Genomic DNA, 57,671 nt, shown 5'->3' with positions numbered 1-57,671 from the left:
GGTGCGTCGGTGGCCGAAGCTAATTGTTTGAGTGTGGGGCTGTTGCCGAGGGCCAGGATCAGGACTTGCAGCGAGCTGTCCTTGAGGGAGGGCAGTTGCTCGATATCCGCGCCATCGGTTACCAGCAGCAAGGTGCCGGGTGTCTGATCGAGCAGGCGCTTGGCCTGGTCGACAACGCCAGCCACATCCTTGCCGGTCCTGCTGATCAAGTCGGTGCCCAGTGCCTGGATAAAAGTGTCGAGCAGGGCTGGGTCATCGGTCGGTGGCAACACCAGGTGGGTGCTGCCGGCGTACACCAGCAACGCCGTGCGCGCGCTTTGGCGACGCTGGATCAGGTCATGCAGTTTGTGTTTGGCGGCGGTCAGGCGCGTGGGCGGTACATCGGTGGTGTCCATCGACGTTGACAGGTCCACTGCGATGATCAAGGGCGCGCGATTTTCCAGGAAGTCCGGACGGTCCTGTTCCCAGGCCGGTCCCGCAGCGGCGACGCCGCCGACGATCAGCAGCGCGCTCACCAGATGCACGGGGCGCAAGCGGTGGGGGTCGGTGGGCGTGAGCAGCAAATGCGGCAACAGATGTGGGGCAATATTGCCTCGCAGGCGGCGCTGAAGGTCGCGGCTGTGCTGCCACACGAGTGGCAGCAGGGCGCCAAACAATGCCAATAACAGCCAGGCGGGACGCAGGAAGTGGAACTCACTGAAGTCCATCAGCGTGCTCCCGTTTCAACCGATGTGGCCACAGCGCTGCGATCAGGTGATACAGCGCCAACAGTGTCAGCGCAGCGCACAGCGGCCACCAGAACAGGTCGCGCTTGGGGTGGTGGCTGAGGGTTTTCACTTGATGTGGCGTTATTTTGTCGAGCGTGGCGTAGACCTGGTTCAGGCTGTCACGGTCTTCGGCACGGAAATAGTGGCCGCCAGTGGCGGCGGCAATGTCCTGCAAGGCCGTGAGGTTGACCTTGGCCTCGCCGCTGGCCTGCGGATCGCCGATACCGATGGTGTGGATGATCACACCCTTGGCGGCGGCCATGTCGGCGGCGTGGTCCGGGGTGATGGCGCTGCTGGTGTCGTTGCCGTCAGTGAGCAGAATCAGTACTTTTTCCGGCTCATGGGCCTGGTCCAGCAGCTTGAGGCCCAGGCCGATCGCGTCGCCGATGGCGGTGTTCGGCCCGGCCATGCCGATGCCGCTGTCATCCAACAACAGCGACAGGCTGGTGTGGTCGAGGGTCAACGGCGCCTGAGGGTAGGCGCCACTGCCGAACAGGATCAGGCCGATGCGGTCGTCCTGGCGTTGCTGGATAAAGCCGTGCACCACCTGTTTGACGGCGGCCAGGCGGTCGATCCTGTGACCCTCGGCGTCGGTGAAGTCCTGGGTCTGCATGGACTGGGAAATATCGATGGCCAGCATCAGGTCGCGCACCGGTTGCTGGCGTTCGATGGGTTTCTCCACCCACACCGGGCGGGCGATGGCCAGCACCAGCAAGGCCCAGACCAGCAGGTTGAGCAGCAACTGACCACGGTTGCCAGCGCTACCACGGGCCGACAATGCGCCACCGACGGCCTGGCGCATGCCCCTGAAAAAAGGCACCCGCACCGCACTGCGCGCTTCGTGGTATGCCGGCAGGTAACGGTAGGCCAACCACGGCAGCGGCAATATCAATAGCAACCAGGGGTAATCAAGCTGCCACATGGTGCTGCTCCACCCAGGCTTTGCAGTGAGCCAGCAGGTGCACATCCGGCGGCGCCGTGCCGTAGGCCCCTGCGGCCAGTCGCTGGCTGAGATCCTCGGGGATCGGCGCACCGGCGTGGCGCTGCAGGAAGGCTTGCCAGTCGGCGCCGCGCAGGGTGGGGATGCGTTGTTTTTCTTCAGACGAAAGCGGCATCGACAGTGCCACGCGCTTGAGCAGTTCGGGCAGTTCACGCAGGTCCGCCAAGGTGTCCAGGTGCGCCAGGGCTTCGCGCCGATACGCATCACGGCGCCATTGCAGCCACCTGCGGGCTGCCAGGACCAACAGCCCCAACACCAACACGCCGAGCAACACGCCCCAGCCCCAGGTCTGCGGCCAATAGCTGACGGGCGCGGGCAAGCTCAACTCCTGGAGTTGCTCGATGCTTGGCACATGCGTGTTCACCGCCGCTTCCCCAATTCACTGCGCAGTTGCTCGGCAGCGGGCAGGGCGGTGCTGATCATCAACAGCGGCACCTGGCTGCGGCGCAGCAGGCTGGCCACATCCTTCAAGCGCCCGCCGAGAAAGTCCCCCAGGGGCTGGCGCACCTGGCGCTGATTCACCGCCAGTTCCACCTGCAACTGGCCCTGAGTGACGCGTAGCTGGCCCCGGCTCGGCACATTGAGGGCCAGAGGGTCGTACACCTGCAGTGCGACCACATCGTTATGCGCCGACAGCTGTTGCAACAGCTGCAAGGTGTGCGGCCCTGCACCGGCAAAGTCACTGACCAGGCAGATCAAATGGTCATGGCCCGCCACGGCCACGCATTGGCGCAAGACCTTGTCCAATTGGTCGTCGCCTTCGTGGTCCGGATTGCGCGCCGCCAATTCGCCGTTTTGCTGGGCGATGCGGCTGCACAAGGCTTCCACGCGCTTGCGGCTGCGCAATGGCGCCACGCTGTCGATGCGTTGATCGTTGAAGACCAGGCCGCCGACGCGGTCACCCGCGTTGAACACCATCCACGCCGCCAGTGCGCCAAGTTCAGCGGCGACGGCCGATTTGAAGCTGCGCACCGAACCGAAAAACATCGACATGCGCTGGTCCACCACGATCAAGGCTGGACGGTCGCGCTCTTCGGTGAAGGTACGCACCACCGGTTTGCCGGTGCGCAATGAGGCGCGCCAATCCAGGTGGCGCAGGTCGTCGCCCGGCTGGTAGCGGCGCAGTTCATCGAAATTCAGGCCGCGCCCACGCAGTCGCGAAGCATGGTTGCCCGCCAGCAGGCTGCCTTGCGGCTGGCGCGCCACAAAGCTCAGGTCGCGGGCCTGGAACTGCAAGGCCATCAACTGCCCCAGGCTGACATAGACAAACCCGTCGGCGTTCATGCGGGGAGTGCCACTTTGCTCAGCAGGCGGTCGAGCACCTGATCCGCGGTCACGCCGTCTGCCACCGCGTCATAGCTCAGTTGCAGGCGATGACGCAGCACCGGGTGGACGACCGCCTGGACATTATCCGGCGTGACAAAGGCCTGGCCTTGCAACCACGCATCGGCCCGTGCGCAACGGTCCAGGCCGATGCCGCCACGCGGGCTGGCGCCGAGGCTGATCCAGCGCGCCAGGTCGGCGTCGTAGTCGGCGGGGTGGCGGGTGGCGTTGATCAGGTCGATCAGGTAGCGGTCGATGGCGGGGGCGACCTGGATCGCGCTGACTTCCTGGCGTGCGGCGAAGATAACGTCTTGCCCCAGGGTAAAACCCTGCACGGCTTGGGCGGCGGCGGCCTGTTCCTCTTCGCGCAACAGGCGCAGCACCTGGCTTTCGTTGTCGGCGCTGGGGTAGTCCAGCAGCAGCTTCATCACAAAGCGGTCCATCTGCGCTTCAGGCAGCGGGTAGGTGCCTTCCTGTTCGATGGGGTTTTGCGTGGCGACCACGATAAACAGTGGCGGCAGCGGGTGACTGGCGCCGGCCACGGTGATCTGCCGTTCTTCCATGGCTTCGAGCAAAGCCGCCTGGACCTTGGCCGGTGCGCGGTTGATTTCATCGGCGAGGATCAGGTTGCCGAACAGCGGGCCGGGCTGGAAGCGGATCTGGTTCTGCCCTTCGACCTGGTGCAGCACTTCGGCGCCGGTGATGTCCGAGGGCAGCAGGTCCGGGGTGAACTGGATGCGGCTCATCTTCGCATCGAGGTGTCGCGCCAGTGCCTTCACCGTGCGGGTCTTGGCCAACCCCGGCAGGCTTTCCAGCAACAGATGGCCGTTGGCTAACAGGCCAATCAGGATCTGGCGGATCACCTGGTCCTGCCCGAGCACGCTTTCGGCCATGCTGGCTTGCAAGGCGGTCACATCGTTGAGTGCTGTCATGGCACACCTCGTTCAAAGCATGAAGGTGGGAATCACCGGGATAAACGACAGACGGAAATTCCAGCGGCTGCTGATCAGGTCGTCGGCGTGGATCACCGAGTACTGCACTTCACCGGAAATGCGTACCGGCAATTTGCCGAAATTGACGATGCGCCCGGCACCGATGCCGATGGGAAAGTTGACCTTGTTGCCGCCTTCGGCCTTCCAGTTCACCGTGATGTTGGGCGTCATGCCCACCCGCCATTGGCCGGGGCCGGGAATCGCGCGCTGGATGAAATATTGGATATTGGTCAGGCTCACGTCCTTGCGCTGCGCATCGCCGCCCACCGACCACCAGTGCTGGGGAAAGAGGCCGAGGGTCCAGTCCTCGCCCAGGTACGCCGCGACAAACGCCGGGCCCAGCGAGTATTTGCCGGTGCCCAGGACGTCTTTTTCTGCGGTGGGAAACATCGCGGTCGGGCCAAAGCCCCAGACCAGTTTGCCGCCGTTGGCAAAGCGGATCGGCTGCTTGGGCGAAAACACGCCGACGTAGGCAAGGTCACCAAAGCCTGAGGTGCGATCAAACGGGTCGTTGACCACCGACGGGAAGTCATGGTCGGTCAGCACGCCGTAAGGGCTCAGGCCGGCCAGGTTGCCGGCCTTGGCATTGACCGGCGCACTCACATAGCTCACCGGCAGGCGGTTGATCAGGTTCCAATCCTCGCCGATGGAAACCGGGAAGGTCGGCATGAAACTGTATTTGCCCAGGTAGCGCGTGCCGTTGCTGTGCGGGCCTTTGAGGGCGCTGTAGTCGAACTGGTTGAACAACAGCACCAGGTTGCCCACCGGGTTATCCATCAGCTTGGCGATTTGTTCTGTCGATGGGTCGCAGCCGGCCTTGACCACTTGCTTGAGGTCAATGTCGAAATCCTGTTGCAGGCGATGGCAGGTCTCTGGGTCAGCCTTGGGGGCGGCGGCGCTGCTGCCCAGGTTCGGCAGCGTGGCGGCGGATACGCCGCAGCTGGCGAATGCACCGAGGAACAGCGGCATGGCGCAAAAACCATGCAATCGTGCACGTGAAATCATGGCGTCATCCATCCTTGTATCGGCCTGATAGCAGGGGTTTACGTGCCCGGTCTAACCCTGTTGCGACCGGGCACGTGGTGTTACTTGAGCGGTGTCAACGGTGGCAGCTTCCATTGACCGTTACCCACCTCAGGCTTGGGCAGGTAAATGCGCAGTACGGCGTAGAACGGACCCGGTGGCGCCGGCAACCAGTTGCTTTGCTCGGCCTTCGGCGGTTCGTGGTGCTGCAGGGCCAATGTCAGGCCGCCATCGGCGTCACGCTTGAGGTTGGGTAGCATCCGCGAATTGATCAGGTAGCGTTTCTTGTGGTTGGGCACCAACAGCTTGGTCTTGGCGTCGTACATGGTCAGCGACCAGAACGCATCAGCCGGCGGCAGTTGGTCCTTGGCAAAGTGCACGGTGTAGCTGTGGCGCGCGCCGTTGGCGGGCTTGCCTTCGCTGTCGACGAAGTAGCTCATGTAGGCGGCTTCATCGGTGGAATTGCCGAAAATGCCCATGTTGGCGCCGGCATAGCGGTACAGGTAATTGTTGTTCAGGTGGTCGCGGCTGCCGAACAGATCACCGCTGGTGATCTGGTGAGTGTCGACTTTGTCTTTCTTGAACGCGGCAAATTCGGCGTGGGCGTCGGCAATGCCTTCATCCAGGGCCTTGCGTTGTTCGGCGCTCAGCTCCTTGACCTTGAACGGCGCGCCCGGGGCGATACCGATCTTGGCAAACCGGGCCAGCAGGTCTTTTTCGCTGTCCTGCGGCGCGGCGAAGGCCAGCATGAAGTTCAGGTAGCGAAACAGTTGCGGGCCTTCGGTCATGGTCGCCGTGGTCTTTGGCCATTCGACCTTGGCCGCCTTGGCCGGCGCAGGTTGTTTTACGTAGCTGCTCAGCGGCTGCACTTTGTAGCCGGCCTGGATCTGCTTGACCTTGCCCAGGTCCTTTTCATCAAACAACTGCGTGCGGTACAGGGCGTAGGCAATATTGCTTTCGCTGTAGATCACGCGGTCGACATTCACCGGCTGCTGACCCTTCCAGTCGGGGCCGGCGATCATGTAGTGGCCGCCGTTGTTACCGGTGCTGCGGGTGCCCAGGTAAGCGAAGTTCTGCGTATAAAGGTCGATCAACTGCACCGAGTAGTAGCGGTCGTCTTCGATACTGGGCAGGGTCAGCACCAGCGGTTCGCGGCGCAGGTCCATCCAGACGAACGAGTAGGGCGTATCGGAGTTGGGCGTGACGAAGGCCGTGTCCTTGGGAGTGAACACCTGCGCGGTATTGCCGATCTGGTTGAACGGCGCCTTGAAGTTGGCACCGCCCTTGTCAACGGCCTGGGTATAGAGCGTCTTGTACATGTCCACCACCGGAAACCCATACAGGTAGGCTTCCTTGGCAATGGCCCGGGCTTCGGCCGGGGTTGCCGTGAAGTCGGCCCAGGCGCCGGTACTCATGAGTATCGAGAGGCTCGCCAACAGCAGGCGCGTCGGTTTTCCAATCATGTTGTTGCGTCCTTCCAGAGTTCTGTTTTAAGGGCGTGGGATGAAACCGCCGAGTTAACCGGTTTATTTGCCGAACGTCACGTTAATCCCTGCAAACAAGGTGAACTGGGGCAGGCCGTCACCCTTGCGCGCCACTGTCCATTGTGGCTCGACGAAGGCGTTGACGATGTTACTCCCGGATTTCCAGGCCTTGCCCGCCCCCAAACCGATGGGAATGTAGTGGGTGTCGTTCTTCAAATCGAAGGTCCAGGTGCCGGTGGAGCGCAGGTACCAGCCCTTCGGCAGGTTATGAATGATAAACGGCTGAAAAGTTGCACTTTCTACATGTGCGCGGTCGCGATCGCCGGCAAACGAACTTTGGTATTGCACAAGGGCACCGAGCAACCCCCTTGGCGAGGCGTCAATCGCAATGGCCGCCAGGCCAGCCTGCCACTTACCAGTACCCAGTTCGTCCTGCTCGGCGGTGGGCGCGGTGATTTGCGGGCCGATGCCCAGCTGCACGCCCTCGGTCTTGAGCAGGAAGATATCGAACAGATTCAGGTCGCCCATCCCCGTGCTGTAGCCGCTGTGCGGATCGGGGCGTGTGCTGAGGGGCAGGGTGGCACGCAGCAATTGCGGCACACCGATAAAGTCGGAGGGTGCAATGGGCAGGGTGCCGCGCAGCAACAGGTCGTTGGTGTGGGCGTTGCTGTCGTAAACGCGTGGGCTGTAGTAGTCCTGCAGGTTCGCACCCGGTGCCAGGTTGAGGGGGTTGTTGCTCTTGTTGGCCGTGTCGGCGTTATCCGCCAGGGCCGGTAGTGCAATAACAGCCAGCATCAATGCCGACGCGTACGGTGACCCGAACATGTGCGCTCCCCCATACCTGGGTGACTATCCCTTGTGATTAATACCGGTAGGGCATGTCGGTTGAAGCTAGCAGCTAAATCCAGACGCGCTAGCTATCCAAATGAATTAGTTTGACGGCATGGGGTGTTTCACTTGTGTGTAATACGCCGGAAATCGCCGCCCTGAATGGGCGGCGACGGGCAAAAGAGGGGTCAGGCGGCAGGTAGCATCGATTTGACTTTGTCGCGTAATTGATCGATCGAGAACGGCTTGGCGATCACTTGCATGCCGGCCGGCACGTCAATGTTTTCCGCATAACCGCTGGCGAACAGAATCGGCAGGTCAGCACGCAGTTCGCGCACTTTGGCAGCCAGTTGCTTGCCGTCCATGTCCGGCAAGCCGACGTCGGTCATCATCAGGTCGATCACCTGGTCAGTGTTTTGCACCAGTGCCAGCGCTTCTTCAGCATCGCCGGCCTCCAGCACGTTGAATTCCAACTCCTCCAGGACGTCGACGATGAGCATGCGCACGATGGCATCGTCTTCGACGACAAGGATGGTGGAGGCGGTGGCGGACATAAAAAAATTCCCAAGAGTTGAAAGGATTGGCCGTGAGCGGTGGAAAGGCCATCCTCTAATGAGTCGCGGCGATCTCGGCAAGTTCCCTCACCGAGGTCGGTATTGTGCCGGTGTTGGGAAGGAATGTCCCGTATGAGTCTGTGGTCGGGGTTCTACCGGGCTCGCAAGGGACTGCGGCATCTCCAGGAATCGGATGATGCCGGTACTCCCCGCCAAACGTCAGGCGACACTTGAGGCCAATCTGGGGGAGGGGATTGATAGCGGGATGGCCACCAGGTCATGCACGCCGTTGATGCTGCCGACGGTGTTCATCAGGTTCAACTCACTGAAGTCCGAGACAGAATAGGTCAAGGTCCCCGGATTCGGACGGAATAATGCGCTCGTTGAACCGGTGCTCATTGCACTTTCCACACCGGCGCGCATAGACGCCTCGGACTTGAATGTTGCCAACCCGAAGTTGGGGTCGAAGTAGAACCATTCTTTGTCGCCGCCTTTGACGACAACGCCTGCGGTAATCCCATGTGTTGTATTACCTATCATCAGGCTGGTCGACGTGTTGGCATTCGCCAGTTGCTCGATGATTTGCGCCGCCGTCCGCTGCTGTTTGTATTGGCCTACATGAAAGTCATGCCTGAGCTTGGCCTGGAAACTTTGCATAGTCTTTTGAAAGGTCTGGGTGGCGGGATGCTCGGGATGAGCCATTACTGTGAAAAGATTCTCCAACAGCGTGGTTTGCTTGCCCTCCTGAATGGCATAGGCCATCGAGTTAGCAAACACCGCACACTGCCCACCCGAGATAGGACTGACTTGGCTGAGGTACAAACCTTGTGGCATCGGAACGAACGTTCCGCCTGCGGCCTTGATGTTATCGCCGAATTTTTTGGCCAGGGACAAGTTGAGCGTGATCGCGCGCTTTTCAACCTGTCGGTACAAACAACCCATTTGTTGCGTCGTCAACCCGCGTTGCAAAGCCAGCTCCTGGAGTTCAGGGACTCTCAACCCTTCCTCGTACCCCTTTATCGAGTCGGGCGTTCCGTACTTGTAACCCTGCTTGAAACTGTCCGCATCCAGCGCCTTGAGGTTTTCCATTTTGGTGTAGAACGTATTCGGCAGTTCTTCCAGGTCTTCGATGCGGCGAATCAGGCTTCCCAACTGTTGCGCACTTGGACCGGCTTGCAGTGAAAGTATCTTGAGCTGTTCAACGCTCAGGGATGTTGAGTACCCCGTAATCGATGGCGGTGTCTGGCTGTTATAACCACGGTTGAATCCTTCGGCATCCGTTTTCAATGCGCTCAACCGCAAGTCTTCGAATTCCTTTGCGAAATTGGGGTTGGGTTGGGTGCCGGGACGGGGGGAACTCCACCAACCGGTGAACCACTCGATGCTCCCCGACTCAGTCAACCCTTTGATTTCCCCCGCGGAGGCCGCGACAGAGGGCGTGAAGTTCTCCAGCGGGGCTCCGTAGGGTTGAGCCTTGATCGGGTCGTAGCGGTACCATTGTCCATCGTTGAACACTGCAGCCGTCTGGATCTTTGTATCGCCGACCTTATAGCTGCCTATTGCGGCTATGTCGTACTGATGGCTGAGGTTTTTCAGCAGCCCGTAACTGTCTGATGCGCCCCGCAGCACTTGTATGCCTTTCTCCAGTGCCCGAGGGCTTTTGCCCAGTAGCCTTGCGCCGCCAAATACCAGGTCGTCTGCGCCCCCCAGCGGGTTGAATGCACTGAGGGTCGCCGCTCCAATCACGCGCGCGCCCTTGGCCAGCTTTGTGGCAGCAGAGCCGGCGATCGCCCCCACCTTGACCAGCTTGGCCGCAGTTGCTGCGCCAGCGGTCAGGAACCCCAGGACATCCATCGTCAGATCGAGAGCGCCCGCCACATAGTTGCCGCTTATGAAATTGACAATGGCCGATCTAAGCGGGACCAGGTCCAGAAAGAAGTTGGCCGCGCGATCCTGTGCTTCGAACTGTTTATCCAGCTGCGTAGAGCCTTTGGCGGCTTTCACAACATCGGCGTTGTCGATATCCAAGTGCTCAACGAACGCATCGGCAATGTATTGGCTGCGGTCGCTGCTGAAGCTTTTAGGCGTGACTGAGGTGTCGCCAGTGTTTTCCTTTTGGCTCTCTTGGCGATAGCGGGACGGCCGAAACTCGGTTCGTTGAATGTGCCGTGAGCCTGGGCCGTAGTTTCTTTCACCGTAATTATTGCCGCTGTTCAACTTGGTAATAGTGCCTTGCTGGATGTCCACTTCATAAACAGACGACACGTCGTCGCGCTCGGTTTTTATCGAAAAGGTGGAGTATTTGTGGAGCAGTGTTTTGTCCGTGAGATTGAGTCTGTACTCCGACTCATGAAAGAAGCGCAGCTTTCCATATTCGAGGTCTTTGCGTTGCTCCAAGGGGAGTTTGGATATGAGGTGCCTGACGGTCGCACTCAAACCTTGCTTTCGCGAGACAATGGCCTCGTCGAATTGTTGCTTGAATGCCGCATTCACGCCGAGAACAGGATTTTTATTGATCTCGGCAAGGGGAATACGAGGGTCATCGGTCTTCCAGGTGTAATGACGGTTTTCCATCATCGCGATGTCCAGCATCGAAAAATACCCTTCTGGCCGCAAGTTCGGATCATAGAGCGGCATCGCGGTGGATTGATGGCCGGAGGTCTGCAGTTTCAACAGGGGGCGCTCAAACGGAATACCTTCACCAAAGCGCTCTTTCAGTTTGGCGAGGGCGATGTCCTTACGGCTGGGTATTTCAGTGTTGGATAAGGCTTGCGCGTCGATCTGTTCCGTAAATTCCTGGTTGTATTGGGCTCTCAACTCATCCAGTTCTTGGTCCGTGTACTGTTTGTCATCCTTTCTCTCGGTCAGGCCGTTGACCACCCCCCAATCGACCAGTGCGGTTTTCTGAGCGAGCTCGGTTACCGCTGGATCCAACTGGGTGGCCTTTTCGGCCTTGATCATGATTTCGTCGAAGCCCATGGTCGCCGCCGACCCGGGTGACTCGGCTTCCTGGATCGCCACCGCGATCTCCAGTCGGGTCCAGGCCGGGCTGCCATAAGTGACGTTGTCGGGAATGCCTTTTACCTGGAATGCAGGCGCTGCCTGCGCGAGTAATACCATTGCGGCAACCTTGGCCGTCTCCGGGCCAGCCAGGTCACGTTTAATCAAGCGTTTGACCAGCGCATCGACCACTGCCGACGGATGCAAGCCCCAATGATCCGATTGCGCCAGATCGAACCCGGCTACCTGGTTTCGCTGGGAGTCGGGAATGGTTTGGGGATTCAGCACCAGGTTGATCGCCGCCAGGGCGTAGTCATGGGGGCTGGTGTCTGTGTCGATACCCTTCATATGCACTTGCATCGCCCGACCAAACGCCAGCCCTCGGGGACCGTTCAGGATCGACTCCAACGCTTTGATGGGGTCTGCCTTGGCTTCACTCGATAGGGGGTTGTTGCCGTTGAGGAACTCAAGGATACCCAGGCTACCGGCCGTCTCGGGTGTGTTCGAGTGATCCTTGATGTATTGGAGAGCCGCTGCCTGCAGCGTTCGCTGATCGTCAGTATTCAAAGGTACAGGCCAGGACAGCGCCCCCCCGAAGTTCCCAAACGGGTTCGCCACCGCTCTCTCACTGACGGCATCCGCTAACGCGGTCAAGGAAAAATGGTTGGTAGGTAGACCCAGGCCGATGCCGCGGATGAAGCTCTCCAGTGTGACAAGGGTGTCAGGCTGCGTTGGAAAGGATGAATGCGGGTGGATGTCCATTGCTGTGGTCTTGAGTGCGTTCAAAACCGCCGGGGGAGACGCATTGTGTCCCAGTGTCCTGGCAATTTTGTGCAGCGCTTGCGACAGGGTATGCAGGTTGCGCGCATTGCCAATCAGGGTTTTGCTGGAGAGGTCGGCTGATGTGAGAGAAGTCGGTTGTGGCCCCGGGTTGGGCTGTTGTTCTGCGACGCTTTCGGACGAGGTGGGTTGGGACAGTCGATGGGGTTGACTGACCGCATGGGTGGGTGGGTTGAGGGCTGACGTGGACACCGCGTAGAGACTGGTCATGGCTGGATACCCTTTGAAGTTGGACGTTATCCGCGCATTTGCCTGCGCAAGGCTCCTTTTTCAAGGCGCCTCATTGGGTGCCATGTCCTGCGACCTGCGTTCCCGTGCCTCAGCCCTCTCTATGTAAGAAGCTATATCAATGTCCTGATTTGACGTGCAGCCATTCTTCAGATTGTTCCAAGGGTCACAAAGGCGGTAAAGGTCCGGTTGCAATAGGCGTGTTATAGAGCGCTTCGATGTCGGCACGGAAAACACTGTTTCTTTGCTGCCAGGCGTCATCGTGATCAAACACTCTGAACTCCAGACTGTTTGGATCGGTTCCGTGGGTTTTATAGGATGGCACCAGTTTCTTGTCGTTGAATACTTTTGTCAGGCCTGCCTCCATGGCGTTTGCGCTGGAGAAGGTCGCAAAGCCAAAGTTCGGGTCATAAAAATAGAAGACTTTTTCGCCACCGTTGACTTTAACCCCGGCAGCCATAGCGTGGCCCGGAGAGTCGATCATGATTGACTTGGAAACGGTGGCGTCGCCGAGTTCCTTGACCATGTTTTGATACGTCACTTGACGGTAGGTCTTGCCGGCATGGAAGGACGTTTGGCCGCCCACTTGTTTCTGCAGGGTTTTCAGTTTTTCCATGAACCTGATTGAAGCGGGGTCTTTGGGAAAGGCCGCTGCACGGTACATGTTACGCATCAACTCAAGTTCCTTTCCGTGCTCCACGGCGGTGGCCATGACGCGTGAAAGTGCTGCGCATTGTCCGTCAGACAGTTGCTTTGTCAGCGAGAAATAAACAACTTGTGGCAACGGCGTCACAGTCCCGAAACGCGGTTCCAGATTGTCGATAAAGCGGGCGCTGCCGACACGCCCCAGTTCGTATGCAAGGTCATCGTATCGCCTGACCAGACTACCGACCTGTTCTGCGGTCAAGCTTTTGTCCGAGCCCCGTATTATCAGATCCGCAATGGTTGAGGACTTGGAGATCCCCTTGATACCTCGCAGATTTCCAGCGTTGTATCCCGCTTCGAAGGCGGACGCTCCCGGGCCGGTTCTATGCCGTGCAACCGATGATGTCCATCTCTTGAAAGTGTCATCATCAATCGTTTTAGTCGAACCTGTCGCTGTCGCCCATTTGCCCATATTGTCTGCCTCCATGTGCGCGGAGGGTACAAAGTTCTCCAGCGGTGACCCGTAGGGGTTGTCGGGTCGTAGGGTTGTAGGCATACCATTGGTCCTTGATGAGGACCGCCTGGCCTTCAAGAATGTCGTCTTTACGTGTGAATGTGCCTACCGAGGCGGCGTCGAAGTGACGGCTTGCCGCGACCAGGTCGGAGCGCGCTTTTATGCCGCTCAAGCGTTTGAGTCCGGTGCTCACTGCGTTTGCACCTTTCCAGGCGCCCACTGCCAAGTCGCCCACGCCGTCCAGGGGGTTGAGCGCACTGATGGTTGCCATGCCGATGACTTTGGCTGAGCGTGCCACCTTGGTGGCAGCGGAAACGCCAGAGCCCGCGATCTTGACCACCTTGCCGCCGACTCCCGCGCCGGCCGTCACGATGCCGAACAGGTCGATGGCCAGGTCGAACAAGCCTGCCCCGATATCGCCTCTACGAAAATTATTGATCGCCGAGCGAAAGGGGATCAGGTCCAGGATAAACTCGGTGACGGCTTCACCGCGCCTGCGATTGCGGTCGGCAGTGGTAACGCCGCGAGCCTGTTGCTTGATTGCATCGTCATCCAGATCGACATGTTGCACGAATGCGTTGGCGATCAGGCCGGTGCGTTCTGAGCTGAAGCTGTTTGGCGGGCGTTGAGTCGGGTGCTTTTGCTCTGCACGGCGTGTGGCATCGTCCCCGTTGGGGGTAAAGGCTTTTGTGTCGTGCACAACATTCGCCTCGCGGTGGCTCTCAGGGCTTGCCCGCGATAAATGGACAGCGTCTATCGTGCCTCTGTTAAAGCTGATCGCGTACGCCTTGGTCATGCGGTTACGCTCGACCCGGACCAGCAGTTCTTCATTCTTCGGTTGCGGTGTTGACCCGGTAAACCCCGGCCCCAAGGTGCGTGAATGTTCCTGGAAGAAGCTTATCTTGCCGTACTCGAGGTCTTCGCGGACCTCCAGGGGCGCCTGGCTGATCAAGTGCTTGATGTAGGTGCTGATCGCAGCCTTTTTTTCTTGAATGGCATGGGTGAATTGTGATTCAAAAGCGTCGGCTACTCCAAAATGGGGGTTGGCCTGCAAGGCGGCCAATGGAACACGTGTGTCTTTCGAGGTAAGTACCAGATCGGCTCGCGGCAACTTCATCATGGCGATGTCCAGCATCGAGTGAGGCCCGACCTCGACCGTTCGATAACCAACGTCTCCACCCGCCGCGGTTTCCTTGCGGCTGATATGAATCAGTTTTTGCTCGAACAGGGCTTCTTGCCCGGGGAAGCGTTTTTTCAGTTCGATCAGGGCCATCTCTTTGCGCGATGGAATGTCTGCGTCCAGTGCTTGGCTCGCGGTACTGGTCAGCGCTTTGCGTGTGTTGAACTCAAGGAGCAGGGCATCAAGTTCGTCAGCGCTGTAGAGATGATCATCTTTCTTGGGCAGTACCCCATTGATCACCCCCCAATCCACCAGGGCTTCACGTTGCGCACGTTGGGTCAAGGCCGGATCCGCCGCGATGACGCTGGGAGCTGCCAGCATGACTTCGGCAAAGGTCATGTTCGCGACCTTGCCAGGGGTGAGTCCTTCAATGATGGCGGCGATTATCGACACCTCCACCCACGCTGGGCTGCCGTAGGTAACGGAGGCCGGAATATCCTTGATCCCAAAGGCGGGTACGCGGCCAGGCAGCAGTACACTCGAAGCGACACCCGCCATGGCCGCGCTGGTCCTTTTTCCGGTGACCAGATACTGTTCGAACGACTTGAGGACTGTGGACACCGGCTTGCCCCAGTGCTTGTCACTCATCATATCGAAGCCTGCGATCATGTTGCGGCGTGTTTCCGTGATGGACTCAGGGTCCAGTTGCAAGGCCACGGCGGCGAGCAGGTAGTCCATCGTGCTGCTGTCGGTGGCGACACCCCGCATGGTTTTCTGCAGCGTTTCGCCGAGCAATTGTCCTTCGGGTGAACTGAGCAGCGCGTCCCGTGCCGTGGCCGGGTCCTTCAGCGCCCCGGCGGGAAGCGCTGTGCGGCTGCGCAAGAACTCCAGTAACAGGCCATTGGTCTGCATCACGAGTGGATACTGTCCCTGGGGATCGCCATGGCTCATGGTGATGAGGCGAATGCGTCGTTTGTCATCTGCGCTCGGCGGGACGAGCCAGGACAGCGCGCCGGTCATATTGCCCAAAGGATGCACCTGGCCGCGGTCGGTGACGGCGGCCGCGAGGCCGGTGAGTGCAAAGTGACTGTCGGGCGGTGGCAAGCCGAGGTTATTGATGAATGTTTCAAGGGCGACGCGGCCGCCGGCGTCCTGGGCGTAGCGCGTATCGGGATGAATCACCATCGATGTTGTCTTCAGCGCTGCCAGTACCGCAGGAGCCGATGTGTCCGCGCCAAGTTGTTTGGCCAGTTTATTCAGTGCAACACCCAGGGTGATCAGGTTGTGTTTGTCGGCCAGGGCGCTCTTGAGATCAGGCTTTTCATGGTTTGCATTGGCGTCAGTGATGGGCGTGGGTGGCTTATCAGCCACTAGGACGGGAGGCCTCGGGGTTACGCGTGGTTGGGGCTGAGCGGAAATTGTCATCTGTGGGCACCTGTATTGAAAGGAAGGAGCGCCTTCGTGGTAGAGCCTCCCTGTTCTCAAGACGCCTCACTACGTGGAACAGATGCTCTTCGACGTTCCGGTGCCTGACGCGAGGATGTGTGAAAATGTACGACGCCCGCCTGATGCAAGGGATTGGCTGAGCGGCTCTTTTCCATGGTGGCGGTCATCCTTTTCATCGTTATGCGGTAGAAAAATGGCGTTCCTGTACGACTTTGGGGCAAACTTCCGGTTTTTTACACACTTGGCCAAGGCATGCCCATGACTCCCGCTTCGTCCGTCGATGAAAAGAGCTTTCGTAATCTGCTGAGCCGAAACGTTGCATTGCCCCTGGGTGTGGGCGTGCTCAGCGCGGTGTTTTTCGTGTGCCTGATCACTTATCTGTTGTCGGTGATCCAATGGGTTGAACACACCGACCGGGTTATCAATAACCTCAATGAATCGTCCAAGCTGACCGTGGACCTGGAAACCGGCATGCGCGGTTTCCTGATTACCGGCGACGAGCATTTCCTCGACCCGTACGAAGTGGCCAAGCCGCGCATCATCGCCGACCTGCGTAACCTGCAGGAGCTGGTGGCGGACAACCCGCAGCAGGTGGATCGCCTCAAGCGCCTGGAAGCCCTGCAGGCCGAGTGGAACAACTACGCCCAATCGATGATTGATATGCAGCGCACCAGTGGTGACTACCGCAGCGCAGTCAAGGCTGGCCGCGGCAAGCGCCTGACCGATGAAATCCGCAAGGAATACGACGACGCGGTGGCGATGGAGCAGCAGTTTCGCATTACCCGCAATGAAGACGTCACCCGCACCACGGTGATCAGCGTCACCCTGTACTTGGCCTTTGTACTGGGCTTGAGTGGCTTCCTGGCCTACATCGGTCGTAAAAATCTTGTTTCATTATCAGATAGTTACAGTGCAAACCTCGCGTCCCAGCAGAAGATTGCGCGACGCCTTGAGCAACAAGCCTGGTTGCGAAACGGCCAGACCGAACTGGCCGAACAGGTACTCGGCCAACTGACCCTGAATATGCTCGGGCGCAATATCCTGCAGTTCTTTGCCCAGTACATGGGCTCGGCTGTTGCCGCGCTGTATGTGCGTGAAGAACACGGCGGCCTCAAGCGCGTGGCCACTTATGGTTTCTCCCGCGAACAGGAACAGCGGGAACAAGCGATCTACAGTGACGAAGGTATCGTCGGCCAGGCGGCCCAGCTGGATCGCCTGATTCGCCTGGATGATGTGCCGGTGGATTACTTCAAGGTCAGCTCCGGCCTGGGTGAAGGGCCGACGCGCAGCGTACTGGTCATGCCCACCAGTGATGATGATCGGGTCAATGGCGTGGTCGAACTGGGCTTCCTGCGCCCGCTGGAAGAGCGTGACGAAGAGCTGCTGGAGTTGATCGCCGGCAATATCGGCACCTCCATCGAAGCCGCACGTTACCGTCAGCGCCTGCAGGAAGTGCTGGCCGAGACCCAGCAGCTCAACGAAGAGCTGCAAGTGCAGCAGGAAGAACTCAAGACCGCCAACGAAGAGCTGGAAGAGCAGTCGCGCATCCTCAAGGAGTCCCAGGCCCACCTGGAAACCCAGCAGGCCGAACTGGAGCAGACCAACGAGCAACTGGCCGAGCAGACCGAGACCCTGGCCGAACAACGCGACGCCATGGACCGCAAGAACATCGAGCTCAACCAGGCCCAGCTCGAACTGGAGGACCGCGCCGAAGAATTGCAGCGCTCCAGCAAGTACAAGTCCGAATTCCTCGCCAACATGTCCCACGAGCTGCGCACGCCGCTGAATAGCTCGTTGATCCTGGCCAAGTTGCTGGCCGAGAACCCCCAGGAAAACCTCAGCGCCGAACAGGTCAAGTTTGCCGAATCGATCTATTCCGCCGGCAATGACCTGCTCAACCTGATCAACGACATCCTGGATATTTCCAAGGTGGAGGCCGGCAAGCTGGAGATGCGCCCGGAAAACTCCAGCGTGGCACGGCTTGTCGACGGCCTGCGCGGCATGTTCGAGCCGCTGGCGGCTGATCGCAAGCTCGGCTTCCAGGTAGAGGTGCAGGAAGGCACGCCGACTATGCTGTATACCGACCGCCAGCGCCTGGAGCAGATCCTCAAGAACCTGCTGTCCAACGCGGTCAAGTTCACCGAACAGGGCGAGGTCAGCCTGTCGGTGTCGCGTGCATCGGAGGAGGGGATTGCCTTTACCGTGCGCGACTCCGGCATCGGCATTGCGCCGGACCAGCAGGAAAGCATCTTCGAAGCGTTCCGCCAGGCCGACGGCACCACCAATCGCCGCTACGGCGGCACCGGCTTGGGCCTGTCGATTTCCCGTGACCTGGCGGCCCTGCTGGGTGGCTATATCAGCGTGACCAGTGCCCCAGGCAAAGGCAGCACCTTTACGCTGGTACTGCCGGAACATTATGCAGAGCCGGGGGAAGACGTGGCACCGATCGAGCAGCCGCGCCAAGTGGTGGTGGCGCCGGCACCGGCTCCGGCCAAGGTGTCGCCGCTGCCGGTGGCCGATGCCAGCCTGATCCCGCGCTTCGCCGATGACCGTGACAAGGCTCCGTTCACCACGCGCTGCATCCTGGTGGTGGAAGACGAACCGAACTTCGCCCGCATCCTGTTCGACCTGGCCCATGAGCTGGGCTACCACTGCCTGGTGGCCCATGGCGCGGACGAGGGCTACAGCCTGGCCGAGGAATATGTACCCGACGCCATCCTGCTGGATATGCGCCTGCCGGACCATTCCGGGTTGACTGTGCTGCAACGCCTCAAGGAACACGCCAATACCCGGCACATCCCGGTGCATGTGATTTCCGTGGAAGACCGCGTCGAAGCCGCCATGCACATGGGCGCCATCGGCTATGCGGTCAAACCCACCACCCGTGAAGAGTTAAAAGACGTGTTCGCGCGCCTGGAAGCCAAGCTGACCCAGAAGGTCAAGCGTGTGTTGCTGGTGGAGGACGATGACCTGCAACGCGATAGCATTGCCCGCCTGATCGGCGACGATGACATTGAGATAACCGACGTTGGCTATGCCCAGGCCGCCCTGGACCTGCTGCGCACCAACGTCTACGACTGCATGATCATCGACCTCAAGCTGCCGGACATGCTCGGCAACGAGCTGCTCAAGCGCATGGCCACCGAGGACATCTGCTCGTTCCCGCCGGTGATCGTCTACACCGGGCGCAACCTGACCCGCGATGAAGAAGCCGAACTGCGCAAGTATTCGCGCTCGATCATCATCAAGGGCGCCCGCTCGCCGGAGCGCCTGCTGGATGAGGTCACACTCTTTCTGCACAAAGTCGAATCCCAGCTGTCCCATGATCGCCAGAAGATGCTCAAGACCGCTCGCAGCCGCGACAAGGTCTTCGAGGGGCGCAAGATCCTGCTGGTGGACGACGATGTGCGCAACATCTTCGCCCTGACCAGCGCCCTGGAGCACAAAGGCGCTGTGGTGGTGATCGGACGTAACGGCCGTGAAGCCATCGACAAACTCAATGAGGTCGAGGATGTCGACCTGGTGCTGATGGACGTGATGATGCCGGAAATGGACGGTTACGAGGCCACTGCCTTGATCCGCCAGGACCCGCGCTGGAAAAAGCTGCCGATCATCGCGGTGACGGCCAAGGCCATGAAAGACGATCAGGAGCGCTGCCTCGCGGCCGGCTCCAACGATTACCTGGCCAAGCCGATCGACCTGGATCGCCTGTTCTCACTGATTCGTGTGTGGCTACCGAAGATGGAACGCATTTAAGTGGAGCGAAGTTTCTTGGAAAAAAGCAGCGATATTGAGCTGCGCCTGTTGATCGAGGCGATTTACCTCAAGTACAGCTACGACTTCCGGGATTACTCCGGGGCGTCGGTCAAGCGCCGTGTGGCTCATGCCTTGCGTCAGTTTGATTGCGCGACCATTTCCGCCTTGCAGGAACGCGTGCTCCATGACCCGGCGGCATTCATGCAGTTGCTGCAGTTCCTGACGATCCCGGTGAGCGAGATGTTTCGCGACCCGTCGCACTTCCTCGCGATCCGCCAGGAAGTGGTGCCGCTGCTCAAGACCTACCCGTCGATCAAGATCTGGATCGCCGGCTGCAGCACCGGCGAGGAGGTGTACTCCATGGCCATCCTGCTGCGCGAAGAAGGGTTGCTGGAGCGTACGATCATCTACGCCACCGACATCAACCCGACGTCGTTGGACAAGGCCAAGCAGGGCATCTTTTCCCTGGAGAACGTGCGCGCCTATACCGCCAACTATCAGCAGGCCGGTGGCCAACGTTCATTTGCCGACTACTACACCGCAGCTTACGATTACGCAATCTTCGATAAAACGCTGCGTGAGAATGTGACCTTCGCCGATCACAGCCTGGCAACCGATAGTGTATTCTCAGAAACTCAATTAATTTCGTGCCGTAACGTACTGATTTATTTCAATAAAAAGTTGCAAGATCGAGCATTTGGATTGTTCCATGAGTCGCTGTGTCATCGCGGTTTCCTGGTGCTGGGCAGCAAGGAGACCCTGGACTTCTCCGCGTATGGCAAGCAATTCGAACCGCTGGTCAAACAGGAACGGATCTACCGAAAGCTATGAATCAAGAGGCTGCCAGCCCGGCACAGGTCCGGGGCATAGAGGCTATTGTCATCGGCGCCTCCGCCGGTGGCGTAGAGGCGTTGCTGACGGTATTTGCCCAATTGCCTGCAGACTTCGGCCTGCCGATCATCACCGTGCTGCACCTGCCCGACGAGCGCCGCAGCCAGTTGGCCGAGGTGTTTGATCGCCGCGTTGCCATGCCGGTGGTGGAGGCGCGCGATAAGGAAGTGCTCAAGCCCGGCACGCTGTACTTCGCCGGGCCTGGTTATCACCTGTCGGTGGAGCATGATCGCAGCCTGTCCCTGAGTCAGGAGGACCGCGTGCACCATTCGCGCCCGGCAATCGACTTCCTGTTTCAATCCGCCGCCGATGCCTACGGCACGGGCCTGCTCGCCATCCTCTTGACCGGCGCCAACCAGGACGGCGCCCGTGGCCTGGCCCACGTCAAGCAGCAGGGCGGAACCACTGTGGTGCAAGAACCCACTGAAGCACGTGTCGCCGTCATGCCCCGTGCGGCCCTGGCACTGCACACACCCGATCACATTCTGACGTTGAGCCGTATTGGCTCACTGCTGGCTTCGCTGGAATATTCCCCATGTTAAGTACTGTCCAGGCCAAACTGCTGATCGTCGACGATCTGCCGGAAAACCTGCTGGCCCTTGAAGCGCTGATCAAGCGCGAGGACCGCCAGGTGTTCAAGGCATTGAGCGCCGATGAGGCCTTGTCCCTGTTGCTGGAGCACGAATTCGCCATGGCGATCCTCGACGTGCAGATGCCCGGCATGAACGGGTTCGAGCTGGCCGAATTGATGCGCGGTACCGAGAAAACCAGGAACATCCCGATTGTGTTTGTCAGCGCCGCCGGCCGCGAACTCAATTATGCTTTCAAAGGCTACGAAAGCGGCGCCGTGGACTTCCTGCACAAACCGCTGGATATCCATGCGGTGAAGAGCAAGGTCAATGTGTTCGTCGACCTGTACCGCCAGAGCAAGGCCATGAAGCTGCAGGTCGAAGCCCTGGAGCGCAGCCGTCGCGAGCAGGAACTGCTGCTGACGCGTCTGCAGGCCACCCAGGCCGAGCTGGAGCAGGCGGTGCGCATGCGTGACGATTTCATGTCGATCGTCGCCCACGAAGTGCGTACGCCGCTCAATGGGCTGATCCTCGAAACCCAGTTGCGCAAGATGCACCTGGCCCGGGACAACGCCGCCGCGTTCACCCTGGACAAGATGCACGCCATGGTCGACCGTGACGAGCGCCAGATCCAGAGCCTGATCCGCCTGATCGAAGACATGCTCGACGTGTCGCGCATCCGCACCGGCAAACTGTCGATCCGCCCGGCGCGGTTTGACCTGACGCAGCTTGTCAGCAGCCTGGTGCAGAACTTCGCGCCCCAGGTAGCGGCGGCGGATTCATCCATGACGCTGGTTGCCGACGGCCCGGTAGAGGGGCACTGGGATGAGTTCCGTATCGAGCAAGTGGTCACTAACCTATTGACCAATGCCCTGCGCTACGGGGCCAAGAGCCCGGTGGAAGTGCGCGTGTACAGCGAGCATGACGAAGCCCGCGTAGAGGTGCGCGATCACGGAATCGGGATCAGCGAAGACAACCAGAAGCGTATTTTCCAGCAATTCGAGCGGGTGTCCGCCAGCCAGGTCGCAGCGGGCCTGGGCCTGGGGCTGTTTATTTCCGAACAGATCGTGGCGGCCCATGGCGGCACCATCGAAGTCGAGAGCCGGATAGGCGAGGGCGCCTTGTTCAGGGTGTGCCTGCCCCTGCAGGCGACGGCATGAATTCAATCGTCACCTCGACGCAACCTCTGCGTGACCCCATGGTCGTAATTGCAGCTATTGACCGGACAAAGGCTTCCCATGAGTGAAGATGCACAAGATGTCGTTCTGATCGTCGAGGACGACGAATCCATTATGTTTGTGCTGGGTGAATACCTGGCCGGCCTGGGCTATCGGGTGTTAAAGGCGATTGATGGGGAGCAGGCCTTCGAAATCCTGGCCACCAAGCCTCACCTGGACCTGATGGTCACCGATTACCGCTTGCCGGGAGGGATCTCTGGTGTGCAGATCGCCGAGCCAGCGCTGCTGTTGCGGCCGGAGCTGAAGGTGATCTTTATCAGCGGATACCCGCAGGAAATCCTCGACTGCAACAGCCCGATTACGCGCAACGCGCCGATCCTGGCCAAGCCGTTTGATCTGGATACGCTGCAAGAGCATATCCAGCGGTTGCTGGCGTGAAACGCTGAAGGGCTGCTTCCTTGCAGCCCTAATCCCTGATCATTTCCCGTACTTTTGCCGTCAACAGATCGAAAGTGAACGGCTTGGTAATCAGTTGCATACCCGGGTCCAGGAACCCGCCCCGCACCGCCGCATGTTCGGCATACCCCGTGATAAAAAGCACCTTCAGTTCGGGGCGGATCTGTCTGCCGATTTCCGCCAATTGACGACCATTCATACCGGGCAGGCCAACGTCGCTGATCATCAGGTCGATGCGCTGTTCCGACTCGATAATAGGCACGGCGGTATTGGCGTCGACAGCTTCCACAAACCCATAGCCCAACTCCTTGAGCACCGCGCTGACCAGCACCCGCACGGCGGGGTCGTCTTCGACGATCAGCACGGTTTCACCGGCATTGGCGAACGGCAGCAACGCCGGATCCACCACGGCATCGGCGACAACCTCACCGACAAACCGTGGCAGGAACAGGCTCACCGTGGTGCCTTTTCCCACTTCACTGTGGATGGTCACATGCCCATGGGACTGGCGGGCAAAGCCATAGATCATCGAAAGCCCAAGGCCCGTACCCTGGCCGATGGGCTTGGTGGTGAAAAACGGGTCGAACACGCGGCCCATCACGTTTTCCGGGATGCCACAGCCGGTGTCGCTGACGCTCAACTCAACATAGTCACCCGGTTTCAAGGTGCCGTAGGCGGCGGTGAACACGCTGTCGAGGTGACGGTTGGTGGTCTCCACGGACAGGCTGCCACCACCGGGCATGGCGTCGCGGGCATTGATGACCAGATTGAGCAGGGCGCTTTCCAACTGGTTGGGATCGGCCTCGGCCGTCCATAGGGCGTCCGCCAGGCGCATGTCCAGGTGGATGCTTTCGTTGATGCTGCGTTGCAACAGTTCGCCCATCGAGGTCACCAGTCGGTTGATCTCCACGGGTTTGGAATCGAGGGATTGGCGGCGGGAAAAAGCCAGCAGGCGGTGGGTGAGGCCGGCGGCCCGGTTGGCCGAAGTCACGCCCAGGTCAATCAGGCTGTCGAGATCGTCCAACTTGCCTCGGGACACACGCCTGCGCAGCAGCTCCAGGCTGCCGATGATGCCGGTGAGCATATTGTTGAAGTCATGGGCGATACCGCCGGTCAACTGGCCGACCGCTTCCATTTTCTGTGATTGGCGCAGTGCCTCTTCGTTGCTGCGCAGTTGGGCGGTACGTTCCTCGACTTGCTGTTCAAGAGTTTCCAGCGTGCGTTGCAGGCGCAGTTCACTTTCGCTGAGATCGATCAGGCGGTCGCGGGCTTCGTATTGCCGGCGGCGGCCGCGCAGGGCGGCGCTGACCAGGCTGATCAGGGTCACCGGATGGAACGGCCGCTCCAGGAAGGTCACGTTGCCGAGCATGCCGCTCAGGTGGGATGAGCCATTCTGCTCGCTGCCGCCATGGTGGGTCATCAGTACGATGGGTAGATCCGACCATGCCGGCTGTTGATGCAGGTACTCCAGCAATGGTTCCAGGTCCACCCCGCGCAGAGCCTCCGCGGCAATGATCAGCAGCCCGGCACCGTCTTCCAGCGCCTCGCACAAGGCCCCCAGGTTGCTGGCGACGATGCCGCTGTAGCCTGCTTCGTTAAGCATCATCAGCGCCAACGAGCCGTCACGGCCCATCGGCGCCAATACAATTGCCCGCTCGGACACTGGAGAGAGGCCCGTCACGCGTCCTCATCCTTGAGTAGGGGCGAGCCGGCGCCCATGTAGGTCGGGATGCCGCGCAGTACGCCCTGGAAGTTATCCAGCGGTTCGCCGACGGTCATGCCCTGGCTGCCGATCCGGTATTCGCGAATAGTGGCCTCATGGGAGCCGGTGCGTTTCTTGATGATTGAAATCGCCCGGCGCACCTTGCCCAATGCCTCGAAGTAACGCAGCAGAATGACAGTATCCGCCAGGTAAGTGATGTCGACGGGGGTCTGCATATCGCCGACCAGTCCGTGTTGCGCGACGGTCATGAACGTCGCCGCGCCCCGGCGGTTGAGGTACAGCAGTAACTCGTGCATGTGCAGGATCAACGCGTTTTCTTCGGGCATGGCCGCCTGGTAGCCGTTGATACTGTCGATGACCACGGTCTTGATCCCGCGCTCATCCACGCAGCGTCGCACCCGATGTGAAAACTCGCCCGGCGACAGCTCGGCAGCATCAACCTGTTCGATCAGCAAGTTACCGGTTTCCTGCAGGGCCGCCAGGTCGATACCCATGTTCTTCATGCGTTCGAACAACAGACCCAGCTCTTCATCGAAGATAAACAGCGCGGCTTTCTCACCCCGTGCCACGGCGGCGGCGGCGAAAATCATCGAGATCAACGATTTGCCGGTACCGGCCGGGCCGAGGATCAGACTGCTGGAGCCGGTCTCGACGCCGCCGCCCATGAGGGCGTCCAATTCCTTGATGCCACTGCTCAAAGTATCGCGTTGATAGCCGCCGCGATGCTCAGCCGCCACCAGGCGCGGGAACACATGGACGCCGTCCTGCATGATGGTGAAGTCGTGGAAGCCGCCACGGTATTTCTGGCCGCGGTACTTCACCACCCGTACACGCCGGCGTTCGGCGCCGTAGTTGGGGGTCAGCTCTTCGAGGCGGATAACACCATGGGCCACACTGTGCACGGTCTTGTCGAGGGACTCGGTGGTCAAGTCGTCCAGCAGCAGGACAGTAGCGTCGTAGCGCACAAAATAGTGTTTGATCGCCAGGATCTGCCGGCGATAACGCAGGGAGCTTTGCGCAAGCAGGCGGATTTCCGAGAGGCTGTCGATCACTACCCGGGTGGGCTTGACCCGTTCCACCACTTCGAAGATTTGTCGTGTGGCTTCGCCCAGTTCGAGGTCGGAGGAGTACAGCAGGCTCTGCTGGTGGTCAGCGTTGAGCAGACTCTCCGGTGGCGTCAGTTCGAAGATATGAATGTTCTCATCCAGGTCCCAGCCGTGGGACTTGGCGCCTTGCCGTAATTCGCGTTCGGTTTCCGACAGGGTGATGTACAGCGATCGCTCGCCGTTGCGGGCGCCAGCCTGCAGGAAATGCAGGGCGACCGTGGTTTTACCGGTGCCGGGCTCACCTTCCAGCAGGAACAGGTGGCTGCGCGAGAGCCCTCCGGCAAGAATGTCATCAAGACCTTCAATGCCGATGACCGCTTTTTCGGATAATTGCGCTTTGGATGTAGACAAGAAGTTCCCTCAGGTCACATACGAGTAGAGGATGCGCGCCCATGTGGACGCGCCATATTCTCTTGACCGTAGCGCTTTGCGGCGGTTCAACAATTCTAAGTCGGCCTACAGGCCCTGCTGCAATGCAGGGTCGTCCGGATTCTGTTGTTCGAGTTGCGCGAGCAGGACCTGAACGTTCTGCAACTGGCCGCTTTCTTTCCAATAATTGACCAGCAATACCCTGGCTTTGCGATTGGCCGGGTGGCGTTGGATGATTTCTTCCAACTGGCGTTGCGCAGCCTCCAGTTCCTCTTGCGCATGCAGCGTGGTAGCGAGGTCGTAGCGGTAATCCTGATTATCCGGCTCCAGTTCTACCGCCTTGGACAGGCCGAGCAGGGCGTACGGACGTTCGCCATGATGCAGCAGCCACATGCCCAGCGCATGTTGCAGGTAGGCTGACTCCGGATGCGCGGCCAATTGGCGCGCCAACAGTTGGCGCGACTCCTCGGTCTTGCCTTGTTTGTCCAGCAACTCGATCTGCGCGACCACCGCTTGCAGGTTATCCGGTTGCAGGCGCATGGCCTGTTCGAGGGCGTTTTGCGCCTCCGGTAACAGGGCGCTGTGGATATACAGGCGCGCCAGTTGAATCCAGCCTTCGGCCGTTTCGGGCTGGGCCTTGAGCTTTTTCACGAACTCATCCAGCACCTGCTGCAACGGCCCGAAGTACAGGCCCAGGGTGTCGGGCGACAGGCCAAGCAAGGCGTTGGCGGCGGCAAACCGCACGTCCTGCTCGGGGTCATCCAGCACTGGGCCGAGCAGCAGCGTGCGTTGGCCGGTTGGCACCAGGCCGACAATGCTGTGGATGGCGGCCTCGCGTACCCGCGGTGATTCGCTGGCCAGATCCTTGTCTGCCAGCTTCAGGGCCTGGGGGCTGGGGTAGTTGGGCAGTTCGGCATGCAACGCAGCGCGACGCTCGGGTGATAAATCCGGTCGACCCAGTTGCTGGTACAGCACGCGTGCCGCTCCGGGCTCACCGTTGCGCGCCTGTTTCAAGGCTTTTGAATACCCGTGGGCGATGGCCGCCGGTACGGCTACCGGGGTGGCGCGGGAGAAATACCAGGTGATCAGTACAATCAACAGCAGGGCGCACAGGCCGACGATGGAATAACGGCGTGACTTTGACATGCAGGCGTCCGAAAGCGAGGGCAGCAAAGCCGTCAGCTTCGGTCAGACCACGGCGGGTGTCAAACCCGCGTCAGGTGAGCACGTAGTCCAGCGGTTCCAGAGGCGGCGGCAACTCGGTTTCGCCGAGCGCCGCCAATACTTCGCGTTCCAGGGTGCGCAGGAGGGCATTGCAGGGCAGGTCGTTCTCGTCAAAACCGAACGGGTCCTCCAGGTCATCGCCGATTTCATCAAGGCCGAAGAACGTGTAGCTGACAATGGCGGTGAACACTGGCGTCAACCAGCCCAGCGGCTCGGCCATGGCAAACGGCAGCAAAATGCAGAACAGGTAAATGGTGCGATGCAGCAGCAGGGTGTAGGGGAAGGGCAGCGGCGTGCTCTTGATGCGCTCGCAGGACGCCTGCACCTGGCTGAGGCTCACCAGTCGGGTTTCCCATTGGGTGTAGCGCCACTCGCTGATCACACCTTGCTCGGCCAGCACCGAAAACCGCGCGCCCAGCTGTTGCAGCAGGCTGTCCGGGAGATTCGGGTGATGGGCCTGGAACGTGCTCCACGGCTTGATGGCCCGAGCTTCATCCTCATGGCGCAAGCGTGCGACCAGGCCGTGGGCAAATCCGCACAGGCTGCGCAGCAGGCCCGTACGCTCGGCCAGATCACTGAGTACCTGGGTTTCGCGGATCAGCGAGCGCACTTCGATGACCATCTGGCCCAATTGCTTGCGGCCTTCCCACCAGCGGTCATAGCAGGCGTTGTTGCGAAAACTCATGAAGATCGACAACGACAGCCCGAGCAAGGTGAACGGCGTGGCGTTGACCTTGGAGAAGTACGCCGGGTGCAGGGTTTCCACCAGCACGATCACCGAGGCGAGCAGCGTGACCAGCAGGCTGCGCAGGGCGATACGCTTGGCAATCGAACCCTTGAGTGAAAACAGGATGCCGAAGAGGTTGGGTTTGGGGCGGACTATCATGCAGGGGGACTTCTTTGGTGGCGCAGACCATCAGGTTAGAAGCAAGCGTCGCCAGCGTCCAATCGCTTGGGCCGACCGGCTGATCGGTGGGGTCGATGACTGGCCAAAACAGTCAGGCAGGTTGAAGGCTTTGACCATTGCCGCGTGGCGGCTGCGGGGCGACTATTCCGACAATTCGCACCGTTCAAGGAAACAACAATGCAGATTGAAAACAAGAGCTTCCTGGTCAGCGGCGGCGCATCAGGCCTCGGCGCGGCGACTGCCGAGATGCTGATTGGCGCCGGTGCCAAGGTCATGCTGGTGGACCTGAATGCCGATGCGGTGGCGGCCAAGGCCCAACAGCTTGGCGACAACGCCCGCAGCTGCGTCGCGGATATCAGCCAGGAAGCGGCTGCCGAAGCGGCGGTGCAGGCGACGCTTGCGGCATTTGGCGGCTTGCATGGGCTGGTGAACTGCGCCGGTGTAGTGCGTGGCGAGAAAATCCTCGGCAAGAACGGCCCCCATGGGTTGGCGAGCTTTGCCCAGGTGATCAACGTCAACCTGATCGGCAGCTTCAACCTGCTGCGCCTGGCCGCCGCCGCCATCGCCGAGACCGAGGCGAACGCCGACGGCGAGCGCGGCGTGATCATCAATACCGCGTCGGTGGCCGCATTTGACGGGCAGATCGGCCAGGCGGCGTACGCCGCGTCCAAGGGCGCCATTGCCAGCCTGACGCTGCCTGCGGCACGCGAGCTGGCGCGCTTTGGCATTCGTGTAATGACCATCGCCCCCGGCATCTTCGAAACCCCGATGATGGCCGGCATGACCCCTGAAGTTCGCGACTCCCTGGCCGCCGGTGTGCCGTTCCCGCCACGGCTGGGCAAACCCGCCGAATACGCCGCGCTGGTGCGGCATATCATTGAAAACAGCATGCTCAATGGCGAGGTGATCCGTCTTGACGGTGCCTTGCGCATGGCGGCCAAGTAAGGAGGATTTGCCATGACCGATCCTATCGTTATCGTCAGCGCCGTACGTACGCCCATGGGCGGGTTCCAGGGCGACCTCAAGGGCCTGACCGCGCCACAACTGGGCGCCGCGGCGATTCGCGCAGCCGTCGAGCGTGCCGGTATTGCCCCCGATGCCGTGGATGAAGTTTTGTTCGGCTGCGTACTGCCTGCAGGCCTCGGCCAGGCGCCGGCACGTCAGGCCGCGCTGGGTGCCGGGCTCGACAAGGGCACGCGCTGCACCACCCTCAACAAGATGTGCGGCTCGGGCATGGAGGCGGCGATCCTGGCCCATGATTCACTGCTGGCCGGCAGCGTCGACGTGGTGATTGCCGGTGGCATGGAAAGCATGTCCAACGCGCCGTATTTGCTCGACCGTGCGCGCAGCGGCTACCGAATGGGCCACGGCAAGGTGCTTGATCACATGTTCCTCGACGGCCTGGAAGACGCCTACGACAAGGGCCGCCTGATGGGCACCTTTGCCGAAGACTGCGCCCTGCACAACGGGTTTACCCGTGAGGCCCAGGATGCGTTCGCCATCGCTTCGCTGACCCGGGCGCAAGAAGCCATTACCCATGGCAGCTTTGCCGCAGAAATCGTCCCGGTGCAGGTCTCCGTGGGCAAAGAGCAGAAAACCATCCTGCATGACGAACAGCCACCCAAGGCCAAGCTGGACAAGATCACCAGCCTGAAACCGGCCTTCCGCGAAGGCGGCACCGTAACAGCGGCCAACGCCAGTTCGATTTCCGACGGTGCGGCGGCCTTGTTGCTGATGCGCCAGTCCGAGGCGCAAAAGCGTGGCCTCAAGCCCTTGGCGGTGATCCACGGGCATGCGGCGTTCGCCGATGAGCCGGGGCTGTTCCCGGTAGCGCCGGTGGGGGCGATTCGCAAGCTGATGAGCAAGACCGGCTGGAATCTGGATGAGGTCGACCTGTTCGAGATCAACGAAGCCTTCGCCGTGGTCAGCCTGGTGACCATGAGCAAGCTGGAGATCCCCCACGCCAAGGTCAATGTGCATGGCGGTGCCTGCGCCCTGGGCCATCCGATCGGTGCCTCCGGTGCGCGGATCCTGGTGACCTTGCTCTCGGCCCTGCGCCAGAAGGGCCTCAAGCGTGGCGTTGCCGCCATCTGCATCGGCGGTGGTGAAGCCACGGCCATGGCCGTCGAATGCCTGTATTAAGGAACCACCATGCTGCCCAATGACGAACAACTGCAAATCAGCGACGCTGCCCGGCAATTTGCCCAGGAGCGCCTGAAACCCTTTGCTGCCGAGTGGGATCGCGAGCACCGCTTCCCCAAGGAAGCGATTGGTGAGATGGCCGAGCTGGGCTTTTTCGGCATGCTGGTGCCGGAACAGTGGGGTGGTTGCGACACCGGCTACCTGGCCTACGCCATGGCGCTGGAAGAAATCGCCGCCGGTGACGGCGCCTGCTCGACCATTATGAGCGTGCACAACTCGGTGGGCTGCGTGCCGATCCTCAAGTTTGGTAACGACCAGCAGAAAGAGCAATTCCTCAAGCCCCTGGCCAGTGGCACCATGCTCGGCGCGTTCGCATTGACCGAGCCGCAGGCCGGCTCTGATGCCAGTAGCCTGAAAACCCGCGCACGCCTTGAAGGCGACCATTACGTGCTGAATGGCTGCAAACAGTTCATCACCTCCGGGCAGAACGCCGGTGTGGTGATTGTGTTTGCCGTGACCGACCCGGCGGCGGGCAAGCGCGGGATCAGCGCGTTTATCGTGCCGACCGACTCGCCGGGCTACAGCGTGGCGCGCGTTGAAGACAAGCTCGGCCAGCATGCCTCCGATACCTGCCAGATCCTGTTTGAGGACGTGAAGGTTCCTGTCGCCAACCGCCTGGGCGAGGAGGGCGAAGGCTACAGGATTGCCCTGGCCAACCTCGAAGGTGGCCGCGTAGGCATTGCCTCGCAATCGGTGGGCATGGCCCGCGCCGCCTTTGAAGCAGCCCGCGACTACGCCCGCGAGCGCGAAAGCTTCGGCAAGCCACTCATCGAGCACCAGGCCGTCGCTTTCCGCCTGGCGGACATGGCCACGCAAATCGCGGTTGCCCGGCAGATGGTGCATTACGCCGCCGCCTTGCGCGACAGCGGCAAGCCGGCACTGGTGGAAGCCTCGATGGCCAAGCTGTTTGCTTCGGAAATGGCCGAGAAAGTCTGTTCGGCCGCCTTGCAAACCCTGGGCGGTTACGGTTACCTGAGCGACTTCCCACTGGAGCGGATCTACCGCGACGTGCGGGTCTGCCAGATTTACGAAGGCACCAGCGATATCCAGCGCATGGTCATCTCACGCAATCTCTAAGGAGCCGATACATGAGTTACGAAACCATTTTGCTCGAAGTCCAGGGCCGCGTCGGGCTGATTACCCTCAACCGTCCGCAAGCCCTGAACGCCCTGAATGCGCAACTGGTCAGCGAGCTGAACCAGGCACTGGACGGCCTGGAGGCCAACCCGGAAATCGGCTGCATCGTATTGACCGGCTCGAAAAAAGCCTTCGCCGCCGGTGCCGACATCAAGGAAATGGCCGAGCTGACCTACCCGCAGATCTACCTCGACGACCTGTTCAGCGATAGCGACCGCGTGGCCAACCGCCGCAAGCCGATCATCGCCGCCGTCAACGGCTTTGCCCTGGGCGGCGGCTGCGAGCTGGCGCTGATGTGCGACTTCATCCTCGCCGGTGACGGCGCCAAGTTCGGCCAGCCGGAAATCAACCTCGGCGTACTGCCGGGCATGGGCGGCACCCAACGCCTGACCCGTGCGGTGGGCAAAGCCAAGGCGATGGAAATGTGCCTGACCGGGCGCTTCATCGATGCAGTGGAAGCGGAGCGTTGCGGAATCGTCGCACGCATCGTGCCGGCCGATGAGTTGCTGGAAGAAGCGCTGAAAGTCGCCACCCTGATTGCGGGCAAGTCGGTGCCGATCAGCATGATGGTCAAGGAAAGCGTGAACCGTGCGTTTGAAGTGAGCCTGTCGGAAGGCGTGCGCTTTGAGCGCCGGGTGTTCCATGCGGCGTTTGCCACGCAGGATCAGAAGGAAGGCATGGCGGCGTTTGTGGCCAAGCGGGCGCCGGAGTTCAAAGACAAATAAACCGACACTCAGTACTAAATGTGGGAGGGGGCTTGCCCCCGATGACGGTGGATCAGTCAGCTTACCTGTTACTGACCCACTGCTATCGGGGGCAAGCCCCCTCCCACATTGCTAGATCTGATAGTTCTTCAGCTCCCTGGCAATCACCATCCGCTGAATCTCGCTGGTCCCTTCGTAAATCTGCGTGATCCGCGCATCCCGGTAGTAACGCTCCACCGGGTAATCCTCCAGGTATCCGTACCCTCCGTGAATCTGCATCGCCGATGAGCAAACCTTCTCGGCCATTTCCGAGGCAAACAGCTTGGCCTGGGACGCTTCCGACAAGCAGGGTTTGCCGGCACTGCGCAGGCGTGCGGCGTGCAGGATCAGCAAGCGTGCGGCGTTGAGTTGGGTTTGCATGTCGGCCAGCAAATTGGCCACGCTCTGGTGCTCAATGATTGCCTTGTTGAACTGCACCCGATCACGGGCATAGGCCAGCGCTGCTTCAAACGCCGCACGGGCGATGCCCAACGCCTGGGCGGCAATACCGATGCGGCCACCCTCCAGGTTGGACAGCGCAATGGCGAGGCCTTTGCCACGCTCGCCCAGCAGGTTGGCCTCAGGCACGCAGCACTGGTTGAGGGTCACGGCGCAGGTATCGGACGCACGGATGCCCATCTTGTGCTCGGTGCGATCCACCACGAATCCCGGGGTTGCGGTGGGCACCAGGAACGCCGAGAGGCCTTTCTTGCCCAGGTCGGGGTCAGTCACGGCAAATACGATTGCCAGTTTGGCGCGCTTGCCATTGCTGACGAACTGCTTGGCCCCGTTGATCACCCACTGGCCGTCGCGCAGTTCGGCACGGGTACGCAGGTTGTGCGCTTCGGAGCCGGCCTGGGGTTCGGTCAGGCAGAAGCAGCCAATCGCCTGGCCGCTGGCGAGGTCGGCCAGCCAGGTCTGTTTTTGCTCATCTGTGCCGTAGTTGAGAATCGGCCCGCAACCCACTGAATTATGGATACTCATCAGTGCGCCAGTGGCGCCGTCACCTGCGGAAATTTCCTCGACGGCGAGGGCATAGGCGACGTAATCGACGTATGTGCCGCCCCATTCTTCCGGCACCACCATGCCCAGCAGGCCCAGTTCGCCCATCTTGGCGACCAGGCCGTCGTCGATCCACCCGGCTTTCTCCCAGGCTTGGGCATGCGGGGCGATTTCACCCCGGGCGAAGTCACGCGCCATGTCGCGGATCATCACTTGTTCTTCTGTGTATTCAATATCTTGCATGGATTATTTCGCAACCTTCTCGAAGTGATGAAAGAAGCTCTCGACGTGGCTCAGGGCCAACCCGTGCAGGGTGGGCGGGTTCCAGCGTGGGCTTTTGTCTTTGTCGATGATCAGGGCACGCACGCCTTCGATCAGGTCGCCGCGCTCGAACCATTGGCGATCAAGGTGCAGCTCCAGGGCAAAACAGTCTTCCAGGGGCAGGCGGCGGCCGCGGCGCAACATCTCCAATGTGACCGCCATGGCCAGGGGCGAGCGGGTCAGCATCAGGTTGGCGGTGGTCAGCGCCCATTCATGGCTGTCGGCAACGGTGACTTGCTGCAGTTGCTCGACGATGCTCGGTACATCCGGCAGCGCAAAAAAGTGGTCGATGGCGGGGCGCAGAGCGGCCAGCGGCGCATCGGGCAGTTGCTGCACGGCCAGTTTGGCGAGCACGCCTTGCAGGTCCTTGAGCGGCGAGTCGTGCCATTGCAGGCGGTCGAGTTTCTGGTCCAGGTCGGCGAGCTTGTGGCTCTCAAGGTACCAATCGGCCAACCCGCAATACAGCGCGTCGGCCGCGCGGATCTGTACCCCGGTCACGCCCAGGTAGATTCCCAGTTCGCCGGGGATGCGCGGCAGGAAGTAGCTGCCGCCCACATCAGGGAAGTAACCGATGGCCACTTCCGGCATCGCCAGGCGACTGCGCTCGGTGACCACACGCAGGTCAGCGCCTTGCACCAGGCCCATGCCGCCGCCGAGGACAAACCCGTCCATCAGTGCCACGACTGGCTTGCGGTAGTGGTGGATGGCCAGATCGAGTGCGTATTCCTCGACGAAAAAGTCCTGATGCAGGGTGTCGCCGTTCTTGAAACTGTCGTACAGCGAGCGGATATCGCCACCGGCACAGAAGGCTTTTTCACCGGCGCCGCGCAGGACCACGGCATACACCTGCGGGTCATCGGCCCATGCCTGCAACTGGGACGTGAGGCTGCGCACCATGTTCAGGGTGATGGCATTCAAGCCAGCGGGGCGATTGAGGGTGAGGTGGCCGATGTGGTTGCGGACCTCGGCGAGGACTTCGTCCTGAAGTATTTCGGTATGGCTTGCTTCGGATGAAACCTGAGCAGTCATCGATAACTCCCTGCTTTTATTGTTCTTTATCAAGATGTTCACGGATGAACCTTCTCGCGATCGTACCAGTGCAAATTTGCCCAGTACAACCTTCAATCCTGCAGGTCGTTTTTGCATTTATGCAGTAAGCACGCGCCGGGCTCAAGGCACCCGGCTGGCCAGTGTTTCACCGATGCTGCGGCGCCTGGCGTGGGTTTCCGCCGCATGGATCAACTCTTCCAGTTCGCTGGGTTCCACATCGTAGAACTGCTCCATGTCCGCCAGTGCCAATTTCAAATCAGCGGCGGTAATGGCAGGGTCTCGGCCGGCTCTGGGGTTGAACGGGAGAGGTGCCGGAGCTGGCGCCGCGCCTTTGGGATAACGTGTGCGCGTGGCGTTGTTATACGCCAGTGCGCAGGCCAGCAGCGCACCTGCGCCGAGCAATACCGCGCCCAGCTCATACCAACCCAGCGCCGCTGACGCCGGGTCTGCCAGGACCAGCGTCATGGCCAGGCCGCCGGCGGGCGGGTGCAGGCAGCGCAACCAGCACATCAGCACCACGGTCATGCCAGCCGCCAGGCAGGCGCCGCCCAAGGACGGACCGAGGACACGCGTCACCAGCAAGGCAATCACGCCAGCGCACAGGTAGCTGCCGATAATCGACCAGGGTTGCGCCAAGGCACCCGATGACACGGCGAACAACAAGACGGCTGACGCACCCAGCGGGCCAAGCAGATGCAGCGCGACATCCATGCCAAACACCTGGGAGCACAACCAGACGCTGAACAGGGTGCCAAGCGCCATACCGATCGCGGCACGGCTCCATTCGGTGGGGCGGGTGTTGATAGCAGCGGGGAACCAGCGAGTGAGCATTGGAAGGCAGTCCATAAACAGCGGGCAAAAAAAAGGCTTGTCTGGTTGCCCGGAAAAGCCCTTTGAAAGTTCCAACATTTGGGGGAAGGAACCCACGCAGTGTGCCGCGCGTTGAACGGAGGCGCCAATGCATATTAATGAAGGTTGAATGCAAAAATAATGAATTGGAATACGGTCAGACGGCTATCGAGCAGCAGACTTTACCCAGCACTCGATTACTGAACTCTTCATCGAATAAACGCTTGCGCAGGTTTTCCTGCAAACCGGGTTCACTGGCCAGCGGGCCTTTCAACGCTACCAGTGCGTCGCGCAGACCCATCAGCCGGTCCAGCGGTGGCAGGGGAATATAGCCGACATGCGCTTCGGTGCTGGGCAAGGCTGGGTTATCAAGCGAAGCATCATCTGGCACGGCGTTGTCCTCTCGTCCTTGTGGTCACCCATGACCGGTGGCGGTACATGAATACCGCACCAGGCAAGCGAGTTTACCGTCGGGTTTTGGACGCGGGAAAGAGAAACGGCACCAGTCATTACGTAAAGCTGCGTGGGAATTTTCCGCGCCAGCAGTGCCGGCGCAGGTTCAAGGTTGCACAGGTTTGGCCAGGTGCAGCAGCACGTAAGGGTTACGGTCGAATTCGCCGCTCAGGGTCGGCGTGATGGAACGAAAGCGCGGGTCTTGCAAGCCTTCGTAGTCCGCTTGGCTCATCACCAGCCAGGCGGGTCCCTGGAGTGGCTTGAGGTCGGCGGCTTGCTGAGTGAACAACGGCACCTGGTCGCAGTCGAGGTTGACCATGTACTTGATAGCCTTGGCGTCTTTGCCCAAGCCGTGCAGCACCACCGGTGCGCGCTGTTGCATGACTTGCTCGTGAACCTGCAAGGTAAAGGTGCGGGTGTCATAGACACTGCGCTCCAGCGGCTCGACCACCAGGATATAGGTAGCCCATACCGCCAACACCGCTGCAAAGGCCGGGCCGACCGGGCGCAGGCGGGTCTTGAACAGGGTCGACAAGGCCACGACCTGCAGGCCTCCCAGCACGCCGAACACCCACCCGAGATGGCTCAATTGCTCGGGGTAGCGCGGGCGCGCAAACAGCAGGCCAGCGATCAACAGCGTCGGCAACAACGTCCAGATCCCCAGCAGCAGCCCACGCAGCCCGGCGAAGAGTCGACCATGCGCAACCTGGAACGGGTACGCCGCAATGATCGCCGCCATGGGCAGCATCGGCAGCACGTAACGTGCTTTTTTCGCCTGGGGAATCGACAGGCCGACCATCACCAGCAAGCCTGCGGCGGCGCAATACCACACCAACTGCAATGCCGGTCCCGGCGCACGGCGCCCGCTGAGCAGCATGGCCAGCAGCACCAGCAGCGCCATCGGATATGCCAAGGCGTAGTTGCCCAGTGAACTGGTGAAGTAGTACAACGTGCCGCTCGAACCTTCGCTGCCATCCATGCGACCGAGGAACTGCATGCGGATCACGTCCTGCATGAAGCTTTCGCCGCCGCTCAACTTGGCCATCAGCAACAGCAGGCCCACACATGCCACCAGCAGCGCCAGGGCGAGCAAGCCGAAACTGAACAGCTGGCGCCATTGTCGGTTGATCAGGTAGTAGCTGCAGAGCACGCCCGTAGGAATCACCAGGCCAATCGGCCCGCGCACGGCAAAGCCCAGGATCAGCAGCAGGTACAGCCAATGCAGGCGTTTAGCCGCCCCGAAATGATCATGGGCATAACCCAGGTAGAACACCGCCAGGGCGATGGCGGCCAGCATCTGGTCAAGGGACACCGCACGGGTTTCGCTGATAAAGGTGCTGCTCAGCAACAGGATCGCGATACTCAGCAGCCCCCAGCGCTGGGAGTAGGGGGCCGTGAGCCGATAAACCAGGATGACGATAAACGCCGAGGCAATTGCCGTGGGCAGCCAGGCCGTGAGGCTGGTGACCTGGCCCAACGGCAATGACAGCAGCCAGGTCATCAGCGTCGAGGTCGCCAGGTAATCCGCATAGGGCTGCCCGTACGTGGTGGGAAAGAAGCTGGGCCCATGGCGTAGCATCTCCTGGGCGAACACCACGAAGCGCGAGTCGAAGCCAATGATTGCCTGGTGCCAGTTGCCGGCGATAAACAGCAACAACGCCAGCAATCCCAAACCGAGGGATTGGCGGCGGATCGTTGCATTCAGCGGGGACGGTTGAACTCTGTTCACGTCTCAGGCTTCCACGACCTGGCCTGCACCCTGGGCTACCCATTGCTGCTGGGGAATCGGCAGTTGGCAGGAATCGCCACGGCCGATCGGGTAGTACTGGAAGCCTTTGCGCGCCAGGCGCTCGCCGTCGTAGAGGTTGCGGCCGTCGAAGATCACCGGGGTTTTCAGGCGCTGGTGGATCAGGTCGAAGTCCGGCGCCTTGAACTGCTGCCATTCGGTGCAGACGATCAGCGCATCCGCACCGCCCAGGGTCGATTCCGGGGTGCCCATGAGCATCAGCCGTGGGTCATCGCCGTAGATGCGTTGGGTTTCCTGCATGGCTTCCGGGTCGAATGCACGCACGTTGGCGCCGGCGGCCCAGAGGGCTTCCATCAGCACGCGGCTAGGGGCATCGCGCATGTCGTCGGTGTTGGGTTTGAACGCCAGGCCCCACAGGGCGAAGGTCTTGCCGCGCAGCTCGCCCTTGAAGAACGCATTGATCCGTTCGAACAGCTTGCTCTTCTGGCGCTGGTTGATGGCTTCCACCGCTTCCAGCAGGTCGCTGGAGCAGTTGGCTTGCTTGGCGCTGTGGATCAGGGCGCGCATGTCCTTGGGGAAACACGAGCCGCCGTAGCCGCAGCCGGGGTAGATGAAGTGATAGCCGATGCGCGAGTCGGCGCCAATGCCCAGGCGCACGGCTTCGATGTCGGCCCCCAGGTGCTCGGCCAGCTCGGCGATCTGGTTGATAAAGCTGATCTTGGTCGCCAGCATGCAGTTGGCGGCGTACTTGGTCAGCTCGGCGCTGCGCAGGTCCATGAAAATGATGCGGTCATGGTTGCGGTTGAACGGTGCGTACAGGTCGCGCATCACGTCGCGCACCTCTTCGCGTTCACAACCGATGATGATGCGGTCCGGGCGGCGGCAGTCGGCAACGGCCGAGCCTTCCTTGAGGAATTCCGGGTTGGAGACGATATCGAACTCCAGGTGCCGGCCGGCCAGGTGCAGGGCTTTTTCGATGTGGGCGCGCAGGGTGTCGCCGGTGCCGACCGGCACGGTGGATTTTTCCACCAGGATCACCGGCTCTTTGCGGTGGCGGGCGACGGCGTCGCCTACCGACAGCACGTATTTCAGGTCGGCCGAGCCGTCTTCGTCCGAAGGGGTGCCCACGGCAATGAACAGGACTTCGCCGTGTTCCACCGCCAACTTTTCATCATGGGTGAAGTGCAGCCGCCCACTCTCCAGGTTTTCCTTGACCATCGCAGCCAACCCCGGCTCGAAGATGGTCACATGGCCTTTTTGCAGTGACTCGACCTTTTTCTTGTCAACGTCCATGCAAATGACATCGTGGCCGACTTCAGCCAACACGGTGGCCTGCACCAGACCGACGTAACCGCTACCAAATACACTGATTTTCATGGGGCATTCCTGGGACTTGTGGCGCTAGCACGACGAGAGTTGATAACCAGAACACCGAGGATGACCAGCGCCACCCCCAGGGTTTTTGAAACGGAAAAATGTTCGTTGAACACCGGCAGGCTGGCGGCCAGCAGGTATACCAAGGCGTAGCTGATGCTCAGCAGCGAATAGGCACGACCCAGCGGCAAGTGCTTGAGCGCACCGAGCCAGCAGAGCATCGACAACGCGTAGGCCAGGATCGCCAGGCTCACGACGCCGAGGGCCCCCAGGTCGATGCTGTTCTGGCTGAAGGCGTCCAGCCATTCGCTGGGCAGCGGCAGGCGCGTCATGCTCCAGCGCATGCCCAGTTGGGCGGCACTGACCAGGCCGACGCTGCCCAGGGCCAGGGCAAACCCCTGAACCCGGCTCATACCTGGCGCCCCAGCAGCACGACGCCACCGATCACCAGCGCCACACCCAGCCAATGGCGAGTGTCGATGGGTTCCTTGAATACAAAACGCGCGACCAGCGTGACCAACACGAAGTTGAGGCTGAGCATCGGGTAGGCAATGCCGACTTCCAGGCGTTGCAACACCAGCAGCCACACCAGCAGGCCGAGGCCCAGGCACACCAGCGCCGACCACAACCAGGGTGAGCGCAGTTTCAGCGCCCAGCCATCCGGCAGGTCGCGCCAGCTTTCCACGGCGAACTTCTGGGAGACCTGGCCCATGCAGGTGAGCAGGCAGGCGGCCAGTAACAGCAGCAAGGTGATCATTGCGCAGCCTGCGGGAAGATCAGGATCACGATATTGCCTTGTTCGTAGCGCTTGCCGTCCTTGGGCAGCAAGTCGACTTCTGCGATTTCGTCGTCACCCTTGACCCGCATGACCACGCCGACCGGGCCTTTTTTGCGCGCATCGCTCATCCATTGCTGGACTTGGGTGGTATGCACCTTGTGGTGCGTGGCGTCCGCGTAGGCCAGGCCGTATTTGACTTCGCCGACGGTGTTGTAGAGCGTCACGTCCGGGCGCGCCAGGCGCCATGACAGCGCCGACGCTGCGCCCAGGTCATTGCTCAGCAGGGCCGTGGCCGGTTGCAGCTCTTGCAGGTGATCAATGATGAATTGGTCAGGCGTCTTGTTGTACACCACTGAATGCGGCAGGGCAGCTGGCAACAAGGCCACCATCAGCCAACTGCCGAGTACCGGTGCGGCCCACAGGTGCAAAGGCCGGGCCGCCTGCAACAGATTGACCAGGATCCAGGCAAACAGAAAGGTGAACACCAACACCAGGCTGAGGGTTTCCTGGCCGTGCTCGTACACCGGCTTCTTCATTTGCAGCCAGGTCAGCGCGAGCAATGCCACTACACCGATGATCAGGTTCAGCCAGCCGTTGATGCGCAGCGCACGGCTGCGTCCCTGGGCCAGTTTGTCCGCCAGGGTATTGCCCATCAACAAGGCGAGGGGCAGCAGGCACGGCATGATGTAGGACGGCAGCTTGCCCTTGGCCAGGCTGAAGAAGGCCAGGGGCATCAGCAGCCACAGCACTACAAAACCGATTTTTGCGCTGCGTTTGTCCCGCCACGCCTGTTTGAGGGTAGACGGCAACAACGCCACCCACGGCAGGCAGAACGCAACCAACAGCGGCAGGTAATACCAGAACGGCTCGGCGTGCTGGGCATCGTCACCGGCGAAGCGCTGGATATGCTCGTGCCAGAAGAAGAAATTCCAGTAGTCCGGCTCTTGCAGGTGCACCGCCAGCGCCCATGGTAAGCTGACGACAATCGCCACCACCACGGCAACCACGCCGTAGCCCAGCAGCTCACGCACACGCTTCTGCCAGATCGCATAGGGCAGGGCGATCAACACCGGTAGCAACCACGCAAGAAAGCCTTTGGTCATGAAGCCCATGCCGCAGGCGAAGCCGAGCAACGCCCAGGACCCCAGGCGTCCGTTACGGGTGGTGCTGTCGAAGCAGAACCACAGGGCAGCACCGGTCAGGTTGACCCAGAAGGTGAACTGCGGATCCAGGTTGGCGTAGCCACCGAGCAAGGCCACGCTGACAAAACTCATGTACAGCACGGTGCTGACCAGGGTTTTGCGCGGGTCGTTCCACAGCCGGCGCGACACCCCGTACACCAGCAGAATGCTCAAGCCAGTGCTCAGGGCCGAGGCAAACCGCACGCCGAACAGGTTCTGCCCGAAGATCGCCTGGCCCAGCGCGATCATCCAGTAGCCCGCCGCCGGTTTTTCGAAGTAGCGGATGCCCATGAAGTGCGGCGAAGCCCACTTGCCGGTCAGCAGCATTTCCTGGCTGATCTGCGCGTAGCGGGTTTCATCCGGAATCCACAGGCCATGGGTGGCCAGCGGCAGCAGGTAGAACGCAGCAAACGCCAACAGCAGCAGGGGCAAGGCCCAACGGCGGATCATGCCTGCTGCACTCCGAGCCAACCCTCGCGGCCGGGCAAGGCGCCACGTACCAGCTGTTGCTGGGGCAGGGTGGTCATGTCCGCAGGCAACAGGTCGCCCAGTGGTTTGAAGTTGATGCCGCGCTGCCCGGCCTGGGCAAGCAACTGGCGAAAATCGTTGGCCATCAGAATCCCTTCTACTTCGGCGTGGATCGTATAAACGTTGAGTTTCGACTCGGCAAAACGGTCGAGGATGAACCCATTGAAGTCTTTGGCAGCCACTACCGGCCCGACGACTTCGTCGAAGGTCGGCAGGTCTACCGGAATTTGTGGGGTGCCCGCACTGCCATCGGCCAGGGTTGGACGAAACAGGCTGGTGCCCCGGCAATCGCTGTTGTAGCGAAAGTTGAAAGCTTGCTTGGCTTGCACCACACGCTCATCCGCGCGCCAACCGGCGGCGGCGGAACAGTCGATGCGCTCACCGAGAATGTCACTGAGCGTGTCGACGCCACGGCGAATCTGTTCGATCAACTGAGCCTCGCTCCAGCGCCCGGTGTTGGCCTGCCAGCCGTGGTGATCCCAGGCGTGCAGGCCCACTTCGTGCCCGGCGGCCTTGGCCTGGCGCATCAAGTGCCCCAGGTCACGGCCGATTGGCTTGCCTGGCCAGGCAGTGCCGGCCAGCAAGATGTCCAGGCCATACAGGCCGACCGCATTGGAACGCAACATCTTCCACAGGAACTGGGGCCGGATGAGACGCCACAAGTGGCGCCCCATGTTGTCCGGCCCGACACTGAAGAAGAACGTCGCTTTCACCCCGGCTTCATCCAGGGATTCGAGCAACTGTGGCACACCTTCACGGGTGCCACGGTAGGTATCGACGTCGATGCGTAGGCCTGCCTGCATTACTTTTTGTCCGCGATTTCGAGCATGGCTTCACGCAGGAAGAAATCCAGGGTGTTGCCGATGGTTTCGCTCATCTCCACGGTCGGCTCCCAGTTCAGCAGGCGCTTGGCGTTTTCGATGCTTGGCTTGCGGTGCGCCACGTCCTGGTAACCGGTGCCGTAGAACGCCTTGCTTTCTACGTCGCGGAAACCGGCGAACGGTGGGAAGTTGCCACGCAGGGGGTGCGCTTCGAACTGACGCAGCAGTTCTTCGCCCAACTGACGGATGCTGGCTTCGTTTTCCGGGTTGCCGATGTTGACGATCTGGCCGTCGCACACGCCATTTTCGTTGTCAATGATGCGTGCCAGGGCTTCGATGCCGTCGGCAATGTCGGTGAAGCAGCGCTTCTGCTCGCCGCCGTCGAACAGGCGGATCGGCGTACCTTCCACCAGGTTCAGGATCAGCTGGGTGATTGCGCGCGAGCTGCCGATACGCGCCGAGTCCAGGCGATCCAGGCGTGGACCCATCCAGTTGAACGGACGGAACAGGGTGAATTTCAGGCCTTTGTCGCCGTAAGCCCAGATCACACGGTCCAGCAATTGCTTGGAGACCGAGTAGATCCAGCGCTGTTTGTTGACCGGGCCTACCACCAGGTTGGAGGTGTCTTCGTCGAAGTACTGGTCCTGGCACATGCCATAGACTTCGGAGGTCGACGGGAAGATCACGCGCTTGTTGTACTTGACGCAGTAGCGCACCAGCTTGAGGTTTTCTTCGAAGTCCAGTTCGAACACGCGCAGCGGGTTGCGGGTGTATTCGATTGGCGTGGCGATGGCCACCAGCGGCAAGACCACGTCGCACTTCTTGATGTGGTACTCGATCCACTCGGTGTGGATGCTGATATCACCTTCCACGTAATGGAAGTTCGGGTGGCTGCGCAGGCGCTCGATGGCGTCGGAGCCGATGTCCAGGCCGTAGACTTCGTAACGGTCGTCACGCAGCAGGCGCTCGGACAGGTGGTTACCGATAAAACCGTTCACACCCAGGATCAGCACGCGGGTACGACGCGGCTTGCGACCGGACTCGGCACCGCGCAGTACGGAACCGTCGACCAGGCCCAGTGCGTCCGCCAGGGCGGGGCCGGCCAGGAACAGGCCGTCAGCGTTACGCTGGCCGAACTTGACCACCAGGGAGTCTTCACCGCAGGCGATGCGCAGCGGGTTGACGCTGATTACGCGGCCAGGGGCCAGGCCTTCGTTGCCCTTGACCACTTCGGCCTGCCACACGATCAGTTTGTGCTCGCCCACGGCGCAGAAGGCGCCTGGGTACGGTTGGGTGACGGCCCGCACCAGGTTGAACAGTTCTTCAGCCGGCTTTTTCCACTCCAGCTTGCCATCGGCGGCAGTGCGGCGGCCGAAGTAAGTGGCCTGGCTTTCGTCCTGGGCGGTTTCCGCCAATTTGCCTTGGGCCAGTTGCGGCAGTGCATCGCGCAGCAGGGTGCTGGCGGCGTCGCGCAGTTTGGCGTGCAGGGTCAGGCCGGTGTCGTTGCGTTCGATGATGACTTTCTGCTGGGCCAGGATCGCGCCGGCATCGGCACGCTTGACCATGCGGTGCAGGGTCACGCCGGTTTCGGTCTCGCCGTTGACCAGCACCCAGTTGGCCGGTGCACGGCCACGGTACTTAGGCAACAAGGAGCCGTGCAGGTTGAACGCGCCTTTGCTGGCGGTGGCCAGCAGGGGCTCGCTGAGCAGGTTGCGGTAGTAGAACGAGAAGATGTAGTCCGGGTTCAGCTTGGCGATGCGCTCGATCCACAGCGGGTGGTTGGCGTCTTCCGGAGCGTGTACCGGGATGCCGTTGCGCGCGCACAGTTGCGCGACGGAACCGTAGAAATTGTTTTCCTTAGGGTCGTCGGCATGGGTGAACACGGCAGCAATTTCGTAACCGGTGTTGAGCAGCGCTTCAATCCCTGCACAACCAATGTCGTGGTACGCGAATACAACAGCTTTTGAACTCATGATTAGACCTGATCAGCAGAAGTAGAGGTATGGGAGGACACCAGGCCGTCAACGACGACCACGGGAGCCGGTGCTGCCGGTTGGTTGCGCAGCACTTTTTCGATAAAGAAGCGTGGACGGGCGCGCACATCGCTGTACATGCGGCCCAGGTATTCACCCAAGAGGCCCATGCCGATGAACTGGCCGCCAGTGAACACGAACAGCACTGCGAACAGCACGAACATGCCTTCGCCGGCCCATTCGGCACCAAAGGCCAGGCGCAGGATGATCAATGCAAAGGCGAACAACATGCCCAGCGCCGCCAGGCTGAAGCCGACAATCGATAGCAGGCGCAGCGGGGTGGTGGTCATGCACGTCAGCAGATCGAACATCAGGCTGATCAGGCGCATGGCGCTGTATTTGGATTCACCGTGTTCGCGCTCGGCGTGGTGCACCAGGATTTCCGTGGTGTGCCGGGCAAAACCGTTGGCCAGGATCGGGATAAAAGTGCTGCGCTCACGGCAGGCGAGCATCGCGTCGACGATGGTGCGGCGATAGGCGCGCAGCATGCAGCCGTAGTCAGTCATGGCCACGCCGGTAGAGCGCTGCACGGCCAGGTTGATCAGGCGCGACGGCCAGCGACGGAAGGCCGAGTCCTGGCGATTGTTGCGCACGGTGGCAACCACGTCGTAACCGAGGGCGGCTTGTTCCACCAGGCGCGGGATCTCTTCCGGCGGGTTTTGCAGGTCGGCGTCGAGGGTGATCACCACTTCGCCGCGGCATTGCTCGAAACCGGCCATGATCGCCGCGTGCTGGCCGTAATTGCGATTGAGGATCACCGCGACCACGTTGCTGCCGGCTTCCGAGGCGGCGTCTTCCAGCAGTTGGGCCGAATTGTCGCGGCTACCGTCATCCACCAGGATGATTTCGTATTCGTAGGCCAGTTGCTTGCAGGCTGCGGTGGTACGGCGCAGCAATTCAGGCAGGCTCTCTTGTTCGTTGTAGACCGGGATAACGATCGACACGCAATGAATAGGGTAGGGTTTCAAAGATTCATGACCTCGGGGTTAGAGCAACTTGGAGCGCTGAAACAGCAGCAATCAGTGGGCGAAAGTACAGGCAACTGATTAAAAGGCAGTGGTGTGCGTGGTGTTCATTCGACATTCCTGAGCGCTGGCCGTGTGTTCTTCCTGGTGAACTGCAGTAAAGACGATATTGCGTAAAGGTAAAGCGGAATCAATAGGTTAGTTGGAGAAGCGCGGATGGCCCTCAAGTCAACAGGGCCAAGATTAAGCGTAAAAATGTAGTACGAATATGAAACGCAGATGAAAAACTCGTTTATTTGACAGGTAGACAGCTAGGGTTCAGCTAAGCGGACGCGGCGCAGGGCAAGGCGCCGGGGGGATCGCGACGCAATGTTATTCAATCCTGTTTTCAGTGAAGAATATTCTCTGCAATGCCCTGCAAGTGCCGGTAAAGTAACCCGTCTCTTGCCAGGGTGATCGGATGAATAGCGTGCAGCTTTTACGCGGCCAGTTGCGGCCGGTGTTGATGGGGTTGTTGATGAGCGTGGCGTGTGTCACTACCGTACGCGCCGATGAAGGGGTGGCGCTCACCAGCATCGACCAGGTGCCGGACGGTGTCGAAGTGCGCGGCAAGCAGATCGCCGCTTATACCTGGGACGACAAACAAGGCAAGAACCTGCTGGTGCTCGCCGAGCAAGTCAGCGAGCGCGATGATGACGGCACCCAGTCGGCGTTCGTGTATGCGGCCCAGTACCTGATCGACGGCAACCGCCCCAAGCGCGTGTGGATGCTCTACGACGATGTGCAGCATTGCGAGTTCGACGCATCCCTGCGCTTTGACCGTGCTGCGACCAAGGTCACTGATCTCTCTGGCGACGGCATCACCCAGGCCACCGTGGGCTATTCGCGCACCTGCACCAGCGATGTCAGCCCCAACGAATTCAAGTTGATCATGCATGTCGGCAAGTCGCAGAAGTACCGTCTGCGCGGCGTCGACCGCGTCGGTGCGGCCTGGTGGGACGAAGAGGCCGGCGCCCTGCGCGGCATGCCGCTGCCCAAGGACTGCAGCGTGGCCGCGCAGCAGGCGCTGGTCAGCCAGTACAAGGAGCAGGGCACCGAGTTGCCGTTGCCGGGGTGTTATGGCGATGAGAAGGACTTTGCCAAGGCGCCGGAGGCGTACCTGACGTTCATGCGTCAGCACTGGTTCGCATTGATGCAGAAGCAGGACAGCGAGTGGAGCCAGACCCAGGTCCAGCCTCAGGAGCCCACCGAGGACGACGGTACGGCCCCGTGATTTTGTGCCGGGGCTGGTCCTGGGTTAGACTCGGCCCTCGCCAATTCACTAAATACCTCGATTAAACAAAGGCTTGTTCGAGGTATTTAATCCAAAGGCTGATCTACCTTGACTGAGTCTATCCGCAACCCACTGACCCTATACCTCACCCGCCTGGCCCCCTCCAGCCAATTGACCATGCGCTACGTGCTGCAAGATGCGGCCGACCGCCTGGGCTTCGAAGATATCAACCTCGAAGACATCGACTGGCACTTGCTGCAACCCGAACACGTCATCGCCCTGGTCGCCGCACTGCGCGAGGACGGTTATGCGCCGAATACTTCCTCGTTGTACGTGAATGCGGTGCGCGGGGTGATGAATGAAGCCTGGCGCCTCAACCTGATCAGCCAGGAGCACCTGTTGCGCATGCGCACCGTCAAGGCCGCACCCGGCACGCGCCTGGGCCAGGGCCGCAACCTGCGGCGCAGCCTGATTCGGGAAATGATGGACGTCTGCGCCGCCGACCCACGCCCCCAGGGCCTGCGGGATGCCGCGGTGATCGGCATACTCTACGGCTCCGGCATGCGCAAGTCGGAATCGGTCAACCTCGACCTGGCGCAAATCAACTTTGACGAGCGCAGCCTTCGGGTGATCGGCAAGGGCAACAAGGAGTTGATCAAGTACGCGCCGGACTGGGCGTTCGCCAAATTGCAGGCGTGGCTGGCGTTTCGGCGCGAGCAGCTCAAGGAGGGCGAGCAGGACGACAGCTTCCTGTTCAACCGTATCCGCCGTGGCAGCCACATCACTCGCGAGCGCATCACCAAACATGCGATCTACTACATCGCCCGCCAGCGCGGCGAACAGGTGGGGGTGAAGATCATGCCCCATGACTTCCGTCGGTCGTTCATCACCCGGGTGATCGAGGAGCATGACCTGTCGATCGCGCAGAAGCTGGCGCACCACACCAACATCCAGACCACCGCCAGTTATGACGTGCGTGACGACAATGAGCGGCGGAGGGCGGTGGATCGGTTTGATCTGTAATGAATGGACACTGATTTCAATCAACCAAGGAAGACGAAGCAATGACAACGTTCACTACATTTTGGTGGTCAACAAGCGGAGTGCTGACCCTTTGGGCACTCTTGACGCTAGGCGCCTGCGTCTTGGTGCGAAGCGGCAAAGTCATCTGGCCGTTGACGGCGGCGCGGCAAAACGTGCTCCTTGGCTTGTCGCTGGTGCTGCTTTCCGTCTCGGCGTCAGCGTATTGCGCGAATCAGCTCAGCCGCTACAAGGTCGACCACAAGGCAGAAACAGCTCAGAGCCAGGCCGAATTGGATAGGTTGAAAGACCAGACACAGCAGAAACGCTGTGCGCGACTCGCTACCCAAGACCTGACATGTGAACCCGCAAAACCGAGTTATGACCTTGCCGCCAACGACGAGCCCGTGTTCGAGATCCTGGGCAATACCGTTGAGGTCATTGGCGTGCTTCTAGGGCTCCTTGGCGGCGCTTTAGGCGTCAATATCCTGACTGACGGCTTGCTCAAAAAAGACCCCCCTCGGTATAGCCCCGTTCGAGCGCGGGACATCCGCGTGACGCGGACCCTCGGCCTCAAGGGCTGGAGGCTCGAACACGTCACCGTCCGCTCTTATCCTGCGTCCTCGGATGAGAAGGCCGAGCCGCCCATTGCATGATCCTGACAGTCAGGCCGCGAATCAGGAGGAGGGCGGGGCACTCGCCAAGTGAGCCGGCAGGCGGCGCAGCGTCCACAGCGTGGTGAGCAACGCCGCAATGGCGCACATCGCAATGCCGATCAGCATCGGCGCCGGGGTGTGATCGGCGAACACGCCGATCAAGGTCATGGACACGGCACCGATAATCATCTGGATCGCCCCGAGCAGGGCCGATGCAGACCCGGCTACCGCGCCATGATCCTCCAGGGACAGCACCCCGGCGGCCGGCAGCAGCAGGCCGAGAAAGCCGAAGCCGATAAACAGCAGGGTCATGGTCAGGGCGAGGCTGTCGAGCCATAGCGTTGTTGCTGCCAGGACGGCCATCACGGCTGCCACGGCTGTTACCGACCAACGAATCAGCGGCGCCAGGCCAAAGCGCGCACTGAGGCGTGCAGTGAGTTGGCTCATGGTAAAAAACGACGCGGCATTCAACGCAAAGCCGAGGCTGAACTGCGTGGGTGTGAGGCCGTAATGCTCGATGTACACGAACGGCGCGCTGCCGATAAACACGAAGAAGGTCGCCAGGCCAAAACCGCAGACCACTGACAGGCCGATGAATACCGGGTCACGCAGCAATGCGCCATAGCTGCTGAAGGCGTTGCCCAGGGTCTTGCCCAGCCGGCGTTCGGCCGGGTGGGTTTCCGGCAGTTGCACAATGGTCATCACCAGGCACGCCGCCGCCAGCACCGCCAGCACGGCAAACACTTCACGCCAGCTCCACAGCGCAATCACCAGGCTACCGGCCAATGGCGCGAGGATCGGCGAGACGCTCATCACTAGCATCAGCAACGCCATCAGCCTGGCGGCCTCATGCCCGGTGTACAGGTCCCGCACGATGGCACGGGGAATCACCATGCCCGCGCAGGCGCCGAACGCCTGCAGGGCACGAAACGCGATCAGTGTCTCGATGGTCGGCGCCAAGGCACACCCCACACTGGCCACGATAAAAATCACCAGGCCGGCATAGATCGGCGGCTTGCGCCCGAAGACATCACTGATCGGCCCGTAGAACAACTGGCACAGGCCGACGATGACGAAGAACACCGTGAGGCTCATCTGTACCAGGGCCGGCGAGGCCTGCAGACTGACGCCCAGGGTTGGCAGCGCGGGCAGGTAGATGTCGATGGCGAACGGGCCGACGGCGGTGATCAAGCCCAGGAGGAGGGCGAGGTGGGCAATGCTTCGAGACATGGAGTTTCCGGTGCCTTCAAGGGATCGGCCAGCTTAGTGAGCCGCTTGCGGCTATACAAGATGACGCTTACACAGTCGTTACATTTTCGTCCTGGCCGCAGAAGAAAACTTCATTTTCGCTGACTTGGGCTTCACTAATAGCCAACGGCTGCCGATAACGGTACCAGACGCTCAAGCGGTTGGGTTCCCAACCGGCGGTCCAGGCTATGGGGATACCTGAATGACGATCAAACTGCGCTTGATGTTGTTGATTGCGACCGGATTGCTGACCGCCTTGATCATGAGCCTTGCCGGCTACCTGGGAAATACCCGGATGGGCACTGCCGTGCAGGACAGCGAGCTGAGCATGACGGTGCTGCGCAACCACATGGAAGCCGACATGATGCACGACGCCCTGCGTGCCGATGTACTGTCAGCCATGCTGGTGGGCCTGGGCAAAAGCACCAGCAGCACAGCGCAGGTGAACAGCTCCCTGAAGGAGCACGCTGAGCACTTTCGCCAGGTGCTGGCAGACAACCTCAAGCTGCCGTTGGAAGACACGCTCAAGGCGAACCTGGAAAAAATCAAACCGAGCCTGGACAACTATATTGCCGCCGGCGAGCGCATCGTCGCCCTGGCGCTGGACAATCCCGACGCCGCACGCAATGAACTGGGCACGTTCAACGCCGCCTTCACCCAGCTTGAAGATCAAATGGCCGCGCTGAGCGAGCTGATCGAGACCAACACCCAGCAGACCAGCCTCGGTACACAACAGACCATCAGCAACGCCAATTTAACCCTCGGCGTGGTGTTGATCGCCAGTCTTTTACTGCTGTTGGCTCAGGGCCGCTGGGTCATGCTCAGCATCATGGGGCCGTTGCACGCTGCCAGCCGTATTGCCGCCAGCATTGCGCGGGGCAACTTGAGCGAAGCGATTGTCGAACCCCGGCGCAAAGATGAAGCCAGCACATTGATTCGCAGCCTCGCCACCATGCAACGGGATCTGCGCGGCATGATCGAAGTGGTGCGCAGCAACGCCCAAGAGGTCAATGCCATGAGCGAGCAACTGAGCCACGGCTGCCATGAAGTGGCCGGTAGCAGCCAGCAACAGAGTGCGGCGGCCAGCACCATGGCCGCGGCTGCGAGTGAAATGACCGCGAGTATCGAGGAAATCACTCGGCATGCCGGGCGAGCGTTGGACATGGCCAACCAGGCCGAAACCTTGGCCAAGGACGGTGGCCGGGTGATTCATCAGGTGGTCAACGACATAGGCGGCATTGCCCGCTCCGCGCAGCAATCGGCCCAGGTGATCCGCACGCTGGATAAGGAGTCCGAGGCAATTTTCAGCATTATCCAGGTGATCAAGGGGATCGCCGACCAGACCAACCTGCTGGCCCTGAATGCCGCGATCGAAGCCGCCCGCGCCGGCGAACAGGGGCGGGGGTTCGCGGTGGTCGCCGATGAAGTGCGCAGCCTGGCCGGTCGCACCAGTGCCTCAACCCTGGAAATCGCCAGCATGGTCGAGCGTATCCAGCAAAGCACCCGCGAAGCGGTGACCAGCATGGAGGAGGGGGTGGCTCAGGTGGACAAGGGCATGGCGGTAACCGCCGAGGTGGAGCGGGCGATTCGCGAGATTCTGCAAGCCACATTGAACACCACGGAGATGGTCAACGATATCTCGCGCACTATCGGTGAACAGAGCCTGGCCAGCAACGAAATTGCTCACCAGGTGGAGATGATTGCCGGCATGTCGGAAAACAACAGCCGGGTCATTGGCCAGACAGCGTCAACCACGGACGAACTGTCCAGCCTGGCGGGCAAGCTGTCACAGTCGGTTGATCGATTTCAATTGTAACCTATTGATTTAACTCAACTAAATAGTCATTTAGTTGAGTTGGGCATCAGGGCAGGGGGCTCAGGACTGGGAGAGGGCAGACGTCCGCCGTGCGGCGATGCGCTCTACCGTTTGCATATGCTGCGTACCCCATTGGCACAACCCACCCAACGCCGACGCCAGGGACTCCCCGAACGGCGTCAGGGAATACTCGACTTTGGGCGGTATTTCCTGGAAATCCACGCGAAAAATGATCTCATCGCGCTCCAACTCCTTGAGTTGCTGGATCAGCACCTTATCGGTCACACCACCAATCGCGCGCCTTAATTCTCCATATCGATGAACATTCTGCGCCAGGTTGAACAGCACCAGCGGCTTCCATTTGCCGCCAATCACCGCCAGGGCCGCCTCGAGCCCGCAATTGAATGAGTTATTGGCCATGATTGAGGTGCCTCCAAAGGGTACTTACTAAAAGGTGCATACTATTCAAAAGAATAGAGCAGATCTAGAGTTGCGCCTCAACATTCTTTTTTGGAGTCATCATGAGCAAGCTCAACGGAAAAGTTGCAGTCGTTACCGGCGGCAACAGCGGCATCGGCCTGGCCACCGCGATTCGCTTTGCAGCTGAAGGCGCACAGGTGGTGATTGTAGGTCGTCGCCAGTCAGAACTGGACAAGGCGCTCAAGCTGATCGGGCCTGACGCCATCGCCATCCAGGCCGACATTGCCAAGCTGGACGACCTGGACCGTGTGTTCACACAGGTCAAAGCCGCCAAGGGCCGTATTGACATACTGTTTGCCAATGCAGGCCTGGGGGATTTCCAACCGATCGGGTCGATCACCGAAGAATCGTTCGACCGCACGTTCGGCATCAACGTCAAAGGCACGCTGTTCACCGTGCAAAAAGCCTTGCCACTGATGCAGGCCGGCAGTTCCGTGATCCTGACGGGGTCAACCACCGGCGTGATGGGTACACCGGCGTTCAGCGTGTACAGCGCTACAAAAGCGGCGCTGCGTAATTTCGCCAGAAGCTGGGCGCTGGATCTCAAAGGCACCGGCATTCGCGTGAACGTACTTTCACCAGGACCGATCTCGACACCGGGTCTGGACTCGGCATTGTCAGGTACTGGCCAGAAGGATGCGATCATCGACGACATGACGGCGCAGGTGCCATTGGGCCGTATCGGTCAGCCTGAAGAAGTGGCAGCCGCCGCGTTGTTCCTGGCATCGGATGAGAGCAGCTTCATGACGGGCAGTGAAATGTTTGTCGATGGAGGCTTTGCTCAGGTTTGAACCTGACAGGGGTTTTGCCTGTTGAAATCTGACGGGCACTGCCCCTGATTACGCAATAGCATATTACGCATAATGTATATTATGTTAAATTATGTATTACGCTACACGTGTCACCCGGCCACTTTACGAATCTCAACAACCACCTGCTTCACTGCCTCTTCAATCGCACCTTCATTACGACACAACACCCAGCCCTGACCCACAACCGCCCGCTCGAACATCTCTGTGCATGCAACATGCTCTGCATACTTCTGGATCACAGTGCCGCCCAATCCTCGTGATCGTGCCGTTGCTCTCGCCCATGAAATATCCGGCGCGGTGATAACACCGACATGCAGATCCGGCACTCGTACACTTCGCTCCAGGTTCAACTGCAGAATCTCTGCAAACGGAATCGTATGTCGAAACGCAGCCTCAGACGGATACCAGCGATCAATCAGGATAATGCTGCCCAACGGCTGCTGAGTCAGCACGTTCCCGGAGATCCAACTGCGACTCTCGGCAAAGCGCTCGCACACAGCCCATTCCAGATCCCGTGAGGGATTTCTGGCAAGTTCATTCACCAGGGTCATGGTTTCCCCTCTGTAGGGATCGCTTTTTCGCTCGCAAAGCCGGATGACTTTCTTGTTGTCCGCCCTCAGTGCAGCCGTGACGGCCTCCAGTAGCGTGGTTTTGCCGGTGCCTTTGGGGCCATCCAGAGAAACAAAAAGCGGAGCATTCATTTTTCACACAGCGGTCAAGATAATGATCACCACTCTAACTGCATTTGCAGCTGGCCACGCATCCAAGCACTTTCACAAGTAATTTTCCTACCCCCTAGGTATGCTCCGCGTTTATTGCCGATCACTGATACCGGGATGCCAGCCCAAGTCTCTGCTGCACAGTCGCAGTCTATGGAGCCGTATCCTCTCAAGGACGTTTGAACGATGAGTACCCCCGCGCTGGATATCAGCGGCCTGACCCCCTTGCCTTACCACCAGCGTGTGGTCGATTACCTGAAAACCCATGAGCCTGTCGTGTGGGAATGGGCCTCGTCTCTGGGCGTTCAGCAGGAACATGCCCAGGATGTGCGCGCGCAGTTGCTCAGAGACACCTATCGCCTGAGCCCCGAGACCCACCCGCAGGCCTATCAGGCCTGTGAGACGGCGCTGCAATGCTTGCAGATCCAGGCGCCCGCGACCCTTTACCAAGCCGGCGACGCCGCGATGAATGCCAGCCTGTATTACCTGGCCGGTGAAGTGCACGTGGTGTTCTACGGACCGATTCTTGAACGGCTCGACGCTCAGGAGTTACTGGCGCTGCTCGGGCATGAGCTGGCCCATTACCGCTTATGGTCTGAGCACGGTGGCGACTATCTCACCGCCGAGCGGGTTCTCAATCACGCCATGGCCGATATGAATACGCCTCCGAGTCTGGAACAGACCGCACGCTTATATAGCCTGCACACCGAAATCTATGCCGACCGAGGCGCAGCCCTGGTGGCCGGCGGGCCGGAAGCGTCGATTACCTCGCTGGTCAAGATTCACACCGGGATCGTCAGCGTGGATGCCGCCAGTTATCTGAAGCAGGCCCAGGAGCTGGATGGCAAGGACGCGCCGTTGTCCCAAGGCGTTTCGCACCCGGAGACGTTTCTGCGCTCCCAGGCGGTGGACAACTGGTGGCGGCAGGTGCCGGATACCGACAATTGGCTGCATGGCCGGTTGCGCGGGCCGTTGTCGCTCTATCGCTTGGATGTGACCGGCCAAGTCGAGCTGACCGCCCTCACCCGCAGCTTTATCGCCAGCTTCATCGGCACCTCCGTGCTGCAATCGGAGGTGGTGCTCAATCAGGTACGTGGATTCTTTCCGGACTGGAAAGACAACGAAACCACGCTGGACCTGGGCACGCTGAATGCCGAGCGTGTCGACGCCAGCATCCACGAATACCTGCACTTCATCATGCTCGACCTGAGCCTGGTGGACCGCGACCTGCGGGATGAGGCCTTGCTGCACGCGGCGCGCACCGCCAAGAAACTCGGCAGTGCCGACGACTTTATCAATGTGCTCAAGCGCGATATCAAATTACCCAAACGTGAGCTCGACCCGATCGTTCGCGCGCTCAAAGCGGAGGTCGACACATGGACCCGATAACCCAACCCATCAATTTCACGCAATTGCTGCAGACCCACGATGGCGTCGCCGTCCCCATCGACGATGTGCTGTTCCTGGCGCTGCCCTTACTGCGCCAGGTTGCGCAATTGCATGAACTGGGGCGTGTCGCCCAGCTCAGTTATCTCGATGTGCTGCAGGGGCCGGAACGCACGCTGCAACTGCGCAATCCAGAGGGCGTCCCGCCACGGCTGGCGCTGGAAGCGATCAAGCAGGTGCAGCCTAATCCGGAGTCGGCACTGAATATTGTCGGCAAGGTCCGCCTGACCCGGGATTCGGAAAGTGGCGTGGCCGTGACCGACCTGCAAGTCCAGGAAGACCCGCATCAGGCCATTGACCACCCGGTGTTCCTCACCGACCTGCACAGTTGGGAGCATCGCCTCGGGCACCACGACGAGATCACCGATATTTTCCAGCTCGGCCAGTTCCTGGCTTGCCTGGCGTGCGGGTTGGATTTTGCCGACATCAACGACCTCAAGGCCTTTGCCCGGCATCGCCGTAACCTGTTCCAGCTCAACGGCCGGCTCAACCCGGTGCTGGCCAATCTGATCGTTGAGATGACCGAGCTGAACCGCCATGAGCGCGCCACGGATGTCGGCTCACTGGTGCGGCGCCTGGAATCCTGGCGCGAACAGCCGGCCAGCCTGGATGTCGAGCGTGTATTGGCCCAGGCCGAAGGCCCGGCTTCACGGCGCACCGTGGTGCTGGAGCATCTGCGTAATCGCTTGTTTGACCTTTCGCGACGCAATCGCCTGCTGTACTTCCGGCCGACGCAAGCCAACGTCAACTTGACCGTGGCCAGCGTGCCCTTGGTGATGCGTGTTGAAAGTATCCGCCCCGAAGCCTTGTGCACCTGGCAGCCTACCTTCGGTGGCTTCTCCGAGCAGGTGTTGAGCGGCAAACCGGTTGGCCTGCAGCAATGGTTGCGGTTTGAAGACCAGACCTGGTTGCAGGCGTCGTTGGAACGCATCATCCAGGAAACCCGCCGCGACCGTGCCGAGTTCGGCTTCAGCAACCTGCGCCTGGTCGTGGCCTTCATGCGCTGGCACAACCTCAAGGACACGCCGGAGGAGCGCATCGTCACTCCCCTGCTCTGGCTGCCGGTGGAACTGAGCCGCAAAAAGGGCGTGCGCGACCAGTTCATGTTGCAGTGCGATGAAACCGAGGCTGAGTTCAACCCGGTACTGCGGCATCAATTGCGCCAGCTCTACGATATCCAGTTGCCGGAAACCGTCGACCTGCAAAAGACGTCCCTGGAGGAAATCCACGCCGATATTGCGCGCCAGATCAAACTGACCGAGCCCGGCGTCGAGTTGCGCCTGCAAAGCAAACCGCAAATCGAACTGATCCACCAGAAGGCCGTGCAGCATCTGCACCATTTCCAGCGCCGTCGCGCCCGTCAGCGTTCGGCGATGCCCTTGGTCAGGCCGGATTTCAGCTACGACCGCGAAGACTACCGCCCGCTGGGCCTGCAATTGTTCCAGCAAAAGGTGCTGCCCAGTGAGTTACCGTTGCGCCTGGCCGTCGGCGCCAAACCTGTGCTGCGCAACCAGCATCCGCAGATGGTCGCCAGCAGCACCGAGAACAGCACCTTCGCCATGCCCGAGAATCAGGGGCACCGCTACGCCTGGGACATCGACCTGACCCAGGTGACCCTGGCCAACTTCAACTATCGCAAGATGTCGCTGGTGCGTGACTACGCACAGCTGATCGATGAGCCCGCGCAAAACGAAGCGTTTGACCGGATGTTCTCGATTGAGCCGCGAGACGTCGAAGTCCAGACGCCAGACCCGATCCCGCTGCCCGACCAGTGGAACGTGGTGGCCGGTGACGCGACGCAGAACGCCGCTGTCAGCCTGGCCCGAACCGGGCGTCACTTCATCATTCAGGGGCCGCCGGGCACCGGTAAGTCCCAGACCATCACCAACCTGATCGCCGACTACGCCGCGCGCGGGCTGCGCGTGTTGTTTGTGTGTGAAAAGCGTGCGGCGCTGGACGTAGTGTTCCATCGCCTGCAACAGAGTGAACTGGGCGAATTGTGCTGCCTGATTCACGACTCCCAGACGGACAAGAAAGCCTTCGTGGGCAACCTGCGCGAGTGTTATGAGCGCTGGATCGCCGGCGACGCCCAATCGGTGCAGTTGCAAGCGCGGCGTGACGCTACACTGGCGACCCTGAGCCAGCAACTGGGCCTGATAGAGCGCTTTGAACAGGCGATGGCCGGGGTGCCGGAGTCCTTGGCCTGCTCGGTGCGTGAGTTGGTCTGTCATTTGATCGAGCTGCCACCCGTTGCTGCACAGCTGCCGCCCGAAGCGCTGGAGCGCTTGCCCGAATGGCGGCACTGGCAGGCACAACAGGAGCTGACCGGCCGGTTGTATCAGACCATCAAGGAACGGTTCGGCGTCGACAGTTTTGCGCGTCACCCCTTCAGCCACCTGGCCTCAAGCCTGGTCACCCACGAGCATGCCTACGGCCAGCTCAAGGCGTTTCTGGAGCAAGCCAGTGGGCTGATGGACAGCGTCGAGTCGTTCCTGGAGTCATCCTCCAGCCTGCTGTCCGGTGACACGCGCCTGACGGATGCGTGCGTGCTGACTCAAGCCGCCGAGCAACTGACCGACGCCAACCTGGCGGCTCACCTCGACCTGCTGGAACCTGGCTCAACGGGTTCCCAAGCGCTGCACGCTGAACAGGCCGCCTTGCAGGCCCTGGCCGTGCAGCAACACAACGCGCGTGAAACCACCCGCCACTGGCGCGAGAAACTTGAGCCCCAGGACACCCAGGCTGCCCTGGAGCAGGTACAGCGCCAGGAAGGCTCGCTGCTGCGCTGGTTGCAACCCGGCTGGTGGCGCCTGCGGGGCGAACTTCAACGCCGCTACGACTTCAGTCAGCACGCGATTCGCCCCAGCCTGCGCAGTGTGCTCGACAACCTGGCCGGTGAACACCGCGCCACCGCCGAGCTGCACGCCGAGCAGCAACGCCTGCAAGGTCGCTACGGCATCCAGGATATCGACCTGTTCGTGCACAATCTGCACGCCCTGCTGCAGCAACTGAGCGCATCACCGTTGTTGCGCAAGTGGGTCGAAGGCCTGCGGGGCAACCCGAGCAGCTTGCCC

The 57,671-nt window shown here is 60.7% G+C and carries 47 protein-coding genes and 1 pseudogene (2 of these 48 running past the window's edge); 17 read left to right on the top strand and 31 right to left on the bottom strand.

All coding sequences use genetic code 11. From position 1 onward, the window contains the following. From BLR69_RS06175 to BLR69_RS06120, 12 genes are all read right to left on the bottom strand, one after another. Window positions 1-707 carry the beginning of a VWA domain-containing protein gene (locus BLR69_RS06175; RefSeq protein ID WP_071495588.1) on the bottom strand. Its footprint begins 748 nt before the window's first position, so the window shows 707 of its 1,455 coding nt (coding positions 1-707); the start codon lies at window positions 705-707; its stop codon lies off the left edge, out of view. Continuing rightward, complete coding sequence (locus BLR69_RS06170; RefSeq protein ID WP_071495589.1) at window positions 694-1,689, bottom strand: vWA domain-containing protein; 996 nt, start codon at window positions 1,687-1,689, stop codon at window positions 694-696. The genes BLR69_RS06175 and BLR69_RS06170 overlap by 14 nt, the downstream gene beginning before the upstream one ends. Continuing rightward, a complete protein-coding gene (locus BLR69_RS06165; protein WP_071495590.1) occupies window positions 1,676-2,131 on the bottom strand; it encodes a DUF4381 domain-containing protein in 456 nt (151 codons plus the stop codon). The genes BLR69_RS06170 and BLR69_RS06165 overlap by 14 nt, the downstream gene beginning before the upstream one ends. Then, window positions 2,128-3,051 (bottom strand): DUF58 domain-containing protein, encoded by a 924-nt coding sequence (locus BLR69_RS06160; RefSeq protein WP_071495591.1) that lies wholly within the window; start codon window positions 3,049-3,051, stop codon window positions 2,128-2,130. The genes BLR69_RS06165 and BLR69_RS06160 overlap by 4 nt, the downstream gene beginning before the upstream one ends. Further along, window positions 3,048-4,022 carry an AAA family ATPase gene (locus BLR69_RS06155; RefSeq protein ID WP_071495592.1) on the bottom strand — a complete coding sequence of 325 codons (975 nt, stop codon included), beginning with the start codon at window positions 4,020-4,022 and terminating at the stop codon, window positions 3,048-3,050. Before BLR69_RS06155 ends, BLR69_RS06160 begins: the two co-directional genes overlap by 4 nt. 12 nt (window positions 4,023-4,034) lie before the next feature. Next, window positions 4,035-5,051: a transporter family protein gene (locus BLR69_RS06150; protein ID WP_371858619.1), complete on the bottom strand. Its 1,017-nt coding sequence runs from the start codon at window positions 5,049-5,051 to the stop codon at window positions 4,035-4,037. 116 nt (window positions 5,052-5,167) lie between these two features. After that, entirely contained in the window at window positions 5,168-6,568 is a 1,401-nt protein-coding gene (locus BLR69_RS06145; RefSeq protein WP_071495594.1) for a DUF1254 domain-containing protein, read from the bottom strand. A 63-nt stretch (window positions 6,569-6,631) separates the two neighbouring features. Continuing rightward, window positions 6,632-7,414, bottom strand: coding sequence for a hypothetical protein (locus tag BLR69_RS06140; RefSeq protein ID WP_071495595.1), 783 nt, complete (start codon window positions 7,412-7,414; stop codon window positions 6,632-6,634). 191 nt (window positions 7,415-7,605) lie between these two features. Continuing rightward, window positions 7,606-7,971, bottom strand: coding sequence for a response regulator (locus tag BLR69_RS06135; RefSeq protein ID WP_071495596.1), 366 nt, complete (start codon window positions 7,969-7,971; stop codon window positions 7,606-7,608). A gap of 219 nt (window positions 7,972-8,190) precedes the next feature. Next, window positions 8,191-12,021, bottom strand: coding sequence for a hypothetical protein (locus BLR69_RS06130; RefSeq protein WP_134434910.1), 3,831 nt, complete (start codon window positions 12,019-12,021; stop codon window positions 8,191-8,193). A gap of 184 nt (window positions 12,022-12,205) precedes the next feature. Further along, the gene (locus tag BLR69_RS06125) at window positions 12,206-12,946 is read right to left on the bottom strand and encodes a YopT-type cysteine protease domain-containing protein (protein WP_169716624.1); all 741 of its coding nucleotides are present in this window, start codon (window positions 12,944-12,946) and stop codon (window positions 12,206-12,208) included. Between the two features lie 175 nt (window positions 12,947-13,121). Then, window positions 13,122-15,689: a hypothetical protein gene (locus BLR69_RS06120; RefSeq protein ID WP_071495599.1), complete on the bottom strand. Its 2,568-nt coding sequence runs from the start codon at window positions 15,687-15,689 to the stop codon at window positions 13,122-13,124. Window positions 15,690-16,022: 333 nt separating this feature from the next. Between BLR69_RS06120 and BLR69_RS06115 the strand changes: the two genes are divergently transcribed. The 5 genes from BLR69_RS06115 to BLR69_RS06095 all read left to right on the top strand — a co-directional run bounded on the left by BLR69_RS06115 (window position 16,023) and on the right by BLR69_RS06095 (window position 22,596). Then, on the top strand, window positions 16,023-19,520 hold the full coding sequence (locus BLR69_RS06115; RefSeq protein ID WP_071495600.1) for a response regulator: 3,498 nt from the start codon (window positions 16,023-16,025) through the stop codon (window positions 19,518-19,520). Further along, window positions 19,521-20,351: a CheR family methyltransferase gene (locus BLR69_RS06110; RefSeq protein ID WP_371858617.1), complete on the top strand. Its 831-nt coding sequence runs from the start codon at window positions 19,521-19,523 to the stop codon at window positions 20,349-20,351. Then, window positions 20,348-20,953 carry a chemotaxis protein CheB gene (locus tag BLR69_RS06105; RefSeq protein ID WP_071495601.1) on the top strand — a complete coding sequence of 202 codons (606 nt, stop codon included), beginning with the start codon at window positions 20,348-20,350 and terminating at the stop codon, window positions 20,951-20,953. The genes BLR69_RS06110 and BLR69_RS06105 overlap by 4 nt, the downstream gene beginning before the upstream one ends. Then, window positions 20,947-22,140 carry a hybrid sensor histidine kinase/response regulator gene (locus BLR69_RS06100; RefSeq protein WP_071495602.1) on the top strand — a complete coding sequence of 398 codons (1,194 nt, stop codon included), beginning with the start codon at window positions 20,947-20,949 and terminating at the stop codon, window positions 22,138-22,140. Before BLR69_RS06105 ends, BLR69_RS06100 begins: the two co-directional genes overlap by 7 nt. Window positions 22,141-22,218: 78 nt before the next feature. Beyond that, a complete protein-coding gene (locus BLR69_RS06095) occupies window positions 22,219-22,596 on the top strand; it encodes a response regulator (RefSeq protein WP_071488289.1) in 378 nt (125 codons plus the stop codon). Window positions 22,597-22,624: 28 nt separating this feature from the next. Here BLR69_RS06095 and BLR69_RS06090 read toward each other — a convergent pair whose 3' ends face one another. The 4 genes from BLR69_RS06090 to BLR69_RS06075 all read right to left on the bottom strand — a co-directional run bounded on the left by BLR69_RS06090 (window position 22,625) and on the right by BLR69_RS06075 (window position 27,922). Continuing rightward, window positions 22,625-24,295 carry an ATP-binding protein gene (locus BLR69_RS06090; RefSeq protein WP_071495603.1) on the bottom strand — a complete coding sequence of 557 codons (1,671 nt, stop codon included), beginning with the start codon at window positions 24,293-24,295 and terminating at the stop codon, window positions 22,625-22,627. After that, the gene (locus BLR69_RS06085; protein ID WP_071495604.1) at window positions 24,292-25,794 is read right to left on the bottom strand and encodes an ATPase domain-containing protein; all 1,503 of its coding nucleotides are present in this window, start codon (window positions 25,792-25,794) and stop codon (window positions 24,292-24,294) included. Before BLR69_RS06085 ends, BLR69_RS06090 begins: the two co-directional genes overlap by 4 nt. A gap of 105 nt (window positions 25,795-25,899) precedes the next feature. Next, window positions 25,900-26,958 carry a tetratricopeptide repeat protein gene (locus BLR69_RS06080; protein WP_071495605.1) on the bottom strand — a complete coding sequence of 353 codons (1,059 nt, stop codon included), beginning with the start codon at window positions 26,956-26,958 and terminating at the stop codon, window positions 25,900-25,902. 70 nt (window positions 26,959-27,028) lie between these two features. Continuing rightward, on the bottom strand, window positions 27,029-27,922 hold the full coding sequence (locus BLR69_RS06075) for a bestrophin family protein (RefSeq protein WP_071495606.1): 894 nt from the start codon (window positions 27,920-27,922) through the stop codon (window positions 27,029-27,031). 198 nt (window positions 27,923-28,120) lie between these two features. On the opposite strand from BLR69_RS06075, the gene BLR69_RS06070 reads away from it, so the two are divergent. The 4 genes from BLR69_RS06070 to BLR69_RS06055 are packed head-to-tail and all read left to right on the top strand — an operon-like array spanning window position 28,121 to window position 32,007. Beyond that, complete coding sequence (locus BLR69_RS06070) at window positions 28,121-28,888, top strand: SDR family NAD(P)-dependent oxidoreductase (RefSeq protein ID WP_071495607.1); 768 nt, start codon at window positions 28,121-28,123, stop codon at window positions 28,886-28,888. A 12-nt stretch (window positions 28,889-28,900) separates the two neighbouring features. Beyond that, on the top strand, window positions 28,901-30,085 hold the full coding sequence (locus BLR69_RS06065; RefSeq protein WP_071495608.1) for an acetyl-CoA C-acyltransferase: 1,185 nt from the start codon (window positions 28,901-28,903) through the stop codon (window positions 30,083-30,085). A gap of 9 nt (window positions 30,086-30,094) precedes the next feature. Then, the gene (locus tag BLR69_RS06060; RefSeq protein WP_071495609.1) at window positions 30,095-31,222 is read left to right on the top strand and encodes an acyl-CoA dehydrogenase; all 1,128 of its coding nucleotides are present in this window, start codon (window positions 30,095-30,097) and stop codon (window positions 31,220-31,222) included. An 11-nt stretch (window positions 31,223-31,233) separates the two neighbouring features. Then, on the top strand, window positions 31,234-32,007 hold the full coding sequence (locus tag BLR69_RS06055; protein WP_017738134.1) for an enoyl-CoA hydratase: 774 nt from the start codon (window positions 31,234-31,236) through the stop codon (window positions 32,005-32,007). A gap of 111 nt (window positions 32,008-32,118) precedes the next feature. On the opposite strand, the gene BLR69_RS06050 is transcribed toward BLR69_RS06055, so the two are convergent. The 12 genes from BLR69_RS06050 to arnC all read right to left on the bottom strand — a co-directional run bounded on the left by BLR69_RS06050 (window position 32,119) and on the right by arnC (window position 45,130). Then, window positions 32,119-33,270 carry an acyl-CoA dehydrogenase family protein gene (locus BLR69_RS06050; RefSeq protein WP_071495610.1) on the bottom strand — a complete coding sequence of 384 codons (1,152 nt, stop codon included), beginning with the start codon at window positions 33,268-33,270 and terminating at the stop codon, window positions 32,119-32,121. Window positions 33,271-33,273: 3 nt separating this feature from the next. Further along, entirely contained in the window at window positions 33,274-34,377 is a 1,104-nt protein-coding gene (locus tag BLR69_RS06045) for an enoyl-CoA hydratase/isomerase family protein (protein WP_071495611.1), read from the bottom strand. Window positions 34,378-34,518: 141 nt separating this feature from the next. Further along, complete coding sequence (locus BLR69_RS06040; protein WP_071495612.1) at window positions 34,519-35,229, bottom strand: HPP family protein; 711 nt, start codon at window positions 35,227-35,229, stop codon at window positions 34,519-34,521. Window positions 35,230-35,404: 175 nt separating this feature from the next. Beyond that, window positions 35,405-35,638, bottom strand: coding sequence for a type VI secretion system contractile sheath small subunit (locus BLR69_RS30900; RefSeq protein ID WP_134434912.1), 234 nt, complete (start codon window positions 35,636-35,638; stop codon window positions 35,405-35,407). Between the two features lie 168 nt (window positions 35,639-35,806). Then, complete coding sequence (locus tag BLR69_RS06030; protein WP_071495614.1) at window positions 35,807-37,429, bottom strand: ArnT family glycosyltransferase; 1,623 nt, start codon at window positions 37,427-37,429, stop codon at window positions 35,807-35,809. Between the two features lie 3 nt (window positions 37,430-37,432). Continuing rightward, window positions 37,433-38,824 carry a UDP-glucose dehydrogenase family protein gene (locus BLR69_RS06025; protein WP_071495615.1) on the bottom strand — a complete coding sequence of 464 codons (1,392 nt, stop codon included), beginning with the start codon at window positions 38,822-38,824 and terminating at the stop codon, window positions 37,433-37,435. Beyond that, window positions 38,821-39,234 carry a 4-amino-4-deoxy-L-arabinose-phosphoundecaprenol flippase subunit ArnF gene (gene arnF, locus BLR69_RS06020; RefSeq protein WP_071495616.1) on the bottom strand — a complete coding sequence of 138 codons (414 nt, stop codon included), beginning with the start codon at window positions 39,232-39,234 and terminating at the stop codon, window positions 38,821-38,823. Before arnF ends, BLR69_RS06025 begins: the two co-directional genes overlap by 4 nt. After that, a complete protein-coding gene (gene arnE, locus BLR69_RS06015; RefSeq protein ID WP_071495617.1) occupies window positions 39,231-39,578 on the bottom strand; it encodes a 4-amino-4-deoxy-L-arabinose-phosphoundecaprenol flippase subunit ArnE in 348 nt (115 codons plus the stop codon). Before arnE ends, arnF begins: the two co-directional genes overlap by 4 nt. Further along, window positions 39,575-41,230, bottom strand: coding sequence for a lipid IV(A) 4-amino-4-deoxy-L-arabinosyltransferase (arnT, locus tag BLR69_RS06010; RefSeq protein ID WP_071495618.1), 1,656 nt, complete (start codon window positions 41,228-41,230; stop codon window positions 39,575-39,577). Before arnT ends, arnE begins: the two co-directional genes overlap by 4 nt. Further along, the gene (gene arnD, locus BLR69_RS06005; protein ID WP_071495619.1) at window positions 41,227-42,111 is read right to left on the bottom strand and encodes a 4-deoxy-4-formamido-L-arabinose-phosphoundecaprenol deformylase; all 885 of its coding nucleotides are present in this window, start codon (window positions 42,109-42,111) and stop codon (window positions 41,227-41,229) included. The genes arnT and arnD overlap by 4 nt, the downstream gene beginning before the upstream one ends. Continuing rightward, window positions 42,111-44,102, bottom strand: a complete 1,992-nt coding sequence (gene arnA / locus BLR69_RS06000; protein WP_071495620.1) for a bifunctional UDP-4-amino-4-deoxy-L-arabinose formyltransferase/UDP-glucuronic acid oxidase ArnA — start codon at window positions 44,100-44,102, stop codon at window positions 42,111-42,113. Before arnA ends, arnD begins: the two co-directional genes overlap by 1 nt. Window positions 44,103-44,104: 2 nt before the next feature. Continuing rightward, the gene (gene arnC, locus BLR69_RS05995; protein WP_071495621.1) at window positions 44,105-45,130 is read right to left on the bottom strand and encodes an undecaprenyl-phosphate 4-deoxy-4-formamido-L-arabinose transferase; all 1,026 of its coding nucleotides are present in this window, start codon (window positions 45,128-45,130) and stop codon (window positions 44,105-44,107) included. Window positions 45,131-45,587: 457 nt separating this feature from the next. On the opposite strand from arnC, the gene BLR69_RS05990 reads away from it, so the two are divergent. From BLR69_RS05990 to BLR69_RS05980, 3 genes are all read left to right on the top strand, one after another. Then, a complete protein-coding gene (locus BLR69_RS05990; RefSeq protein WP_071495622.1) occupies window positions 45,588-46,400 on the top strand; it encodes a M949_RS01915 family surface polysaccharide biosynthesis protein in 813 nt (270 codons plus the stop codon). A gap of 108 nt (window positions 46,401-46,508) precedes the next feature. Beyond that, complete coding sequence (locus BLR69_RS05985; RefSeq protein ID WP_071495623.1) at window positions 46,509-47,423, top strand: site-specific integrase; 915 nt, start codon at window positions 46,509-46,511, stop codon at window positions 47,421-47,423. A 41-nt stretch (window positions 47,424-47,464) separates the two neighbouring features. After that, window positions 47,465-48,076, top strand: a complete 612-nt coding sequence (locus BLR69_RS05980) for a hypothetical protein (protein WP_071495624.1) — start codon at window positions 47,465-47,467, stop codon at window positions 48,074-48,076. Window positions 48,077-48,097: 21 nt separating this feature from the next. Here BLR69_RS05980 and BLR69_RS05975 read toward each other — a convergent pair whose 3' ends face one another. Further along, window positions 48,098-49,306 carry a multidrug effflux MFS transporter gene (locus BLR69_RS05975; protein ID WP_071495625.1) on the bottom strand — a complete coding sequence of 403 codons (1,209 nt, stop codon included), beginning with the start codon at window positions 49,304-49,306 and terminating at the stop codon, window positions 48,098-48,100. A gap of 220 nt (window positions 49,307-49,526) precedes the next feature. Between BLR69_RS05975 and BLR69_RS31480 the strand changes: the two are divergent. Then, window positions 49,527-50,282: pseudogene (locus tag BLR69_RS31480) on the top strand (MCP four helix bundle domain-containing protein); the annotation flags it as partial. Next, window positions 50,277-51,140 carry a methyl-accepting chemotaxis protein gene (locus BLR69_RS31475; protein WP_371858618.1) on the top strand — a complete coding sequence of 288 codons (864 nt, stop codon included), beginning with the start codon at window positions 50,277-50,279 and terminating at the stop codon, window positions 51,138-51,140. The pseudogene BLR69_RS31480 and the gene BLR69_RS31475, both read left to right, overlap by 6 nt. 60 nt (window positions 51,141-51,200) lie before the next feature. Here the strand turns inward: BLR69_RS31475 and BLR69_RS05965 are convergent, their stop codons facing one another. Next, window positions 51,201-51,560 (bottom strand): winged helix-turn-helix transcriptional regulator, encoded by a 360-nt coding sequence (locus BLR69_RS05965; RefSeq protein WP_071488316.1) that lies wholly within the window; start codon window positions 51,558-51,560, stop codon window positions 51,201-51,203. A 101-nt stretch (window positions 51,561-51,661) separates the two neighbouring features. Between BLR69_RS05965 and BLR69_RS05960 the strand changes: the two genes are divergently transcribed. Continuing rightward, complete coding sequence (locus tag BLR69_RS05960; protein ID WP_071495627.1) at window positions 51,662-52,411, top strand: SDR family NAD(P)-dependent oxidoreductase; 750 nt, start codon at window positions 51,662-51,664, stop codon at window positions 52,409-52,411. 110 nt (window positions 52,412-52,521) lie between these two features. On the opposite strand, the gene BLR69_RS05955 is transcribed toward BLR69_RS05960, so the two are convergent. Beyond that, window positions 52,522-53,133 carry a dTMP kinase gene (locus tag BLR69_RS05955; protein WP_071495628.1) on the bottom strand — a complete coding sequence of 204 codons (612 nt, stop codon included), beginning with the start codon at window positions 53,131-53,133 and terminating at the stop codon, window positions 52,522-52,524. A 204-nt stretch (window positions 53,134-53,337) separates the two neighbouring features. On the opposite strand from BLR69_RS05955, the gene BLR69_RS05950 reads away from it, so the two are divergent. After that, entirely contained in the window at window positions 53,338-54,540 is a 1,203-nt protein-coding gene (locus BLR69_RS05950) for a M48 family metalloprotease (protein ID WP_071495629.1), read from the top strand. Continuing rightward, on the top strand, window positions 54,528-57,671 hold the 5' portion of the coding sequence (locus BLR69_RS05945; protein WP_071495630.1) for a WGR domain-containing protein. The gene runs 2,295 nt beyond the window's last position; only the first 3,144 of its 5,439 coding nucleotides appear in the window; it begins with the start codon at window positions 54,528-54,530; its stop codon lies off the right edge, out of view. Before BLR69_RS05950 ends, BLR69_RS05945 begins: the two co-directional genes overlap by 13 nt.

The sequence above is a fragment of the Pseudomonas azotoformans genome, assembly GCF_900103345.1.
Taxonomy (GTDB): Bacteria; Pseudomonadota; Gammaproteobacteria; order Pseudomonadales; family Pseudomonadaceae; genus Aquipseudomonas; species Aquipseudomonas azotoformans.
This window is presented reverse-complemented; position numbering and strand designations above follow the sequence as displayed.

Coding starts and splice junctions, on each gene's coding strand:
- BLR69_RS06025 (WP_071495615.1), bottom strand. CDS start 38,824: ATGAAAATCAGTGTATTTGGTAGCGGTTACGTCGGTCTGGTGCAGGCC.
- BLR69_RS05975 (WP_071495625.1), bottom strand. CDS start 49,306: ATGTCTCGAAGCATTGCCCACCTCGCCCTCCTCCTGGGCTTGATCACC.
- BLR69_RS06060 (WP_071495609.1), top strand. CDS start 30,095: ATGCTGCCCAATGACGAACAACTGCAAATCAGCGACGCTGCCCGGCAA.
- arnD (WP_071495619.1), bottom strand. CDS start 42,111: ATGCAGGCAGGCCTACGCATCGACGTCGATACCTACCGTGGCACCCGT.
- BLR69_RS06140 (WP_071495595.1), bottom strand. CDS start 7,414: ATGTTCGGGTCACCGTACGCGTCGGCATTGATGCTGGCTGTTATTGCA.
- BLR69_RS06145 (WP_071495594.1), bottom strand. CDS start 6,568: ATGATTGGAAAACCGACGCGCCTGCTGTTGGCGAGCCTCTCGATACTC.
- BLR69_RS06065 (WP_071495608.1), top strand. CDS start 28,901: ATGACCGATCCTATCGTTATCGTCAGCGCCGTACGTACGCCCATGGGC.
- BLR69_RS06075 (WP_071495606.1), bottom strand. CDS start 27,922: ATGATAGTCCGCCCCAAACCCAACCTCTTCGGCATCCTGTTTTCACTC.
- BLR69_RS06070 (WP_071495607.1), top strand. CDS start 28,121: ATGCAGATTGAAAACAAGAGCTTCCTGGTCAGCGGCGGCGCATCAGGC.
- BLR69_RS05965 (WP_071488316.1), bottom strand. CDS start 51,560: ATGGCCAATAACTCATTCAATTGCGGGCTCGAGGCGGCCCTGGCGGTG.
- BLR69_RS06115 (WP_071495600.1), top strand. CDS start 16,023: ATGACTCCCGCTTCGTCCGTCGATGAAAAGAGCTTTCGTAATCTGCTG.
- BLR69_RS06080 (WP_071495605.1), bottom strand. CDS start 26,958: ATGTCAAAGTCACGCCGTTATTCCATCGTCGGCCTGTGCGCCCTGCTG.
- BLR69_RS05960 (WP_071495627.1), top strand. CDS start 51,662: ATGAGCAAGCTCAACGGAAAAGTTGCAGTCGTTACCGGCGGCAACAGC.
- BLR69_RS06170 (WP_071495589.1), bottom strand. CDS start 1,689: ATGTGGCAGCTTGATTACCCCTGGTTGCTATTGATATTGCCGCTGCCG.
- BLR69_RS06160 (WP_071495591.1), bottom strand. CDS start 3,051: ATGAACGCCGACGGGTTTGTCTATGTCAGCCTGGGGCAGTTGATGGCC.
- BLR69_RS31475 (WP_371858618.1), top strand. CDS start 50,277: ATGCAACGGGATCTGCGCGGCATGATCGAAGTGGTGCGCAGCAACGCC.
- arnF (WP_071495616.1), bottom strand. CDS start 39,234: ATGAGCCGGGTTCAGGGGTTTGCCCTGGCCCTGGGCAGCGTCGGCCTG.
- BLR69_RS05990 (WP_071495622.1), top strand. CDS start 45,588: ATGAATAGCGTGCAGCTTTTACGCGGCCAGTTGCGGCCGGTGTTGATG.
- BLR69_RS06130 (WP_134434910.1), bottom strand. CDS start 12,021: ATGACCAGTCTCTACGCGGTGTCCACGTCAGCCCTCAACCCACCCACC.
- BLR69_RS05950 (WP_071495629.1), top strand. CDS start 53,338: ATGAGTACCCCCGCGCTGGATATCAGCGGCCTGACCCCCTTGCCTTAC.
- arnE (WP_071495617.1), bottom strand. CDS start 39,578: ATGATCACCTTGCTGCTGTTACTGGCCGCCTGCCTGCTCACCTGCATG.
- BLR69_RS06045 (WP_071495611.1), bottom strand. CDS start 34,377: ATGACTGCTCAGGTTTCATCCGAAGCAAGCCATACCGAAATACTTCAG.
- arnA (WP_071495620.1), bottom strand. CDS start 44,102: ATGAGTTCAAAAGCTGTTGTATTCGCGTACCACGACATTGGTTGTGCA.
- BLR69_RS05955 (WP_071495628.1), bottom strand. CDS start 53,133: ATGAATGCTCCGCTTTTTGTTTCTCTGGATGGCCCCAAAGGCACCGGC.
- BLR69_RS06135 (WP_071495596.1), bottom strand. CDS start 7,971: ATGTCCGCCACCGCCTCCACCATCCTTGTCGTCGAAGACGATGCCATC.
- BLR69_RS06155 (WP_071495592.1), bottom strand. CDS start 4,022: ATGACAGCACTCAACGATGTGACCGCCTTGCAAGCCAGCATGGCCGAA.
- BLR69_RS06055 (WP_017738134.1), top strand. CDS start 31,234: ATGAGTTACGAAACCATTTTGCTCGAAGTCCAGGGCCGCGTCGGGCTG.
- BLR69_RS06105 (WP_071495601.1), top strand. CDS start 20,348: ATGAATCAAGAGGCTGCCAGCCCGGCACAGGTCCGGGGCATAGAGGCT.
- BLR69_RS06150 (WP_371858619.1), bottom strand. CDS start 5,051: ATGCCGCTGTTCCTCGGTGCATTCGCCAGCTGCGGCGTATCCGCCGCC.
- arnT (WP_071495618.1), bottom strand. CDS start 41,230: ATGATCCGCCGTTGGGCCTTGCCCCTGCTGCTGTTGGCGTTTGCTGCG.
- BLR69_RS06100 (WP_071495602.1), top strand. CDS start 20,947: ATGTTAAGTACTGTCCAGGCCAAACTGCTGATCGTCGACGATCTGCCG.
- BLR69_RS06040 (WP_071495612.1), bottom strand. CDS start 35,229: ATGCTCACTCGCTGGTTCCCCGCTGCTATCAACACCCGCCCCACCGAA.
- BLR69_RS05980 (WP_071495624.1), top strand. CDS start 47,465: ATGACAACGTTCACTACATTTTGGTGGTCAACAAGCGGAGTGCTGACC.
- BLR69_RS06050 (WP_071495610.1), bottom strand. CDS start 33,270: ATGCAAGATATTGAATACACAGAAGAACAAGTGATGATCCGCGACATG.
- BLR69_RS06095 (WP_071488289.1), top strand. CDS start 22,219: ATGAGTGAAGATGCACAAGATGTCGTTCTGATCGTCGAGGACGACGAA.